Source organism: Serratia sp. (in: enterobacteria), assembly GCF_052400455.1.
Lineage (GTDB): Bacteria > Pseudomonadota > Gammaproteobacteria > Enterobacterales > Enterobacteriaceae > Serratia > Serratia ureilytica.
Window position 1 is genome coordinate 1,707,380 of the sequence record NZ_CP185812.1, and the last position, 57,671, is coordinate 1,765,050.

The following is a 57,671-nucleotide window of genomic DNA, read 5'->3' on the forward strand; positions in this document are numbered from 1 at the left end:
CTGGTCATAGATACTTTGAATTAATCAAACAAGGAATTCTGATGCAGCTTTCAACTACCCCGACCCTGGAAGGGTTCACCATCACCGAATACTGCGGCGTTGTGACCGGCGAAGCGATCCTCGGCGCCAACATTTTTCGTGATTTCTTCGCCGGCGTGCGCGATATCGTCGGCGGCCGCTCGGGCGCTTATGAGAAAGAGCTGCGCAAGGCGCGCTTGATCGCGTTCGAAGAGCTGGAAGATCAGGCGAAAGAGCTGGGCGCCAACGCGGTGGTCGGCATTGATATCGATTATGAAACTGTTGGTAAAGACGGCAGCATGCTGATGGTGACCGTCAGCGGCACCGCGGTGAAAGTCAGCCGCTAACGCCATTCTCGCGCCCTGGCCGTTCCGCCGGGGCGGCGTTCTCTTGCTTTACCCCACCTTGTGCTGCTCGACGATCGGGCGGTGCTCCTGCGGTTTTACCGGCGCCGGCTCCTGGCGATGCTGTATCGGCTGAACGAACGACGGGCGGATCTGCGGCGCCGGGACCGGATGCGGCATGACGCGTTCTTGCGGCATCGGCGTCGGGCGCACTACCGCCGGGTGCGGCGCTACGGCCGGTTCGTGTACCGCCGGCTGAACGACGTGCGGCGCGACCTGAACCGGTGGCCGCACGGCGGATTGATGCACCGGCGCGACGGCCGGCATCGGATGCGTCTGTACCGGCGCTGAATGCACGGCCATCGGCTGCTGCGCGTGGGGCGCCGCAGGCGCGGTATGCGTGAACGTCGGCATGCTCATCGGTTGCTGCACATGGGACGCGTTGACCGATTGTTGCACGTGCGGCGCGGCCGCTACCGGCTGGGTATGCGCAAAGTTCGGCATGGTCATCGGCGCATGGGCTGCAGGCGCGACGCGCGGCTGTTGCGGCGCCGCGTTCGGCGCCGATGCGTTGAAGCGCGGCGTCGGCGCGGCGGGGGACGTATTGTAGTTGTTCACCGTGCTGGTGCTGCTGCGATTCACATTGTTGACGTTGTTATATTGGTTGATGTTGGTGACGCGATTTACCACGGTGGTGGAGTGTGAGACATAGGGCGCATTGCGGTAGACCACCGGCTGGCGGCGATCGTCCCAGCGCATATCCCAGTTGTGCCAGCCGCTGTCGTGCTGGTTAAACAAGGTAGCCACCGCGATGCCGACGCCGAAGCTGATCACGCCGGCCGCCAGCATGTCGCCGCCGCTGTAGCCCGAGGGCTGATACTGATAGCTCGGATAGGCCGGGACCGGCGTGCCGTAGGCTTGCCAGGGATCGTAATGCGGGACGTAAACCGTATCCGGCTGGCTGGGTTCGATAACGATGGTCTCGCCCGGCGCCGCCACCACGCGCTGGCGATAGGGCTGCTGTTCGACATAACGCGTCGTCGGCGCCACGACGATGCGCTGCTGCGGAGTATTTTTCAGCGTGCCTTGGCTGGCCGCCCGTTGACGCATCACCTGAATGGCGTTCATCACGTCGGTGGGATCGTTCAGGTAGGCGCTGCCCAGGGCGGTGGTCCAGGGGATGTTTTTCGCCATTTGGTCGAGCACGTCGGGGAATTGCACCAGGCCGCGCACGCTGGGATCCCAGGGCTGAGCGTCGGCCGCTGAGCTGAGCGCCGCCGGTTGCAAGCCGCGGTTTTGCGCCAGCCAGGCATCCGCGGCGCTGATTTGGTCAGGATAGCCCGCGCCGGCCAACACCTGCGCCAGCAGCTTGTCGGGGAACAGCGCCACCGGGCTGACCAACTGGTACAGTTGATCGGCGCTCAGCGGCGTATAGGCCGGCGTACTTGCATTGGCGGCAGGAGCGGCCGGGGCTGGAACGTTGCCGCCCATCGCACCGGCGACTTTTTGCTGATCGCAACCGCTCAGCGGCAACATGGCGGCACAGAGCAACCAGGACAGATAGCGTGGCGTGAACATGTTCGACTCCGCTCTTTCAGCGCAGATGATACTTTGAGACTATCATGGGCGGGAGAGGCCGCCAGTCGGGAGAAACACTCGCTTGCACATCGGCGCTATCTGTCATTGTTTCTCGATGAGCGTGATGATTGGATACAGGTTAATCGCGTCGCGTTACATCTTTCACGGACGACAATCAGGAGGATAAGTGAAAATTTGGCCAGGGATCATCGCCGCCGCGCTGTTGGCGGGATGCCAAAATCCGCAGCAGGACACGCTCGTCGATCGTGGCTCTTACCAGCTCGAAACCTTGCATCAGGCGCAGGGCGCCGATCAGCGCATTCGGTTTCTGGTGATGCACTATACGGCGGAAGACTTTCATTCCTCGTTGAAAACGTTGACCGACGAACACGTCAGCGCACACTACCTGTTGCCGGCGCATCCGCAGCGCGAACACGGCAAACCGACGGTGTACCGGTTGGTGCCGGAGGCGATGCGCGCCTGGCATGCCGGCGTCAGCACCTGGCGCGGGCGCAGCAATCTCAACGACACCTCGATCGGCATTGAAATCGTCAACAAGGGTTTCACCCGCAGCATGCTGTTCACCCACTGGCAGCCCTACACGGCGGAACAGATCGCCGTGTTGATTCCGCTGAGCCGCGACATTATCCAACGCTATGGCATTCAGCCGCAGGACGTGGTGGGGCACAGCGACATCGCGCCGCAGCGCAAACAGGATCCCGGCCCGCTGTTCCCCTGGCGGCAACTGGCGCAGGCCGGCATCGGCGCCTGGCCGGACGAGGCAGACGTGCAGCGATTGCTGGCGGGGCGCGATCGCCATGCGCCGGTACCTATGGCGCCGCTGCTCGAAAAGCTGGCGCGTTACGGTTACGCGATCGACCCGTCGTGGGATGCGCGGCAGCAGCGCAACGTGCTGGCGGCGTTTCAGATGCATTTCCGGCCCGACGATGTTCGCGGCGAGCCGGATGCAGAGAGTGAGGCGATTATCGATGCGCTGCTGTTGAAGTACGGCGCGTGGCGTTGATTACAGGCCGTGCAGTTTGCCGTGATCTTTCAGCCAGCGGGCGGTGCGCGCGATGCCTTCTTCCAGCGAGACGATCGGCTGATAGCCCAGCTCTTGCTGCGCGCGGGTGGTATCGAGCGTGAGATCGAAGTTGAGTTTGGCGACGCCGTAATGGGTCAGCACCGGCTCCTTTTCGCTTTTGCTGCCCAGGCGCTCCATGCCGCGCGCCATCATGTCGAGCATCGGATAGGGGACGGAGCGGATGCGGCACTTCATGCCCAAATCGTCGATCAGCTGCTGCACCACGGTGCGAAGCGGGCGCGGCTGCTGGTTGGTGATGTTGTAGGCGCGGCCGGACGGCGTGTCTTCTTTTAGCGTCGCCAGCCACATGGCGTGCACCGCATTCTCCAGATAGGTCATGTCCACCATCGCCGCGCCGCCGCGCGGCAGCAGCAGGTTGCCGTAGCGTTTGATCATCTGCAGCAACCGCGGCAGCATCACCTTGTCGTGCGGCCCGAACAGGCCCTGCGGGCGCAAAATGGTGAAATGGGTCTGCGGATTGGACAGCGCCAATTGCTGGATCACCTGCTCGCCGGCGGCCTTGCTGCGCGCGAACTCGTTGGCGTAACGCTGCGGGCGAAAGTCTTCGGTTACGTTGCGGTGATGGTGGTAGTCGAAATAGATCGCCGGGGAAGAGATGTGAATGAACTGCGCCACGCCATAGGCTGCCGCCCATTCGCCGAGGCGGCGGGTGGCGCGGACGTTGGCTAGTTCGAAGGCTTCTTCGGTGCCCCAGGGCGAGGTAAAGCTGGAGCAGTGCCACAGCACATCGACGTCCGCCAGCATCGCTTTGGCCTGCGAAGAGATCAGGTTGGTGAGATCGGCATGAATGAACTCCGCGCCCATTTTTTCCAGCAGGCCGCCCATCGCCTGGTTACGACCGGTGGCGCGCACTTTGATGCCCTGGCGGCGCAGATATTCAACGGCGTTACGGCCTAACCCACTGGTTGCACCGGTGACCAATACCTTCATAACGGACTCTATTCTCACCCAAAATCGGAATACCGGCGGGCGCTTGCGGCGCTCCCAGCAAATAAGATGCCATTCTTCCGTGATTTCGTGCGCTATGCAATCGGAAAGCCCCGAAGCACAGCGGCAAACTGTGCGGTTGATCGACAAATGAACGGCATTCAGCGCTGTTGGCGGTCCAGGTTCTCGGCCAGCGTCGCGATGCGCTTCGCCATGCCGCGAAAAATGAACAGATGCGCGGGCATCATGGCGAACCAATACAGCAGCCCGCTGAAGCCGGCCGGATGCCACCAGGCGCGCACGTCCAGCGTGCGGCGATCGCCGCGATCGGTAATGGTGAAGCTCAGCCGCCCCAGCCCCGGCGCCTTCATGCCGAACAGCAGCGCCAGCTGCCGCAGCGGCTTCAGCGTGATGACTTTCCACCCGTCGATCTCGTCGCCCAGCGCCAGGGACGCGCGCGCCGGGCGGCCATAGACCACGCCGTTGCCGATCATGTCGTCCATGCGGGCGCGGATCCGCCACAGGATATTGGCGTAGAAATAGCCTTCCTCGCCCCCCAACTGCTGCACCGTTTGCCACAGCGCCTGGCTGGAGGCGGCGGTGTCGAGCGAACACCCCGCCTGTTTCGGGTAATAGCCGTAGCCGGGGCGCCAGCGGGCCCGCGCCGCCGGATCGTAGCCCCAGTCGGCGGAATCGACCACCTCCAGTTCGCGCTGCAGCGTGGCGGTGACCGCCTGATCGAAGGTGTGCAGACGTTGCGGGATCAGGGCCTGCAACGGTTTGCCGTCGGCGGGCAGATCGTGCTTCAGGCCCTGGATCAGCGCGCGCGCGATCGGCGTCGGCACCGAGGTGATCAGGCTGATGAACCACACTGAAATCAGCCGCGTCGGCAAGGGGATCGGGATCAGCCAGCGCCGCTTGCCGCTGATGGCGATAAAGCGTTGGAACATGTCCTGATAGCTGAGGTATTCCGGCCCGGCGACGTCAAAGATGCGGTGTTCTTGCGCCGGGTGCGCCAGCAGATCGGCCAGATAAACCAGCAGGTTTTCCAGCGCCACCGGCGAGGACTTCGAGCGCACCCAGCGCGGCGGCGTCAGCACCGGCAGGTTATAGACCATGTCGCGCATCACTTCGAACGCCGCCGAGCCGGGGCCGACGATGATGCCGGCGCGCAGCTCGGTCACCGGCACGCCGCTCTGGCGCAGGATCTCGCCGGTCAGGCGGCGTGCCGCCAGGTGCGGCGAACTGTCGTCGTTCGGCTGCAGCGCGCCGAGAAAGATCACCTGCTTGACGCCGGCATTGCGCAGCGCGTCGCGCAGGTTTTCCGCCGCCTGGCGTTCCTTCTCGATAAAGTCGTCGCCGTCGCCCATCGCGTGCACCAGATAGTAAAGCGTATCGATTTCCCACAGCGCCGCGCTCAGGGTTTCCGGGCGGTACAGATCGACATACAGGCAGTTGACCTGCGGCCAGTTCTGCTCCTGCAGCCACTCGATGCGCCGCGCGGCGGCGGTAATCTGGTGCCCCTGTTCGATCAGGTGCGGGATCAGGTTCTGGCCTATATAGCCGCTGGCTCCAAGAACCAGTACGCGTTGGGGTGTCATCGGACCGCCTTGTGCGGTAGAGGATTGGCAGAACGACAGGATGCCAAATTCAGGGTTTAAATGCACTTTTTGTATGGGTATAAGCCGGTTGCATCCGCCGCGGCGCGAGTTCACACTACGCGCCCCTTATCGCACGAAAAACCGAATGCCATGAAACTCAATGTGATTTGTTACGCCCTGCTGGGCCTGGCGCTGATCGCCAGCTTGTTCTCGCCGCATCCGGTGTGGATGTGGCTGCTGTCGGCCAACCTGCTGACGTTTCTGATCTACGGCGGCGATAAGCTGGCGGCGCGCAAGGGATGGCGACGGGTGCCGGAGACGACGCTGTTGCTGTTCGGTGCGCTGGGCGGTTGGTTGGGCGCGCTGCTGGCGCAGCAGCTGTTTCGCCACAAGACCCAGAAGCAGCCGTTTAAAACCTGGTTCATCCTCAGCGTGGCGCTCAATCTGGCGGCGGTGCTGGGGCTGTGGTACTGGGTTTACGGCCGCTGGATCTTCTGATTACAGCAGCAGCGGCAGAGTCGCGCTGGCGGTGGTCTGCATCGCCTGAGCGTAGGCGGGATCGCGCTGAGTCAGTTCGGCGATCATCAACTCCACCAGCAGCATGGCGCCGACCTTGGCCGGCAGGGCGCCAGCGGTCAGCGGCCCTTCCGGTTTGGCCGCCACCAGCAGCGTATCCGCCATCTTGGCCAGCGGGCTGCGTTGGGTATTGCTGACGGCGATCACGCGTGCACCGCGTCCTTTGGCCAATGTCACCGCATGCAGCACGTCCTTGGTTGAGCCGGAGCTGGAGATGACGATCAGCAGATCCCGTTCACTCAGCGAGGCTGCATTCATCGCCGCCCGATGCATGTCGCTGAACAGCTGCGCCGGTTTGCCGAGGCGCAACAGCTTGTAGTGCAGGAAGTCGCCGACGATGGCGCTGGCGGCGACGCCGTAAATCTGCACCGAAGCGCAACGTTGCAGGCTGTCCGCCGCCTGTTGCAGCGCCTGCGGATCCAACAGCGCGCCGGTATCCCGCAGCGCCTGTACGCTCTCTTCCACCAAATTTTCCGCCGCGCTTTGGCGCGTCGCCGCTTCCGGCTGGCTTTGTTGCAAGCTGAGGGCCAGCGCCATTTTAAATTCGGTATAGCCTTTGCAGCCGAGATGGCGGCATAGCCGCGTGACGCTGGCTTCGCTGGTGGCGCTTTCACGCGCCAGTTCGGTGATGGTCAGGTAAACGGCGCGGGAGGGCTCCGCAAGAAGATAGTTGCCGAGCTTTTGCAGCGTGGGGCTGTACTCCGCCAAATCCTGCCGCAGCCGCAATAACAAGTTGCCTGTATTCATCACGTTACCTTTCTGAGTATTCCCTTTTCTATTGTGGCGGAAAGACGCCGCGGCTCGCCAGCGAAATCGACGGATTGTGAAGCCGATCATCGTTATGAATAAATTTTTCATTAAAAATATTATTTTGTGGTAAAAATTTTCATCATAAAAATGATATCGGGGGAAAATTTATGTCAACACCAGAATTGTCGCGCTCCGGCGGCTGGTTCGAAAAAGCCCAGCTGTTCGGCAAGTCGTTCATGCTGCCGATCGCCGTGCTGCCGGCGGCTGGTCTGCTGTTGGGGATCGGCGGTGCGCTGTCCAATCCCAATACCGTCGAGGCGTATCCCTTCCTCGACGTCGGCTGGTTGCAAAGCATATTTACCGTGATGGCCAGTGCCGGTGCTATCGTGTTCGCCAACCTGGCGGTCTTGTTCGCGGTCGGCGTGGCGGTGGGGCTGGCCAAAAGCGACAAGGGCACGGCGGGGCTGGCCTCGCTGATCGCCTATCTGGTAATGAACGCCACCATCAATGCGCTGTTGAAAATCAACGGCACGCTGGCCACGCAGAACGCGGGTGTGGTGGGGCAGGGAACGATTCTCGGGATCCAGACGCTGGAGACCGGGGTGTTCGGCGGGGTGGTCATCGGTTTGGTGACCTGGTATCTGCACGGCCGCTATAACAAGATAGCGCTGCCACCGTTCCTGGGTTTTTTTGGCGGCTCGCGCTTTGTGCCGATCGTCAGCTCGCTGGCGGCGATGGCGGTCGGTGCCCTGATGACGGTGGTGTGGCCGCATTTCCAACAGTTGATCTTCGGCATGGGCGGGCTGGTAGACGCCAGCGGCTATTTCGGTACCTTTATCTACGGCTTCGTATTGCGCATGCTCGGGCCGTTCGGCCTGCATCACATCTTCTATCTACCGTTTTGGACCACCGCGCTTGGCGGCAGCGAAGTGATCAACGGACAGCTGGTGGAAGGCACACAGCGTATTTTCTTCGCCCAGTTGGCCGACCCAAATACTCAGCAGTTCTACATTGGCACGGCGCGTTTCATGTCCGGCCGTTTTATCACCATGATGTTCGGCCTGGTCGGTGCCTGCCTGGCGATGTACCAGAGTGCGCGTCCCGAGAACCGCAAACGCGTTGGCGGACTGTTGCTGTCGGCGGCGCTGACTTCGTTTCTGACCGGCATCACCGAACCTATCGAATTCTCGTTCCTGTTTGTCGCGCCGGCGCTGTACGTGGTGCACGCGCTGTTCGACGGCCTGGCGTTCATGATCGCTCACATCCTGCATATCACCATCGGCCAGACGTTCTCCGGCGGCTTTATCGATTTCATGCTGTTCGGCGTGCTGCAGGGCGAAGCGAAAACCCACTGGATGTACGTCCCGCTGGCGGGGGTGCCTTGGTTCTTCCTGTACTACTTCACGTTCCGTTTCCTGATCCTGCGCTTCAATTTTAAAACGCCGGGGCGCGAGGCAGAAGCTGCGCCGGAAGCGGTGATGACGGGCACCGAACGCTCGCAGCAGCTGCTGGCGGCGCTGGGCGGCAAAGAGAATATCGTCGAACTGGATTGTTGCGCCACGCGATTGCGCGTGACGGTGAAACAGAGCCGGTTGCTGGACGAAAGCGGGCTGAAGGCCAGCGGCGCAAGGGCGGTTATCGTTCGCGGCAACGGAGTTCAGGTGATCTACGGCCCGCACGTCACCATCATTAAAAACGAAGTCGAGGAGTTGTTGGATTTATGACGCTTTCCATTTTACAGCAGATTGAGGGGCGCCTGGTGGTATCTTGCCAGGCGCTGGACGACGAGCCGCTGCACAGCGATTTTATCATGTCACGCATGGCGCTGGCGGCCGAGCAAGGTGGCGCGGCGGCGATCCGCGCCAACGGCGTCGAAGACGTCAAAGCTATCATGCGCACGGTGGCACTGCCGGTCATCGGCATCATAAAGCGCGATTATGCGGGCAGCGACGTCTACATCACGCCGACCCTGCGCGAAATCGATGAGTTGATGGCGGCGGCGCCGCAGATGATCGCGCTGGACGCCACCGGCCACCCGCGACCGGGGGAGTTGCAGCTGGCGGCGTTGGTCGCCGCGATCCGCGCCAGGTATCCCCGGCTGTTGCTGATGGCGGACATCGCCACCCTGGAGGAGGCACAAGAGGCCGCCAGGCTGGGCTTCGACTGTGTGGGCACCACGCTGTACGGCTATACCCCTGAAAGCCGGGGCGCCCGACTGGCGGATAACGATTTCGGCTTTCTGCGTGCGGTGCTGGCGGCGGTATCGGTGCCGGTCATCGCTGAAGGCAATGTCGAAACGCCGGCGATGGCCGCGCGCTGCCTGAGGTTGGGGGCGCATGCGGTGGTGGTAGGGGGCGCCATTACCCGCCCGCAACAGATCACCCGCCGCTTTGTCGACGCCATCGGCGGGCGATAAGAGGCTCCCCGGCGCACAGGGAGGGGAAATCAGGCGTGCTGCTGAAGAAACTCCCGCCATAGTTCGACCACCCGCTGCAGATCCTGACGGCTGACGTCGAGGTGGGTCAGAATGCGCGTCAGCGGGCCGCTGCTGATCAGCACGCCGCGTTCGCGCATCCACGGGCCGAGTTTGGCCGCCAGCGCCGGCGTTTGGCGCAGGTACAGCACGTTGGTCTGCGCGCCGGGTTCGGCAATCTCTACGCCGATCTGCCGCAGCTGTTGCTCCAGCCAGACCGCGTTGTCATGGTCTTCGCGCAGCCGCGCGACGTTATGCTCCAGCGCGTAGAGGCCGGCCGCCGCCAAAATGCCGGCCTGGCGCAGCCCGCCGCCGGTCATCTTGCGCCAGCGCAGCGCGCGTTGGATGAAAGCCTCGCTGCCGCACAGCAGCGAGCCGACCGGCGCGCCTAACCCTTTCGACAGGCAAATGGTGAAGGTGTCGCAGTACTGCACGATCTCTTTTAGCGGCAGGTTCAGCGCCACTGCGGCGTTGAAGATGCGCGCGCCGTCGATATGCAGCGCCAACTGCCGCTCGCGGGTAAACTGCCACGCCTGCTGCAGGTAGGCCTGCGGCAAGACTCTGCCGCTGATGGTGTTTTCCAGGCTCAACAGCCGGGTGCGGGCGAAGTGGATATCGTCGGGTTTGATGGCGGCGGCGAGCTTGTCCAGCGGCAGCGTGCCGTCGGTGTCGGCCTCGATCGGCTGCGGCTGGATGCTGCCCAGCACCGCTGCGCCGCCGGCTTCGTATTTGTAGTTGTGCGCCTGCTGGCCGACCAGATATTCATCGCCGCGCTGGCAGTGGCTCAGCAGCGCCACCAGGTTGGCCTGGGTGCCGCTGGGCAGAAACAGCGCCGCTTCTTTGCCCGACAGACGCACCGCTTCCGCCTCCAGCGCGTTGACCGTCGGATCATCGCCGTAGACGTCGTCGCCGACTTCTGCCTGAGCCATCGCCTGGCGCATGGCGGCGCTGGGGCGGGTGACGGTGTCGCTGCGTAGATCGATAAGCATAGGGTTCCTGGAATGTAAGGGAGAGGAAAAGGGTACATGGCATCATATACCCTTTATTTTACCGGGGCAGCTTGCTTAACGCAGCCAGTTGGTTTTCGCCAGCTCGACCACTTCGTCGCCGCGGCCGTTGATGATGGCGCGCAGCATGTACAGGCTGAAGCCTTTCGCCTGTTCGAACTTGATCTGCGGCGGCATCGCCAGCTCTTGCTTGGCGGTGACCACGTCCAGCAGCGCCGGGCCGGGGTGCGCCAACATCTCCTGCAGCGCGCTGTCCAGATCGGAGGCTTTTTCCACGCGGATGCCCTTGATGCCGGCGGCGTTGGCGATCGCCGCGAAGTCCGGATTATGCAGATCGGTGCCGTCGGTCAGGTAGCCGCCGGCCTTCATCTCCATCGCCACAAATCCCAGCACGCTGTTGTTGAACACCACGATTTTCACCGGCAGCTTGAGCTGCGCCAGCGACAGGAAATCGCCCATCAGCATGGTGAAGCCGCCGTCGCCGCACATGGCGATCACCTGTTTATCCGGCGCGGTGGCCTGAGCGCCTATCGCCTGCGGCATGGCGTTGGCCATCGAACCGTGGTTGAACGAACCGAGCAGGCGGCGCTTGCCGTTCATTTTCACGTAGCGGGCGGCCCACACCGTTGGCGTGCCGACGTCGCAGGTGAAGATGGCGTCGTCGCTGGCATAGTGGCTGAGCTGCTGCGCCAGATACTGCGGGTGGATCGGTTGGTCGTCGCCGGCGGTCGCCAGCCCGTCGAGATCCTTGCGCGCGTTGCGGTAATGCTCCAGCGCCTTGTCGAGGAACGCCCGATCGCGCTTCGGCTCCAGCTGCGGCAGCAGGGCGGTGAGGGTGGTGTGGATATCGCCCACCAGCGCCATATTGACCGGGCAGTGCGCGCCGATGCTGCCGGGGTTGATGTCGATCTGAATGATGTTGGCGTTGGTGGGGTAGAACGCCCGATAGGGGAACTGGGTGCCGAGCAGCACCAGCGTGTCGGCGTTCATCATCGCGTGATAACCGGAGGAGAAACCGATCAGCCCGGTCATGCCGACGCTGTACGGGTTGTCCCATTCGATATGTTCTTTACCGCGCAGCGCGTGCACCACCGGCGCCTGCAGCAGTTCGGCCAGCTTGACCACTTCATCGTGCGCGCCGGCGCAGCCGCTGCCGCACATCAGGGTGATGTTCTTCGCCTTGTTCAGCGTTTCCGCCAGCTTGTTCAGCTCGCTCATCGGCGGCTGCACCAGCGGCAGCGCCGGGGTATGCCAGGTCACGGCCGCGTCTTCCGGCGCCATGCGCAGCGCCACGTCGCCCGGCAAGACGACCACCGACACGCCGCGATTGAGGATCGCCTTGCGCATGGCGATCTCCAGCACGCGCGGCAGCTGTTCCGGGTTGGAGACCAGTTCGCAATAGTGGCTGCATTCGCGGAACAGCTCCTGCGGATGGGTTTCCTGGAAGTAGCCGCTGCCGATTTCGCTGGAAGGGATGTGCGCGGCGATCGCCAGCACCGGCACATGGTTGCGGTGGCAGTCGAACAGGCCGTTGATCAGATGCAGGTTGCCGGGGCCGCAGGAACCGGCGCACACCGCCAACTGGCCGGTGAGCTGGGCTTCGGCGCCGGCGGCGAAGGCGGCCACCTCTTCATGGCGGGTGCCCAGCCATTCGATGGTGCCCATGCGGTGCAGGCTGTCGCTGAGGCCGTTGAGCGAATCGCCGGTCACGCCCCAAATGCGTTTTACGCCGGCTTGATCCAGCGTTTTGGCGATCAGTGTGGCTACGGTTTGCTTCATGGTTCCCCCAAACATGGTTTGAAAAACGATGTGGACTCGATCCGGTGAGTGGCAGCAGAACAACTGCAAGCATAGCTTACCGGCTGTGGACGAGATGCGGTCAGGAAGGGTAAAGAGCGTAGGACGGGGAAAAGTGTAACCGGGCTGGCCACGGGGAACTTGCCGATAAATGCCCCATCGCGGCGATGGGGCCAGGGATCACGCCAGCGTGACGTCGCCCTGCAGCTGGCAACTGCAGGCCAGCACGTAGCCCTGCGCTATCTCTTCCTCGCTCAGCGTCATGGTGCTGGTGGTGGTGTAGTCGCCCTCGAGGAGGCGGGTTTTGCACGAACCGCATACTCCGGCGCGGCAGGCAGCGTTGACCGGCAGGGCATTGGCCTCCATCGCTGCCAGCAGGGTGCTGCCGACCGGCACGCGGAATTCGCGCAGCGGGCGGGCGGCGCGCAGCGTCAGCCCTTCGGTGGCGTCAGCCTGCGCCGTCGGCGTGTGGAACTGCTCCTTATGGAAACGCTCGGCCGGCACGCCGAGCCGGCGACAAAGTTGCTCCACCTGATCCATGTAGGGCGCGGGGCCGCAGGTCATCACCGTGCGTTCGGCGATATCCGGCGCCGCCTGCCGCAGCGTCTGTTCATCGATGCGGCCGCTGAGGTAGCCGGGTTGCAGATCCTGCTCGGCCATCAGCGTCAGGCGCAGCTGCGGATGGGCGGCGCACAGCGCGCGCCATTGATCGGCGAAAATCGTGCCGGCGGGGGTGCGTACGTTAACGATCGCGGCGATATCGCAGGCCGGACGGTTAGCGGTCAGCCAGCGGCACATCGAGACGATCGGCGTCACGCCGCAGCCGGCGGCCAGCATCAGATAACGATCGGCCGGGTGGCGCTCGCAGCTGAATTCGCCCTGCGCGTCGGACAGCCACAGCGTGTTGCCGGGCTTGACCTCTTGCGTCAGCCAGCGCGACCCGATGCCGTCCGGCAGGCAGCGCACGCTGATGCTGAGAAAGCGGCTCTGGCCGGGCGAGGAGGAGAGCGTATAGGCGCGCAACGTCTCCTCGCTGTTGCGAATGCTGACCAGCGCGAACTGGCCGGCCTGGTAAGGATAGAAAACGTCGCAGATCAGGTTCAGCGTCCAGACGTCGACGGTTTCACGCCGGATGGAATGCACCTGCATGCGGTTCGGGCAAAGCGGAGTGGGTTGAGTCATCGGGCACCTCAAAAAGCAAAGGGGCCGGCGCAGGCGGCCCCATAACGTAACGGCATCAGGCGAGCAGCGCGGCGATATCCTGCTCGACGGTGGTGATCGGACGCAGGCCGAATTTCTCGTTGAGGATCGCCATCAGGTTGTCGGTCAGGAAGCCCGGCGCGGTCGGGCCGGTGACGATGTTTTTCACCCCCAGCGACAGCAGCGTCAGCAGAATGACGATCGCCTTCTGTTCAAACCACGACAGCACCAGGCTGAGCGGCAGCTCGTTGACGCTGCAGCCGAGCGTATCCGCCAGCTTGACCGCCAGCATGATGGCGGAGTAAGCGTCGTTGCACTGGCCGACGTCCAGCAGGCGCGGCAGCCCTTCCAGCGTGCCGAAATCCAGTTTGTTGAAACGGTATTTGCCGCAGGCCAGCGTCATGATCAGGCAGTCTTGCGGCACGCTGCGGGCGAAGTCGGTGAAATAGCTGCGTTCGTCACGGCTGCCGTCGCAGCCGCCCACCAGGAAGACGTGGCGCAGTTTTTTCTGCGACACCAGGTCGATGACCGTGTCGGCGGCGTTCAGCAGCGTCTGGCGGCCGAAGCCGACGGTGATCAGATGCTCGATCTCGGTGTAAGGGAAGCCGTTCATGCCCTGAGCCTGGCGGATCACGGCGCCGAAGTCGTCGCCTTCCAGATGGTTGACGCCCGGCCAGCCGACGATGCTGCGGGTCCAGATGCGATCGCCGTAGTTGCCGACGTTAGGATCGATGATGCAGTTGGAGGTCATCACGATCGGGCCGGGGAATTTGGCGAATTCCGTCTGCTGGTTTTGCCAGCCGCTGCCGTAGTTGCCCACCAGGTGCTTGAATTTTTTCAGTTCCGGATAGCCGTGCGCCGGCAGCATTTCACCGTGGGTGTAGACGTTGACGTTTTGCCCTTCGGTTTGCTCGAGCAGCATGCGCAGATCTTTGAGATCGTGGCCGGAAATCAGAATGGCTTTCCCGGCCACCGGGCGCACGTTGACCGCGCTGGGCTGCGGATCGCCGTAGGCCTGGGTCTCACCGCGATCGAGGATCGCCATCACGTTGAAGTTCATCTTGCCGATGCCCATGGCGTTGTTCAGCAGGGTATCGACGTCGCGCGGCCGGGTGCCGAGCCAGGCCATGAAAGCGTGGTAGTCGGCATAGAGCTGTTCGTCGAACTGGCCGAGCACGTGCGCGTGTTCCATATAGGCCGCCGCACCTTTCAGGCCATACACACACAGCAGGCGCAAACCGTGTACGTCGTCGCCGACCTCGGCCTTGTCGCTGTCGAGGGCAAACTGCGCCGCCTGCTGCAGCAGCGCAGGCATAGCGTCGCCGGCCAGCTGCAGCGCCGCCATCGGGTGATCGACGCGCACGCCGGCATCCAGCAGCCGGCAACGGGCGGCCAGCGAGTCGCGCAGCAGCAGGGTTTCCCGCGCGTAGCCGATGATGCGCTGGGAATCGAAGTTGACGTTGGTCAGGGTGGAGAAGAAGGCGCGCGGGGCGAAGCTGTCGATTTCGTGGTCGACGATGCCCAGCGAACGCGCCTGCAGCGCCCAGGCGGAGAGGCCCTGCAGCGCCGCCACCAGCAGATCCTGCAGATCGGAGGTTTCCGCCGTTTTGCCGCACATGCCCTGAGCATACGCGCAGCCGTTGCCTGCCGGGGTTCGAATGGTTTGTTCACATTGCACACAGAACATAGTCGCTTCCTTTTATTTTTAAAGTTGCATTTGTAATGCTTGTTTAAAAGCATAGATCGGCGATCGGGGTTGCAAAAGGCTTTTGTGCGACTACTGCGGGCAAGTTTGATTTAGCGCAATTTTGCCGTGCGGATGGGAATGATTACGCTTTGGGGGCCGGGTGGCCCCCAAGGGGAAAGGATCAGGAGAATAGGGCGATCAGCACCGGCGCCAGCAGGCTCAGCAGGAAGCCGTGTACGATGGCGGGCGGCACCATGTCCAGTCCGCCGCTGCGCTGCAGCACCGGCAGGGTGAAGTCCATCGAGGTGGCGCCGCACAGGCCGAGGGCGGTGGAGCGGCTGCGGCGCACCAGCGTCGGGATCAGCATGATCGCCACCAGCTCGCGCGCCAGATCGTTGAAGAACGCGGCGCTGCCCATCACCGGGCCGTAGGCGTCGGTGATCAGAATGCCGGACAGCGAGTACCAGCCGAAGCCAGAGGCCATCGCCAGCCCGGCCTTGACCGGCAGTCCCAGCAGCTGCGCCGCCAGCGCGCCGCCGGCCAGAGACGCGGCGACCACCGCCAGCGCCACCAGCGTGCCGCGGCGGTTGAGCACGATCTGGCGCAGCGTCATGCCGCTGTTGCGCAGCTGAATGCCGACCAGCAACAGTAGGAAGATCAGCGCATATTCGCTGCCTTTATGGGCAAACTGCAGCCATTGCCACTGCGTCAGGCCGAGCAAGAAGCCGCCGAGCACCACGCCGCACAGCTTGAGCGACTCCAGCGCCATATGCACGCGCGAAGGCAGCTTTTCCTGTTTATGGCTGCTGCGCCACGGCATGCGCCGCTCCAGCAGCGCCAGCAACAGCAGATTGGCGCAGAGAATGCAGAAGAAGAACGCTGCGCTGTACTGGAAGATCAGCATCAGATTGCTGCTGAGATTCTCCATAAACGCCAGGCTGATGCCCATGAAAAACAGGATCACATACACCATCCAGCTCAGCAGGCGGTTGATCAGCACCAGCAGCGGGCGATGGCGTAAGGGAATGAGGTAACCGACAATCAGCGGTAACAGAATAATCAACAGTCCTGAGTACATGGTGCAACGAGTGTCCTTGAGTTTTGATGCGCGACGAACGGCGGCGAGGAGCACACGCTAACCAAAAGCCCGGCCGGAGTAAAGCGGCAGATTTGACGCTGGCCGCTTGACCTGCAAGGGGTTTTTTGACCATGCTCTGTGAAAGTCGCCTCATTGAAGAGGCGACTGCGCGCACGGGAGGCGGCGGATGTTCTTGGAGCGTATCGAAATTGTAGGTTTTCGCGGTATTAATCGGCTGTCCCTGATGCTGGACGACAACACGCTGTTGCTCGGCGAAAACGCCTGGGGTAAATCCAGCCTGCTGGATGCGCTGACGCTGCTGCTGGCGCCGGAGCAGAAACTGTATCGATTTGAAGCGCACGACTTCCATTTTCCCCCCGGTGAGGAGGCGGCCAAAGAGCGCCACCTGCAGGTGGTATTCACCTTCTGCGAGAAAGACATCGGCCACGCGCACCTGCCGCGCTACCGCCATCTGACGCCGTTGTGGGTCAAGGGGGAAGACGGCCTGAGCCGCATTCACTACCGCTGCGAGGGCGAGCTGGCCGATGACGGTACGGTGTGTACCTGGCGCGGTTTTCTCGACGCCGACGGCAACGCCTTTCAACTGCACCATATCGAACAACTGGCCCACGCCATCATCCGCATCCACCCGGTTTTGCGCCTGCGCGACGCGCGCTTTATTCGCCGCCTGCGCCCCAGCAGCCTCGGCGATGAACGCAAACCCGATACGCAGGCGTTGGCGCAGCAGCTGGATCAGCTGACGCGCGAGCTGGTGCGCAATCCGCAGAAGCTGACCAACGGCGAGCTGCGTCAGGGGCTGGCGGCGATGCAGCAGTTGCTCGAGCACTACTTTGCCGAGCAGAGCTCGCAGGTGGCGCGGCCGCGCCGCCGCGGCGGTGAACCGGAGCAGGACGCCTGGCGCGCGCTGGACGGCATCAACCGCATGGTCGCCGAGCCGAACAGCCGCAGCATGCGTCTGATCCTGCTGGGCATGTTTTCCACCCTGCTGCAGGCCAAGGGCGACGTCAAGCTGGATCCGCACGCCCGGCCGCTGCTGCTGGTGGAAGACCCGGAAACTCGCCTGCATCCGATCATGCTGTCGGTGGCCTGGGGGCTGCTCAATCAGCTGCCGCTGCAGCGCATCACCACCACCAACTCCAGCGAACTGGTGTCGCTGGTGCCGGTGGAGCACGTCTGCCGGCTGGTGCGCGAGTCGGGCCGCGTCGCGACCTATCGTCTCGGGCCGCGCGGGTTGAGCGCCGAAGACGGGCGGCGCATCGCGTTTCACATCCGTTTCAACCGGCCGTCGTCGCTGTTCGCCCGCTGCTGGCTGCTGGTGGAGGGCGAGACCGAAGTGTGGCTGCTGAACGAACTGGCGCGCCAGTGCGGCTACCATTTCGAGGCGGAAGGGGTAAGGGTCATCGAATTCGCTCAGTGCGGCCTGAAGCCGCTGCTGCGCTTTGCCCGCCGCATGGGCATCGAGTGGCATGCGCTGGTGGACGGCGATGAGGCGGGCAAAAAGTACGCCAACACCGTGCGCAGCCTGCTGGACAATCATGAAGACAACGAACGCGATCGGCTGACCGCGCTGCCGGCGCCGGACATGGAACACTTCATGTTCCGCGAAGGGTTCGCCCCGGTCTATCACCGAATGGCGTCGGTGCCGATCAACGCGCAGATGCCGGTGCGCAAGGTGATCCTGAAAGCGGTCCACCACTCTTCGAAGCCGGATCTGGCGATCGAGGTCGCGATGCAGGCCGGCGAATGGGGCACGGACTCGGTGCCGCCGCTGCTGAAGAAAATGTTCTCACGGGTGATCTGGCTGGCGCGCGGCCGGGCGGACTGACGGCCCGCCGGGCGTTATCGGGCGCAGAAGTGCGCCGCCAATCCCTGTTCCAGCTCGTCCAGCAGCTGATAGCGGCGGCGATACTCGGCGCGCTTCTTGCTGGCGATCTCTTCGATCGGCTTGCGGGCGATGCGTTCGGGCAGCAGGAAATAGCCGCTGTCGAGCGGTTTGGCGCCCATCGACAGCCAGAACTGATCGTAATCGGCGTGCAGCTTGTCCTTCTTCTTACTCTGGTAGCGCCAGTTTTGATAGATATGGGTGGCGTTGCCGACCGCCACAATCTGGCGGATGCCGAGGTGCCGCGCCAGCGTGCAGATGCCTTCCAGCACCAGCCGTTTAGGGAACAGGCCGTGACACTCTTTGGTGGTGTGCTGGATCTCGGCGTGCGGCACGTCATGGTTCGCGCCCTGCAGGCCGCCGATGAACAACGTCGGCTGCTGCTGATAATGCATCAGCGCAAAGGTGATCTCCGCCAGCATCACGCCGTTGGCGTTGCGCAGCAGCAGCGTGGCTTCCCCTTCCTTATTCAGTTTGTCGATCGCCGCCAGCTCCAGCGTGATCGGCGCTTCGTTCTTGCCCATCGCGCTGGCCAGCACGAAGGCGTGCGGGCCGAGGTGGCCGAGGCGCATCTTCAGCGGCATGCGCTGTACGATGAGATCGTAATGATCGCGCAGGGCGAACAGGCATTCGATCTTGCTCATGTTGGCCGCCAGGTAGGGACGATGCAGTTTGCACGGCAGGTTCGGCTGCGCACTCAGGATCTCCTCCAGCAGCGGATTGCTGGCCAGGGTGCTGAGCAGGCCGCTGGTGGTGCGCCAGTTGAGCAGCGAACGGCCGAGAAACTTCAGGCGAAACGAGGTTTTTTTCCAGGCGTTGCTCGGTGCCTTTTCGCCATTGATCAGCGCCGTCATCAGTTGCCAGCCGTTAAGCGGCCGGGCGGAGGCGAGTGGGTAGCTGAGCTGTGACATGATGAAATCCTTGGCTGTGTTGAATGGCGCTATTTCATCAAGGCTTCACTAAACGGGAGTTCAATGCCGAACTGTAACCAAGCGTGTCTCCACATTGTGTTGAGCTAAGGTTTAGTTATTCCCTACGGTGCGTGCTAATTTAGCTCCGCCGCCGCAATGGGCGGTCGATATTCACAAGCACAGGCAGGTCAATTTTGACAGGGTTTAAAGGACATAAACGCCGCTGGATACTCGCACTGGCGGTGATTGCGGCGATTGCCGCGGCGGCCGTTTGGCACTTCCGCCATCCGGCGCCGACCGATTTCAAAACGGTAAAGGTCACCAAGCGCGATCTGCAGCAGAACGTGTTGGCGACCGGCCAGCTGGACGCAGTGCGCAAGGTTGACGTCGGCGCGCAGGTCAGCGGGCAGTTGGAAAAGCTGTATGTCGAGATCGGCGACAAGGTGAAAAAAGGTCAGTTGCTGGGGGTTATCGATCCGCAACAGGCGCAGAACAGCATCCGTGAAGGCGAGGCGACGCTGCGCGAGCTGCATGCGCAACTGCTGCAGGCGCAGGCGGAACAGCAGCTGGCGGCGGTTACGCTGCAGCGCAACCAGGCGCTGGCCAAACTGCAGGCGGTATCGCGTCAGGATCTGGATCAGGCGGCGACGCAGCTGGCGGTGAAGAAGGCGCAGGTAGGCACCATCAATGCGCAGATCGCCCGCAACCAGGCCAGCCTGGATACCGCCAAGATCAATCTGGCCTATACCCGCATCGAAGCGCCGATGGATGGCGACGTGGTGCAGATCACCACGCTGCAGGGCCAGACGGTGATCGCGGCGCAACAGGCGCCGAACATTCTGACGCTGGCGGATCTCGGCACCATGCTGGTGAAGGCGCAGGTCTCGGAGGCCGACGTCATTAACCTCAAGCCGGGTCAGAAGGCCTGGTTCACGGTGCTGGGCGATCCGACCCGGCGCTTCGACGGCGTGCTGAAAGACATTCAGCCGACGCCGGAAAAGGTCAACAACGCCATCTTCTATTACGCGCGTTTCGAAGTGCCCAACCCGGAAAGGCTGCTGCGCTTGCAAATGACGGCGCAGGTGCACATTCAGCTGGCCGGCGTCCAGCAGGCGCTGGTGATCCCGCTGGCGGCGCTGGGCGATCAGATCGCCGACAATCGCTACCACGTTTCGGTGCTGAAACAGGGCAAGGAAGAGAAGCGTGAGGTGGCCATCGGCCTGCGCAACAATATCGATGTGCAGATCCTCAGCGGGCTCGAGGCGGGTGATGAGGTGATCGTCAGCCGCGGCGGCGTGGAGGCCGGCTGATGGCGGCGCTGTTGCAGCTGAACGGCATTCGCCGCAGCTACCGTTCCGGCGAGCAGACGGTGGAGGTGCTGAAGGGGATCAGTCTGAGCATCGACGCCGGTGAAATGGTGGCGATCATGGGGGCTTCCGGTTCCGGCAAATCGACGCTGATGAACATTCTCGGCTGCCTGGACAAGCCGAGCGCCGGCGTCTATCGGGTGGCTGGCCAGGACGTGGCGACGCTGAGCGACGATGCGCTGGCGCAGCTGCGGCGCGAGCATTTCGGCTTTATCTTTCAGCGTTATCATCTGCTGCCGCACCTGAGCGCGGCGCATAACGTCGAGGTGCCGGCGGTGTACGCCGGGCTGGGCAAAGCGGCGCGGCGCGAACGGGCGGAGGCGCTGTTGCGCCGTCTGGGGCTGGGGGAGCGCGTCAACTATCGGCCGAGCCAGCTTTCCGGCGGCCAGCAGCAGCGCGTCAGTATCGCCCGCGCGCTGATGAACGGCGGGCAGGTGATCCTGGCGGATGAGCCGACCGGCGCGCTCGACAGCCATTCCGGCGAAGAGGTGATGGCGATCCTCAAACAGTTGTGCGCCCAGGGCCACACGGTGATCCTGGTGACTCACGATCCGGCGGTGGCGCGTCAGGCTGAACGGATCATCGAGATCCGCGACGGCGAAATCATCGCCGATTCCCGTCCGGCGCCGTCGGAGGATGCCCAGGCCAAGCCGCTGACGCTGGCCGCCGCGGCGCCTTCCTGGCGGCAGATGGGCGGCCGCTTTCGCGAAGCGCTGGTCATGGCCTGGCGCGCGATGGCGGCCAACAAGATGCGCACCGCGCTGACCATGCTCGGCATCATTATCGGCATCGCCTCGGTGGTATCGATCCTGGTGATCGGCGACGCCGCCAAGCAGATGGTGCTGGCGGACATCAAATCGATCGGCACCAACACCGTCGATATCTACCCCGGCAAGGACTTCGGCGACGACGATCCGACCTACCGGCAATCGTTGAAATACGGCGATCTCGACGCGCTGCGCGAACAGCCGTACATCAGCGCGCTGTCGCCGAGCATCAGCAGCAGCATGCGGTTGCGGCTGGGTAACGTCGACGCGGCGGCCAACGTCAACGGCGTCAGCGAGCAGTTCTTCCGCGTGTACGGCATGAGCTTTACCCAAGGCGTCGGCATCGACCCGATGCAGGTGCAGTCACAGGCGCAGACGGTGGTGATCGACGCCAATACCCAACGGCGGCTGTTCCCGCACCAAAAAAACGTGGTGGGCGAGGTGATCCTGGTGGGCAACATGCCGGCGACGGTGGTCGGCGTGGCTAAAGAGAAGCAGTCGATGTTCGGCAGCAGCAAGACGCTGAACGTGTGGGTGCCGTACAGCACCATGGCCAACCGGCTGATGGGCAACAGCTATTTCGATTCGATCACCGTGCGCATCCGCGACGGCTACGACAGCAAGGAAGCGGAACAACAGCTGTCGCGTCTGCTGACGTTGCGCCACGGAAAGAAGGATTTCTTCACCTATAACATGGACAGCCTGGTGCAAACTGCGGAGAAAACCACTCGCACGCTGCAGCTGTTCCTGACGCTGGTGGCGGTGATTTCGCTGGTGGTGGGCGGCATCGGCGTGATGAACATCATGCTGGTGTCGGTGACCGAGCGCACGCGCGAGATCGGCATCCGCATGGCGGTGGGCGCGCGTTCCGGCGATGTGTTGCAGCAGTTTCTGATCGAGGCGGTCTTGGTCTGCCTGGTGGGGGGCGCGCTGGGGATTACGTTGTCGTTCGCTATCGGTTTGGCGGTGCAGCTGGTGTTGCCGGGTTGGCAGATCAGTTTCCCGCCGGCGGCGTTGCTGAGCGCGTTCCTCTGTTCCACCGGCATCGGCGTGGTGTTCGGCTATCTGCCGGCGCGCAATGCCGCGCGGCTGAATCCGATCGATGCGCTGGCGCGCGAGTAAGTCACAGGCATAAAAAATGCCAGTCACACGGCGGCTGGCATTTTTATCGCAGTCAGAGTCAGTGCAGCGCGACGCTGCCGGAAGCGTTTAGGACAGCGCCTCGCTTTCCACTGGCACAATAAGACTGGCATGGTTGCCTTTGGGCCCTTGATGCACGTCAAAGCTGACCTGCTGGCCCGCCTTTAACGTTCTGTAACCATCCATCTTGATTGTGGAATAATGCGCGAAAATATCTTCGCCGCCGCCGGCTGGGCAGATGAAGCCAAAACCTTTGGCGTTGTTAAACCATTTAACAGTACCCGTCTCCATGCTTTTACATCCCTCGCAACGCTATTTTAAGTGAGATGAATAACTGATTTCGCACTCGCCGTGGGCGAGTAGCAGGGTGGACAAGGGGTGGTTAAAAGACCACCAGCCACGAATTTACACTCTAGAGCAAATGATCGGGGCGTCAAGGGATCGGCTTTTGTCGGCGGGGAGCAGTTCACCAAAGTTTGAAGCAGGTAACGCTATTGCCACGATTCAGTCACAATTGGCCCGTTTTTTTGCGCACGTTACAGTGCGGCGGGACGATGCCGAAGATGATAAAATAGTAACTATCCCCACTTTGAATAACCGAAACCTGTCCCCATATCAGAGGGCAGAGCAGAGAAGATGAGCAGCGATGGGCAATAACAACGATTGGCTAAATTTTGAACACTTGGCCGAAGAAAAACAAATCGATGCGGTAAAACCGCCGTCTATGTATAAAGTTATACTTAACAACGACGATTACACACCGATGGAATTTGTGATTGACGTTCTGCAAAAGTTCTTTTCTTATGATATTGAACGCGCAACGCAACTGATGCTCACGGTCCACTATCAAGGCAAGGCGATCTGTGGTGTTTTTACCGCCGAGGTGGCGGAAACCAAAGTCGTCCATGTGAACCGGTACGCAAGGGAGAACGAGCATCCGTTGCTTTGTACGCTGGAAAAAGCCTGAATAAGGCAATCTATTGGGGAGGTGCTTATGCTCAATCAAGAACTGGAACTCAGTCTCAACATGGCTTTCGCCAGGGCGCGTGAGCACAGACACGAGTTTATGACCGTGGAGCACCTGTTGCTGGCGTTGCTGAGCAACCCTGCCGCGCGAGAAGCGCTTGAGGCATGTACGGTGGATCTGGCCGCGTTGCGCCAGGAGCTGGAAGCCTTCATCGAACAAACCACACCGACGCTGCCCGCCGGCGAAGAAGAGCGCGACACTCAGCCGACGCTCAGCTTCCAGCGCGTGCTGCAGCGCGCGGTCTTCCATGTGCAATCCTCCGGCCGCAGCGAAGTGTCCGGTGCCAACGTGTTGGTGGCTATTTTCAGCGAGCAGGAATCGCAGGCGGCCTATCTGCTGCGCAAGCACGACGTCAGCCGTCTCGACGTGGTGAACTTCATTTCACATGGCACGCGTAAAGACGAGCCGGGCCAAGCGCCGAATGCGGAAAACCCGGTGAACGAAGAGCAGTCCGGAGGGGAAGACCGTATGGAAAACTTCACCACCAACCTCAATCAGTTGGCCCGTGTGGGCGGCATCGATCCGCTGATCGGCCGCGATCGTGAGCTGGAGCGCGCGATTCAGGTGCTGTGCCGTCGTCGTAAAAACAACCCGCTGCTGGTCGGCGAATCCGGCGTGGGCAAGACTGCCATCGCCGAAGGCCTGGCCTGGCGTATCGTGCAGGGCGACGTGCCGGAAGTGATGGCGGACTGCACGCTGTATTCGCTGGATATCGGTTCACTGCTGGCCGGCACCAAATACCGCGGCGACTTCGAGAAACGCTTCAAGGCGCTGCTCAAGCAGCTGGAACAGGATCAGAACAGCATCCTGTTCATCGATGAAATTCACACCATCATCGGCGCCGGTGCGGCTTCCGGCGGGCAAGTGGATGCCGCCAACCTGATCAAACCGCTGCTGTCGAGCGGCAAGATCCGGGTGATCGGCTCGACCACCTACCAGGAGTTCAGCAACATCTTCGAAAAGGATCGCGCTCTGGCGCGCCGTTTCCAGAAGATCGATATCACCGAACCGACGGCGGAAGAGACCGTCCAGATCATCAACGGCCTGAAGACCAAGTATGAAGCGCACCACGACGTGCGTTATACCGCCAAGGCGATCCGCGCCGCGGTGGAGCTGTCGGTGAAATACATCAACGATCGCCATCTGCCGGACAAGGCGATTGACGTGATCGACGAGGCGGGCGCCCGCAGCCGGTTGATGCCGGCCAGCAAGCGCAAGAAAACCGTCAACGTGGCCGATATCGAATCCGTGGTGGCGCGTATCGCTCGCATCCCGGAGAAAACGGTGTCGGCCAGCGATCGCGACGTGCTGAGAAACTTGGGCGATCGCTTGAAGATGCTGGTATTCGGCCAGGATCAGGCGATCGAAGCATTGACGGAAGCGATCAAGATGAGCCGCGCCGGTCTGGGCCACGAGCGCAAGCCGGTCGGCTCCTTCCTGTTCGCCGGGCCGACCGGGGTCGGGAAAACCGAGGTCACCGTACAGCTGGCCAAGGCGATGGATATCGAGCTGCTGCGTTTCGACATGTCCGAGTACATGGAGCGGCATACCGTCAGCCGTCTGATCGGCGCGCCTCCGGGCTACGTCGGTTACGATCAGGGCGGGCTGCTGACCGATGCGGTGATCAAGCATCCGCATGCGGTGGTGCTGCTCGATGAGATCGAGAAGGCGCACCCGGACGTGTTCAACCTGCTGCTGCAGGTGATGGACAACGGCACGCTGACGGACAACAACGGCCGCAAGGCGGACTTCCGCAATGTGATCCTGGTGATGACCACCAACGCCGGTGTGCGGGAAACCGAACGCAAGTCGATCGGCCTGGTGCAGCAGGACAACAGCACCGACGCGATGGAAGAGATCAAGAAGGTGTTTACGCCGGAATTCCGCAACCGTCTGGACAACATCATCTGGTTCAACCATCTGTCTACCGAGGTGATCCAGCAGGTGGTCGACAAGTTTATCGTCGAACTGCAGGCGCAGCTGGATGCGAAGGGCGTCTCGCTGGAAGTGAGCGACGAAGCGCGCGACTGGCTGTCGGTGAAGGGCTACGACCGTGCGATGGGCGCTCGTCCGATGGCGCGCGTCATGCAGGAAAACCTGAAGAAACCGTTGGCCAACGAATTGCTGTTCGGTTCGCTGGTGGACGGCGGTTCCGTGAAGGTCGAGCTGGACAAGGACAAGAAACAGCTGACTTACCACTTCCTCAGCGCCGCCAAGCGCAAGGCGGACGAGGGCGCGGTGCACTAAGGCTGCCTGCAGGCAAAGAAAAAGCGATGCTTCGGCATCGCTTTTTTTTATGGGTGAGATTCACCGTACAACAGAAACGAGTGAGCCCTCTCAGTTTACCTGCGCACCTGCAACCCGTTGTTTAACGTCGCTGCGGGGGTAAACGGAAAGGGCTCCCGAGGGATTACATCCTCGATGCCGCCAGCGTGTGGCGCGCGATGAGCCGATTAACGGCTACGGAAGACAATGCGGCCTTTGCTCAGGTCGTACGGGGTCAGCTCTACAGTGACTTTGTCGCCCGTCAGGATGCGGATATAGTTTTTACGCATTTTACCGGAGATGTGTGCGGTTACCACGTGCCCGTTTTCCAATTCAACGCGGAACATGGTGTTGGGCAGCGTATCAAGAACGGTGCCCTGCATTTCAATATTGTCTTCTTTGGCCATCGAATCCTCTAGGTCTAACTACCTTAGTTTTTAACCGGCAAGATAATGCCGAAAAACCCCCATTATGTAAAGATGTGTCGGTGAACATTGCACCGTTTCCATCAATTAGTTTACTGGATAGGGCGGTTCAACCGGCTGTGGGGATATGACTTGCGGCTCCCAGCACGCCGGTGCCAAAGGCCGCCGTTGAAGGGTGCTGAGCTGCTGCAAGAATTGACGGCGCGGAATTTCACGCGCGCCAAGGCGGGCAGTGTGAGCGTTCAGCACCTGGCAGTCAATCAATTCCCCGCCATAAGCGGCAAAATGGCGGCAAAAGGCCATCAATGCACATTTTGAGGCGTTGGTGACGCGGCTGAACATCGATTCGCCGCAGAACAACGCGCCCTGCGCCACGCCGTACATGCCGCCAACCAGTTGATCATCCTGCCAGACCTCCACCGAGTGCGCGTAGCCGAGGCGATGCAGATGCTGATAGGCGCGCTGCACCTCCGGGCCGATCCAGGTGCCTTCATCCGGCCGGTGGGCGCAGGCGGCGATCACCGCGGCGAAGTCGTGATTGAGCGTGATGCGAAACGGATCGTGGCGCAAAAAGCGTTTCAGGCTGCGGTTAAGATGAAACTCGGCCGGGAACAGCACCGCACGCGGGTCGGGCGACCACCACAGGATGGCCTCTCCCGGCGAATACCAGGGGAAGATGCCGCGCTCGTAGGCCGCCAGCAGCCGCGGCGCCGTGAGATCGCCGCCGATCGCCAGCAGGCCATTGGGATCGCGCAGAGCGCCCTCAGGCGAGGGAAACGCCAGCGACTGGGGGGAAAGCTTAACGATGCGCATACAGGGTCTCTGCGTCCTCTACGGGCCGATTACGGCGCCAGGTTGCTGATACGGTTGCGAAAGCGGGCATAGCGGCCCTGCTGGCGCATCAGGGTCGCGTGATTGCCCTGTTCGACAATCCGGCCGTCGTCCATCACGCAAATGCGGTCGAGATGTTCCAGGCCGTACAGGCGGTGCGTCACCAGAATCAGCGTCTTGCCCTGACAATGCCGGCGCAGCAGCGCCAGGATCTGCTGCTCGGTTTCGGCGTCCAGCCCTTCGGTCGGTTCGTCAAGCAGCAGCAGCGGGGCCGGATGCAGCAGCGCGCGGGCGATGCCCAGACGGCGCTGTTCGCCGCCGGACAGCTGCCGGCCGCCTTCGCCGAGCCAGGCGTTCAGTCCGCCGTCGCCGGCCAGCAATTTGCCGAGCCCCACCTGCTGCAGGACGTCACTCAGGCGAGCGTCGTCGGCATTCGGTGCGGCCAGCCGCAGGTTTTCCCGCAGCGTATCGCTGAAGATATGCACTCGCTGGCTGACGACAGTGGTCGTTCGGCGCAGCGTGGTTTCATCATAATCCTCCAGCGGTTCGCCGTTGAGCAGAATTTTTCCGCCGTCGGTGCGCCAGGCGCGGGTCAGCAGCTGCAGCAGGGTGGACTTGCCGCAGCCGGTGCGGCCGAGCAAGGCGATGTGTTCGCCGGCCGCCACCTCGAGCGTAACGTCGCGCAGCACCGGCTGCGGCTGATCGGGGTAGGTGAAACTCAACTGCTGCAGGCTGAGCTGCGCCCGGTCGGCCGCGGCCGGGCCGGCGGCAGGGAAGGTGACTTCCGGCTGGCGATCGATGATCTGTTTGACCCGCGTGGCGGAGGCGATCACCTGACCGAGATGCTGGAAGGCGCCGGCCACCGGCATCAGCGCTTCGAACGACGCCAGCGCGGCGAAGACAAACAGCGCGATCAACGCGCCGGGTTGGGTATCGCCGCCGATGCCCGCGGCGGTCAGCCACAGCAGCAGCGTCACCGTCAGCCCGCTGGCGAGGATCATCAGCGCCTGCGCCTTGCCGCTCAGCGAGGCCTGCTGCCACTGGCGGCGTTGCCACCGCTGTTCGGTGGCGTTCAGCGTCTGGCGGAAGTCGTTGACGGCGCCGAACACCACCAGTTCCGCCTGCCCCTGCAGCCAGGCGGTCAGGTCGGTGCGGTATTGGCCGCGCAGCGCGGTGAGTTGGCCGCCGATCGGTTTGCCGGCGCGATAGAACACCGGCGGCACCAGCAGCAGCAACAGCAGCAGAATGCCGCCCAGCGTCAGGGCGAGCGCAGGATCCAGCCAGCTCAGGCCGTAAGTGACGACCAGGATCACCACCGCCGCGCTGATCAGCGGCGAGATCACCCGCAGATAAAGATGATCCAGCGTGTCCACGTCCGCCACCAGGCGGTTGAGCAGGTCGGCCTGGCGGAAACGGGCGATGCCGCCCGGCGTCAGCGGCAGGATCTTGCTGAAGGTGAACACCCGCAGGTGCGACAGCACGCGGAAGGTAGCGTCGTGGCTGACCACGCGCTCGGCGTAGCGCCCGGCGGTGCGGAAGATCGCCGCGCCGCGCACGCCGGCGGCGGGCAGCATGTAGTTGAAGGTCAGCAGGCCCGCCAATCCGGCCAGCGAAGAGGCGGCCAGGAACCAGCCGGAGAGCGCCAGCAGGCCGATGCTGGCCAGCAGGGTGACGATCGCCAAAATGATGCCCAGGCTAATCAGCAGGCTATGGCGGCGATACAACGCCAAAAACGGCAGCAACACGCGCATGATTAAAGCTCCCCGCGGCGGTGGGCGATCAGAGTGGCGAACAGGCCCGGTTGGGCGCTGAGGGTGGCGTAATCGCCCTGCTGCACGATACGCCCGTTATCCATCACCCAAATCTGATCGTAGTCTTCGGTATCTTCCAGCTGATGCGTCACCAGCAGGGTGGTTTGTTGATGCGAAGCGGCATTCAACGCCTGCATCACTCGTTGTTCGCTATGGGCATCGAGGCTGGCGGCCGGTTCATCGAGCAGCAGCAAGCGGCGCGGGCCGATCAGCGCCCGGGCGACCGCCACGCGCTGCGCCTGGCCGACCGACAGGCGGGCGGCGTTATCGCCCACTTCGGTGTCGAGCCCCTGCGGCAGATACGGCAACAGCTCGCTGACGTAGGCGTGTTCCACCGCCTGCTGCAGCTGCGTTTCGTCGGCCTGCGGGCAGCCCAGCAGGATATTGGCGCGCAAGGTTTGCGCCGGCAGGTGCGGGTTTTGCCCGACCCAGCTCAGCTGCTGCCTCCAGTTCTCTGCGGACAGGTCACGCAGTTCGATGCCGTTGACGGTCAACGATCCACGGTAGGGCAGGAAGCCGAGCAGCAGATTGAGCAGCGAACTTTTGCCGGCGCCGCTCAGCCCGACCAGCGCCACGCGCTGCTGCGGTTGCAGGGTGAAACTCAGCGGCCCGGCCAGCAACACGCCGTTCGGCGACAGAATTTCCAATTCGTTCGCCTGTAGCGTCAGCGGTTGATCGGCGGGCAACTTCCGCGTGCCGTTGCCCATCTGCTCGCCTTCGGCGCTGAGGAAGGTTTCCAGCGCTTCCGCCGCGCCGACCGCCTGCGCCTTGGCATGATAGAAGGTGCCGAGATCGCGCAGCGGTTGGAAGAACTCCGGTGCCAGAATCAGCACCAGAAAACCGGAAAACAGCGTTACGCCGAGGCCATAGCTGCCGAAGTTGAGTTCGCCGAGGTAAGAAAAGCCGAAATACACCGCCACTACGGCGATGGAGATCGACGCGAAGAACTCCAGCACGCCGGAGGAGAGGAAGGCCATGCGCAGCACTTCCATGGTGCGGCTGCGGAAGTCTTCGGAGGATTTGGCGATCTGCGCGGTTTCGGCCTGCGCGCGGTCGAATAGCCGCAGGGTGTCCAGGCCGCGCAGGCGGTCGAGGAAGTTACCGCTCAATCGCGCCAGCGCCACAAAGTTGCGGCGGTTGGCGTCGGCGGCCCCCATGCCCACCAGCGCCATAAACAGCGGGATCAGCGGCGCGGTCGCCAACAGAATCAAACCGGCGGCCCAGTTGATCGGGAAGACGGCGATCAAGATCAGCAGCGGGATAAACACCGCCAGATACATCTGCGGCAGATAGCGCGAGTAATAGTCCTGCATATCCTCGATCTGTTCGACGATGATGCTGGCCCAGCTGCCCGCCGGTTTGCCCTGGATCCAGGCCGGCCCGAGCTGCTGCAGCTTATCCAGCACCTGCCGGCGCATGCGCTGGCGGATCACCTGCCCACACAGAAAACCGACCCGTTCCCGCAGCCAGCTCAGCAGCGCCCGCAGCGCGAACGCGATGGCCAGCCAGATAAACGAAGGGATCAGTTGCTCACGCGGGGTATGTTCGATGATCAGGGCATGCAGCAGGCTGGCCAGCAGCCACGCCTGCGCCACGATCAGCAGGCCGCTGAACAACCCCAACAGCATGGAAAGGCGCAGCCAACGCTGCGCTAACGAACTCTGGGTTTTAAGCCAACGGGTTAACTGTTGCTGTCTGGTTTTTTTCATCAGATATGCGTCTGCGTCGCCGGCGCCCGTTTGTTACGGGCTGGGTTAACGTACTGTTAAATAATAGTGTTTGGCGCAATCGGCGACAAACAAGCGAGGCCTCATGTTACCTCGTGACCCGGCAGACTGAAAAGAATAAAGCGGGCAAATATGGCTATAACAGATGGGAGAGAGAGATTGCTGAGCCCAGAAACAAAAAAAGCGGCTCGAGAGCCGCTTTTTGCCGATGATGAAAACGTCTTAGCAGACTTCTGCGCCGGCGATGCCGTCCAGATAACGCTCTGCGTCCAGCGCCGCCATGCAGCCGGTGCCGGCGGAGGTGATCGCCTGACGGTAGATGTGATCCATCACGTCGCCCGCGGCGAAGACGCCGGGGATAGTGGTTTGGGTCGCATTGCCGTGAATGCCGGACTGCACCTTGATGTAGCCGTTTTCCAGCTCCAGCTGACCGCCGAAGATGCCGGTGTTCGGGCTGTGGCCGATGGCGATGAACACGCCGGCCAGTTCCAGCTCACGGGTTTCGTTTTCCGCTTTGGTGCTGCGGATACGCACGCCGGTCACGCCCATTTCATCGCCCAGCACTTCGTCCAGCGTATGGTCGGTGTGCAGCACGATGTTGCCGCTCTTCACTTTTTCCATCAGCCGGTCGATCAGGATTTTCTCCGAACGGAAGCTGTCGCGACGGTGGATCAGGTGAACCTCGGCGGCGATGTTTGACAGGTACAGTGCTTCTTCAACGGCAGTATTGCCGCCGCCGACCACTGCGACTTTCTGGTTGCGGTAGAAGAAACCGTCGCAGGTTGCGCAGGCGGAAACGCCTTTGCCCTTGAACGCGTCTTCGGAAGGCAGGCCAAGATAGCGGGCGGAGGCGCCGGTCGCGATGATCAGCGCGTCGCAGCTGTATTCACCGCTGTCGCCGAACAGGCGGAACGGACGCTGCTGCAGATCGACGCTGTTGATGTGGTCGAAGACGATTTCAGTCTGGAACTTCTCCGCGTGCTCGCGCATGCGCTCCATCAACGCCGGGCCGGTCAGGCCTTCGGCGTCGCCGGGCCAGTTTTCCACTTCGGTGGTGGTGGTCAGCTGGCCGCCTTGTTCCAGACCGGTGATCAGCACCGGGTTCAGGTTGGCGCGCGCCGCGTAGACGGCGGCGGTGTAACCGGCCGGGCCGGAACCCAGAATCAGTAATTTGCTATGTTTAGCCGTGCCCATGAATAACCTCTTTATTCCACAATGGCGGACAATGAAGCCGATTGTAGGGAAAATGGCGCAGTAAAAAAAGCGCCGGGCGACGTTGTTAACGATTTGTATGATAGTTGTCGCCTATTAATGCATCCGTTGTCGGTAAATCGGTCGTCGAACGCAGAAATTTAACTTATCAAAGCCGCATTCGGCCAGCGAATCGCCAACCGTGCAAAAACGGCGCACTCTGCGGCTTCCGCCGCTCCCGACCGGGGTTTATCAGCCAGCGATTCATAATCAAAAATGGGATGCAGACTTTTCATGACGGTACGTTGTTCTGATTTTGCTTCTTTTACTTTGACAATCCGCTGCGCATTTGCGAAAACATCATAGGAAGAAGAAATTATCCCCGTAACACCAGCAAATCGTACGTATTTGCGCCGCAAGGCGACGATACGCAGCGGGAGTGCGGAGCAGGGCGCGCAAGCGTTTGCTGATTTTTTCTCGACCGAAACATCGTTGCCGGCGCTGCGCGGAGTTGGACAGACAGGCTGCGCGGCGTGGAATGATGGTAGTGAAGAAGCACATGACAGGCATCGGGTCTTCGCTTGGAACGAACCCTTACACATTGACGTTGGCTAGGGTGTGGCAAGTGCACGGAAGAAAATAAGAGAGACAATAATAATGGCAGACAACAAGAAACGCCCGGGTAAAGATCTTGACCGTATCGACCGCAACATCCTGAATGAGCTGCAGAAGGATGGGCGTATTTCGAACGTCGAGCTTTCGAAGCGCGTGGGGTTATCCCCGACACCATGTTTGGAACGCGTGCGCCGTCTCGAGCGCCAGGGTTTCATTCATGGCTATACCGCATTGCTGAACCCGCATTATCTGGATGCGTCCCTGCTGGTTTTCGTGGAGATCACGTTGAACCGCGGCGCGCCGGATGTGTTTGAGCAATTCAACTCGGCAGTGCAGAAGCTTGAAGAGATTCAGGAGTGTCATCTGGTTTCCGGCGATTTCGACTACCTGTTGAAAACCCGCGTACCGGACATGTCGGCTTACCGCAAATTGCTGGGCGAAACCTTGCTGCGTTTGCCGGGGGTTAACGACACCCGTACCTACGTAGTGATGGAAGAAGTGAAACAGAGTAACCGTCTGGTTATCAAAACACGGTAAGGTGCAGGTGCAAAACCTGATTAAATTGGTTACACTCCTGTTTATTCATACAGTTTCGGCGCCGGGGCAGTTTCTCGGCGCTGTTGCTATGTCAGCTAACAGGAACCTGGAGAGCCTTTCTTGAGCCAGGAATATACAGAAGATAAAGAAGTTACCCTGAAAAGACTCAGCAGTGGCCGGCGTTTGCTGGAAGCTGTGCTTATCGTGGTAGCGATTTTTGCCGTTTACCTCATGGCTGCGTTGGTCAGTTTCAACCCGTCTGACCCAAGCTGGTCGCAGACCGCGTGGCATGAGCCGATTCACAATCTGGGCGGCGGTGTCGGGGCCTGGTTGGCCGATACGCTGTTCTTCACCTTCGGGGTGCTCGCCTACGCGATACCGCCGATCATGCTGGTCCTGTGCTGGGCGGCTTATCGCCAACGCAGCAACAGAGACTACATCGACTATTTCGCGCTTTCCCTGCGCCTGATCGGCACCCTGGCGTTAGTGCTCACCTCCTGTGGGTTGGCGGCGCTGAACGTTGACGATCTCTATTACTTCGCCTCCGGCGGCGTGATCGGCAGCCTGCTGAGCAACGCCATGTTGCCGTGGTTCAACGGCATCGGCGCTACGCTGGCGCTGCTGTGCGTATGGGCGGCGGGTTTGACGCTGTTTACCGGCTGGTCCTGGCTGGTGATCGCCGAGAAGATCGGCGGGGCGGTGTTGGGCGTTGCGACGGTGATGACCAATCGCTCACGTCGCGAAGAGCGCTATTTCGAGGATGACGAGCGTTACGTTGACGACGAGCCTGAGCAGGCAGGGAAGGGTGCCGCCGCAGCGGTTGCCGCGACCGCCGCCGGAGCCGCGGCCGCAGATGACGACGTGCTGTTCTCCGCGCCTTCGGTTACCGAAAGCGCCAAAGCGGCGGCGGAAGACGCCGCCGATCCGTTGCTCAGCGGCCTGCGCGCCGACGATGGTGAGCTTGAAGCAGAAGCCGCACCCAGCGCGCCGGTGGCTTCGCCTGCACCGGCGGTGAAGGCAGAGATCCACGAGCCCGTCGCTGCGCCGATCGCCGCTCAGGCGCCGTCGGTAACGGTGGCGCCGGCCGCGCCGGCCTCGGTCAATCAGCACCCGGTAAGTGCGCCGGCGCAAGACGCTACGCCGCCGCTGTATTCCTTCGAGATCCCGGAAGAAACGCCTGCGCCTAAGGCGACGCGTCCTGTCGATCCTTATCAGGATTACGATGAGCCGCGCCTTGGTAACTGGCAAGAGCCGGCCGCGCCGCAGCCGCCGGCGCGTTCTCCCTTTGATTTTACCGCCGCACAGCGTGACAGCGTTGACATCGGCAGTTCGAGCAGTTTCAGCGCCACCGGCGCCAAACCGCAGCCGGATACGGCGGCAGCCGCTGCTGCGGGCGTTGCGGCGGCGACCTTTATGCCGGCCTTCACGGCGACCAGCGACGGCAATCCGCAGGTTAAGCAGGGCATCGGTCCTGAGCTGCCGCGGCCGAACCCGGTGCGCATCCCGACCCGTCGCGAGCTGGCTTCCTACGGTATCAAGCTGCCTTCGCAGCGTGCGGCCGAACAGGAACAGCGCCAGACAGAGGCGGAGCCTCAACAGCTGACGGCGGCGAACCCGCAGGAAGAAGAGGCGCTGCAAGAAGCCGCGCTGCGCCAGGCGTTCGCCGAGCAGCAAAGCCAGCGCTACGGCGAAAGCTACGCGCCGGAGCAGGATGATGAACAGGCTCAGCAGGAGGCTGAGCTGAGCAAAGCGTTCGCCGAGCAACAGAGCCAGCGTTACGGCGAAGACCAGCAGGACGACGAAGCGGCGCGGCAAGAGGCTGCGCTGCGTCAGGCATTCGCCGAGCAGCAGCAGGCGCGTTATGGCCAGCAAGAGCCTGCTCCGCAGGCGCCGGCCGCCAGCCCGGTCGATACCCGCAATGCTTTCAGCTTCTCGCCGATGGCGGATCTGGTGGACGATGGCCCGAGCGAGCCGATGTTCACGCTGTCGCCGCAGCTTGAAGAGCGCATTGAACTGGAAAGCGAGCAAGAGGACGACGTGCCGTTCGGCCAGTTTGAGCCTGCGGCGCCGGCTGCTCAACCTCAGCAATCGCACCCTCAGCCTCAACAATACCAACAGCCGCAGCAGCAATATCAGCAGCCGCAGCAACAGCCGCAGGTGCAGCAGCCTCAGCAACCTCAGGCTGAGCAGCATCCGGCGATGGACAGCTTGATTCACCCGTTCCTGATGCGCAACGATCAGCCGCTGCAGAAACCGACCACGCCTCTGCCGACGCTGGATCTGCTGACCGAAGCGCCGAAAGAAGTGGAGCCGGTCGATTCCTTCGCGCTGGAACAGAAAGCGCGCCTGGTGGAGGCCAGCCTGGCCGATTATCGCGTGAAAGCCGACGTGGTGGACATCCTGCCGGGGCCGGTCATCACCCGCTTCGAGCTGGATCTGGCGCCGGGCGTTAAAGCGGCGCGCATTTCCAACCTGTCGCGCGATCTGGCGCGCTCGCTGTCGACTTCGGCGGTGCGCGTGGTGGAAGTGATCCCCGGTAAGCCTTATGTCGGTCTGGAGCTGCCGAACGCCAAGCGGCAAACGGTATACCTGCGCGAGGTGCTGGATTGCCCGGCCTTCCGCGACAACCCGTCGCCGCTGTCCATCGTATTGGGTAAAGACATCTCCGGCGAGCCGGTGGTGGCCGATCTGGGCAAAATGCCGCACTTGCTGGTCGCCGGTACCACCGGCTCCGGTAAATCGGTTGGGGTCAACGCCATGATCCTGAGCATCCTGTATAAGGCCACGCCGAAAGAAGTGCGCTTTATCATGATTGACCCGAAAATGCTGGAACTGTCGGTTTATGAAGGCATTCCGCACCTGTTGACCGACGTGGTCACCGACATGAAAGACGCCGCCAATGCGCTGCGTTGGTGCGTGGGCGAAATGGAACGCCGCTATAAGCTGATGTCAGCTCTGGGCGTGCGTAACCTGGCCGGCTACAACGAACGCGTCGATCAGGCCGAAGCGATGGGGCGTCCGATCCCGGATCCGTTCTGGAAACCGACCGACAGCATGGACATCACGCCGCCGGTGCTGGAGAAAGAGCCGTACATCGTGGTGATGGTCGACGAATTCGCCGACCTGATCATGACGGTCGGCAAGAAGGTCGAAGAGCTGATCGCCCGTCTGGCGCAAAAAGCGCGTGCGGCGGGCATCCACCTGGTGCTGGCGACCCAGCGTCCGTCGGTGGATGTGATCACCGGCCTGATCAAGGCCAACATCCCGACGCGTATCGCCTTTACCGTGTCGAGCAAGATAGACTCCCGCACCATCCTCGATCAGGGGGGCGCCGAGTCCTTGCTGGGCATGGGCGATATGCTTTATCTGGCGCCGAACTCCTCGATCCCGGTGCGCGTACATGGCGCATTCGTGCGCGATCAGGAAGTGCACGCGGTGGTCAAGGATTGGAAAGCGCGCGAGCGGCCCCAATATAAAGAGGGCATTCTCAGCGGCGGTGAAGACGGCGAGGGCGGTGCCGGCGGCAGTATGGACGGTGACGAAGAGCTCGATCCGCTGTTTGATCAGGCGGTGGATTTCGTGGTGGATAAACGCCGCGCCTCCATCTCCGGCGTACAGCGCCAGTTCCGCATCGGCTATAACCGCGCCGCGCGCATCATCGAACAGATGGAAGCGCAGGGCATCGTCAGCGAGCAGGGGCACAACGGCAACCGCGAGGTGCTGGCGCCGCCGCGGCACGATTGATGGTCGTTTAGCCATTGCAACTCAATAAGAAAGGGCCGCTTAAGCGGCCCTTGTGCAAAGAAGCGTAAACCCGTTTCTTCTCGGAACATTGGCCTACCGGCCGTTCGCCGGCTTCGGGTAAAGTAACGGGGTAAAGGGTTGATTTGACCCGCACGGCGCCGCCTTGCGGTTAACGCATTTCATAAGGTATCTGGAATAATGAAAAAACTGTTAGTTGCCTGCTGTCTGCTTTCGGGATTCGCTTCTACCTCCGTGCTGGCCGACGCCGCACAGGATCTGCAAAGTCGCCTGGCGAAGGTGAACAGTTTCCACGCCAGCTTCTCGCAAACCGTGACCAGCGCCGACGGCGCCGCGGTGCAACAGGGTGAAGGCGAGCTGTGGGTGAAGCGGCCGAACCTGTTCAACTGGCACATGACGTCACCCGATGAGAGCGTGCTGGTCTCCGATGGCCAAACCCTGTGGTTCTATAACCCGTTCGTTGAGCAGGTGACGGCGACCTGGCTGAAGAACGCCACCGGCAATACGCCGTTTATGCTGATCACCCGCAACAATGCCAGCGACTGGAAGCAGTACAACGTGAAGCAAAAGGGCGATGATTTCGAGCTGACGCCGAAATCCGCCAGCGGCAACCTGAAGCAGTTCGCCATCAGCGTGACCAACAGCGGCACCATCCGCAGCTTCGCCGCGGTGGAGCAGGACGGCCAGCGCAGCGCTTATACGCTGAAAAGCCAGCAGAACGTCACCGCCGATCCGGCCAAATTCAAATTTACCCCGCCGAAGGGGGTGACGCTGGACGACCAGCGCCAGTGAGGTGCAAGTGAGTAATAATCTGTCGCTCGATTTTTCCCAGAACGAGTTCCAGCCGTTGGCCGCGCGTATGCGGCCGACCACGCTGGCGCAGTATATCGGCCAGCAGCATCTGCTGGCCGCCGGCAAGCCGCTGCCGCGCGCCATCGAGGCCGGGCAGCTGCACTCGATGATTTTATGGGGGCCGCCGGGCACAGGAAAGACGACGCTGGCAGAGCTGATCGGCCGTTACGGTCAGGCGGACGTCGAGCGGATCTCCGCCGTGACCTCCGGGATCAAGGAGATCCGCGAGGCGATCGAACGGGCGCGGCAAAACCGCGACGCCGGCCGCCGCACTATTCTGTTCGTCGATGAAGTGCACCGCTTCAACAAAAGTCAGCAGGACGCCTTCCTGCCGCACATTGAAGACGGCACCATCACCTTTATCGGCGCCACTACCGAAAACCCGTCGTTCGAACTGAACTCAGCGCTGCTGTCGCGCGCCCGCGTCTATTTGTTGAAGGCGCTGACCGCCGAAGACATCGGCCAGGTGCTGGATCAGGCGATGAACGACAAGGCGCGCGGTTTTGGCGGCCAGAACGTCGAGCTGCCGGCGGAAACGCGCCGCCTGCTGTCGGAGCTGGTGGGCGGCGATGCGCGCCGGGCGCTGAACAGCCTGGAAATGATGGCGGACATGGCGGAGCTCGACGCCAAAGGCGTGCGGGTGCTGACGCCGGAGCTGCTGAAGGAGGTGTCGGGCGAGCGCAGCGCGCGCTTCGACAACAAGGGCGACCGTTATTACGACCTGATTTCCGCGCTGCATAAATCGGTGCGTGGTTCGGCGCCGGACGCCGCGCTGTACTGGTATGCGCGCATCATTACCGCCGGCGGCGATCCGCTCTATGTGGCGCGCCGTCTGTTGGCGATTGCCTCTGAAGACGTGGGCAACGCCGATCCGCGCGGCATGCAGGTGGCGATCGCCGCCTGGGATTGTTTCACCCGCGTGGGGCCGGCGGAGGGCGAGCGCGCCATTGCGCAGGCGATTGTTTACCTGGCCTGCGCGCCGAAAAGCAACGCGGTTTACACCGCGTTCAAGGCCGCCATGCGCGACGCCAAAGAGCAGGCCGATTATGACGTGCCGGAGCATTTGCGCAACGCGCCGACCAAGCTGATGAAGGAAATGGGGTTGGGGGCGGAATACCGTTACGCTCACGACGAACCCAACGCCTACGCCGCCGGCGAGAACTACTTCCCGCCCGAAATGGCCAACACGCGCTACTATCAACCGACCTCGCGCGGGCTGGAAGGGAAAATCGGCGAAAAGTTGGCATGGCTGGCTGAGCAGGATCAAAATAGCCCGACAAAACGCTACCGCTAGCGTGGCCGTTGCGGTAAGGTTAGCGGGTATCACTCTTCTTTTATGCGGCTATAAATCAGCCGCATAGAACAACAACACTTCTTTCAATAACAACAAGCACAGGATTAGCATGCTCGATCCCAATCTGCTGCGTAATGAGCTAGACGCAGTCGCCGTCAAACTGGCTCGCCGAGGCTTTAAACTCGATCTGGATCTGCTGCGTTCGCAGGAAGAACGCCGCAAAGTTCTGCAGGTAGAAACTGAAACGCTGCAAGCGGAACGCAACTCCCGATCGAAATCCATCGGCGCGGCCAAAGCGCGTGGGGAAGACATCGAGCCGCTGCGTCGCGAAGTGAACGAGCTGGGTGACAAGCTGGATGCCGCCAAGGCGGAACTGGATGCGCTGCAGAGCGAGATCCGCGATTATGCCCTGACGCTGCCTAACCTGCCGGACGACGCCGTGCCGGACGGTAAAGACGACAGCGAAAACCTGGAAGTCACCCGCTGGGGTGAACCGCGCCAATACGACTTCGCGGTGCGCGATCATGTCGATCTGGGCGAAATGGCCGGCGGGCTGGATTTTGCCGCCGCGGTTAAGCTGACCGGTTCGCGCTTCGTGGTGATGAAAGGGCAAATCGCCCGCATGCACCGCGCGCTGTCCCAGTTCATGCTGGATCTGCACACCGAACAGCACGGCTACCTGGAGGCCTACGTGCCTTACCTGGTCAACCACGCCACGCTGTACGGCACCGGCCAACTGCCGAAGTTCGGCGAAGACCTGTTCCATACCCGCCCGCTGGAAGAAGAAGCCGACAGCAGCAACTACGCGCTGATCCCAACGGCGGAAGTGCCGCTGACCAACCTGGTGCGCGACGAGATCGTGGAAGAGGAAACTCTGCCGCTGAAGATGACCGCGCACACGCCATGCTTCCGTGCGGAAGCCGGTTCTTACGGCCGTGACACCCGCGGTTTGATCCGTATGCACCAGTTCGACAAGGTCGAAATGGTGCAGATAGTCCGTCCGGAAGATTCGATGGATGCCCTGGAAGAGCTGACCGGCCATGCGGAGAAAGTGCTGCAGCTGCTGAACCTGCCTTACCGCAAGGTGCTGCTGTGCACCGGCGACATGGGCTTCGGCGCCTGCAAGACCTACGATCTGGAAGTGTGGCTGCCGGCGCAGAACACCTACCGCGAGATCTCGTCCTGCTCCAACATGTGGGACTTCCAGGCGCGCCGCATGCAGGCTCGCTGCCGCAGCAAGGCCGACAAGAAGCCGCGTCTGGTCCACACGCTGAACGGCTCCGGCCTGGCGGTCGGCCGTACGCTGGTGGCGGTGCTGGAAAACTACCAGCAGGCCGACGGTCGCATTCAGGTGCCTGAAGTGCTGCGTCCTTATATGGGCGGCCTGGAATACATCGGTTAAACGGCAAAGCATTTGAAAAAAGCGCCTGCGGGCGCTTTTTTTATGTCGGAAATTCAGTCTGTCGCCAGCGCGTAAGCCTGTTTAATGTAGTCCGCCAGGTGCTTGTTTTTCACTTCGGCGGGCGAGTGGAGCTTGATGTGCCGCCGATATTGGCCGTTGCCTTCAAGTTGCTGATAGCGATCTTCCAGTCGGTGCCCTTGGCCGAATTCCACCGTGACGTGACTGCGGTAGGCGAAAACGCCGCAGAAAAATTGAGTATGCGAGAACATGATGCCGCCGTATTTGACCGATTCGGTGATGCCACTGCCGCTCGCCGCAGCGACCCGGCGCACCTGTTGTACGATCTCCAGCAGCTCGCCGTGCGTGCTGCCGATGTCTGCCAGCAAGGTCTCGACCGCCGCATTATTTGCCTGACTCATCTCGCTTCTCCGTCGTTAAATCCGCTCTGCGCTGAGCATAGCGCTTTTTCAGCCGCTTAGCCGGAAACAAATCGTGCGCTGGAATGATAAGAGGCGATTGACTTTTTTATCGCCAGTGGCATGATGCGCGCACTCTCATTGCGCGTTCGGTCACAATTTCACTATGTCCGCTTACTCCCGCCCGGTGCTCTTATTGCTCTGCGGCCTCTTGCTGCTCACGGTATCCATTGCCGTTTTGAATACGTTAGTGCCGCTTTGGTTAACCCATGCTCAGCTGTCGACCTGGCAAGTGGGTATGGTCAGCTCCTCTTATTTCAGCGGCAACCTGTTGGGCACGTTGGTAGCGGGCAAACTGATCCAGCGCGTTGGCTTCACCCGCAGCTATCATCTCTCTTGTTTGCTGTTCGCCGCCGCGACCGCCGGCATGGTGCTGTCGATCGATTTCTGGAGCTGGCTGGGCTGGCGCTTCTTCGCCGGCGTCGGGTGTGCCTGGATCTGGGTGATCGTGGAGAGCGCGCTTTTGCGCAGCGGCAATTTGAGCAACCGTGGCCAGCTGCTGGCGGCCTATATGATTGTCTATTACCTCGGTACGGTGACCGGCCAGTTACTGTTGAGCATGACCTCGACCGAATTGCTGCACGTGGTGCCGTGGGTGACCGCGATCGTGATCAGCGCCATGCTGCCGATGTTGTTCGCGCGGGTAAACCGCCATGAAGACGAGCCGCAGCAGGCGGCGGTATGGACAATGTTGAGACGCCGCAGCGCGCGCCTGGGCATCAACGGCTGCATCATCTCCGGCATCGTGCTCGGTTCGCTGTATGGCCTGATGCCGCTGTATCTCTCTCATCAGGGCATGAGCGATGCTAACGTCGGCTACTGGATGGCGCTCTTGGTCAGCTCCGGCATCGTCGGCCAATGGCCGGTCGGGCGCCTGGCCGATCGTTACGGGCGCCTGCTGGTGCTGCGCATTCAGGTGTTTGTGGTGATCCTCGCCAGCGTGGCGATGCTCGGCAACTACGCCATGGCGCCTTCACTGTTCATCCTCGGCTGCGCCGGCTTTACCCTGTATCCGGTGGCGATGTCCTGGGCCTGTGAGAAGGCAATGCCGCACGAACTGGTGGCGATGAACCAGGCGCTGCTGATGAGTTACACCATCGGCAGCTTGCTGGGCCCATCGATGACGGCGCTGCTGATGCAGAACTATTCCGACCGCGTGCTGTTCGTGATGATCGCCGCCGTGGCGCTGGTTTACCTGCTGATGCTGCTGAAAAAGCAGAAGCCGGATCGCCATCACACGCCGTTCGCCGCCGCCTGAGCATAAAAAAACCGGCCATGAGCCGGTTTTTTCTTTGGTGCTGCGTCAGTCAGTAAATCACTTTGTGGCCGTAGCTTTCCAGGATGCCTTTGACGCGATCCATGGTCTCGGCCTTCGGCGGATGCACGCCGTCCAGTTTGTACTCTTCCCCCATCGCTATCCATTTGTGCTTGCCCAGCTCGTGGTAAGGCAGCAGCTCGATTTTCTCGATGTTGGTCATGTCCTTGGTGAACTCGCCCAGCAGGTGCGCCGATTTATCGTCGTCTGACCAACCCGGCACCACCACGTAACGGATCCAGGTGCGCTGGTTGCGTTTCGCCAGATAGCGGGCGAATTCCAGCGTGCGGTGGTTGGAGACGCCGACCAGATTCTGGTGGATCTCGTCGTTCATCTGTTTCAGATCCAGCATCACCAGATCGGTGGTGTCCAGCAATTCGTCGATCACCGGATCGTAGCGGCGCACGAAGCCATTGGTGTCCAGGCAGGTGTTGATGCCTTCGGCATGACAGGCGCGGAACCAGTCGCGCACGAATTCAGCCTGCAGGATCGCCTCGCCGCCGGACGCGGTCACGCCGCCGCCGGAAGCGTTCATGAAGTGGCGGTAGGCCACCGCGTCTTTCATCAGCTCTTCGACGGTCACTTCTTTGCCGCCGTGGGTGTCCCAGGTGTCACGGTTATGGCAATAGAGGCAGCGCATCAGGCAGCCCTGGAAGAAGACGATAAAGCGGATCCCGGGCCCATCGACGGTGCCGCAGGATTCGAAGGAGTGGATGCGACCAGTTACTGACATTGCGGGGTTTTCTCCAATATGGACTGTCAAACGCAGTCTAAAAATAGGCGCGTGGCCGCCGGCCAGGTATCTGCGATGCAGCGGCGGGGGATCCGCCACCGGGGGTAATGATGCCTGTCGGCCGGTCAGTTGCCGGATAACTGTTTTGCCGGCTATCCATTCAGTATAGATATCCGGCAAAACAGACTCGCACAGAGTCAGGGGAGAGCGGTGGGAGAAAAGGGCCGGCAGAACCGGCCCCGACGTTGGCACCGGGCGGTTTCCCGCCCGGTCGGCGTTATTACATCGTTTGAGTGAAGGTACGAGTAATGACGTCCTGCTGTTGCTCTTTGGTCAGCGAGTTGAAGCGCACGGCGTAACCGGAGACGCGGATGGTCAGCTGAGGGTATTTCTCAGGATTTTCCATCGCGTCCAGCAGCATTTCGCGGTTCATTACGTTGACGTTCAGATGCTGGCCGCCCTCGATGGAGGCTTCATGGTGGAAGTAACCATCCATCAGGCCCGCCAGGTTGGCTTTACGCACGTCGTCGTCTTTACCCAGCGCGTTAGGCACGATGGAGAAGGTGTAGGAGATCCCGTCTTTCGCGTAGGCAAACGGCAGTTTGGCTACCGAGGTCAGGGAGGCGACTGCACCTTTCTGATCGCGACCGTGCATCGGGTTGGCACCTGGGCCGAACGGTGCGCCTGCGCGGCGGCCATCCGGGGTGTTACCGGTTTTCTTACCGTACACCACGTTGGAGGTGATGGTCAGTACGGACTGAGTCGGTACCGCGTTGCGGTAGGTGCGCAGTTTCTGAATTTTCTTCATGAAACGTTCCACCAGGTCGCAGGCGATGTCATCGACGCGGGCGTCGTTGTTACCGAACTGCGGATACTCGCCTTCCACTTTAAAGTCGATAGCCAGGCCGTCTTCGTCGCGAATGGTGGTGACTTTCGCGTACTTGATGGCGGACAGGGAGTCGGCCGCAACGGACAGACCGGCGATGCCGCAAGCCATGGTGCGATAAACGTCACGGTCATGCAGCGCCATCAGCGCAGCTTCGTAGCTGTACTTGTCGTGCATGTAGTGAATGATGTTCAGCGCGGTCACGTACTGCTTGGCCAGCCAATCCATAAAGTGGTCCATGCGGGCCATGACTTTGTCATAGTCCAGCACTTCGTCCATCATCGGCGCTTCTTTCGGGCCGACCTGCATTTTCAGTTTCTCGTCAACGCCGCCGTTGATGGCGTACAGCATGGTTTTCGCCAGGTTGGCGCGGGCGCCGAAGAACTGCATTTGCTTACCGACGATCATCGGGCTGACGCAACAGGCGATGGCGTAGTCATCGTTGTTGAAGTCAGGACGCATCAGGTCGTCGTTTTCGTACTGTACGGAAGAGGTGTCGATGGACACTTTCGCCGCGAATTTCTTGAAGTTCAGCGGCAGCTTCTCAGACCACAGGATGGTCATGTTCGGCTCCGGCGACGGCCCCATGGTGTACAGGGTGTTCAGGAAGCGGAAGCTGTTTTTGGTGACCAGGGTACGGCCGTCGACGCCCATACCGGCCAGGGATTCGGTCGCCCAGATTGGGTCGCCGGAGAACAGTTCATCGTACTCAGGGGTACGCAGGAAGCGCACCATACGCAGTTTCATCACCAGGTGGTCGATCAGTTCCTGCGCTTGCTCTTCGGTCAGTTTGCCCGCCTTGATGTCGCGTTCGATGAACACGTCGAGGAAGGTGGACACGCGGCCGAAGGACATGGCGGCGCCGTTCTGGGATTTCACCGCGGCCAGGTAGCCGAAGTAGGTCCACTGCACCGCTTCTTGGGCGCTGGTGGCCGGGCCGGAGATGTCGTAACCGTATTTGGCGGCCATCTCTTTGATCTGAGCCAGAGCGCGATGCTGTTCAGCGATCTCTTCGCGCAGCTGGATGGTCATTTCCAGGTCTTCGCCGTTTTCCAGTTTTTCCTGCAGCGATTTGAACTGGTTCAGCTTGTCGGCCATCAGGAAGTCGATGCCGTACAGCGCCACGCGGCGGTAGTCGCCGATGATGCGGCCACGGCCGTAAGCGTCTGGCAGACCGGTCAGCACGCCGGATTTACGGCAGTTCAGGATGTCTTTGGTGTAAACGTCGAATACGCCCTGGTTGTGGGTTTTACGGTATTCGGTGAACACTTTTTTCAGCTGCGGATCCAGTTCGCGGCCGTATACTTTGCACGAACCTTCGACCATTTTGATGCCGCCGAACGGGATCAGCGCGCGTTTCAGAGGGGCGTCGGTCTGCAGACCCACGATGGTTTCCAGCTCTTTGGCGATGTAACCCGCGTCGTGAGAAACGATGGTTGAAGCAACGTTGGTGTCGAAATCAACCGGCGCATGAGTGCGGTTTTCCAGTTTGATCCCTTCCATAACCTTGTCCCACAAGGTGGTGGTGGCTTGAGTTGCGCCAGCCAGGAAGGATTCGTCACCTTCATAAGGCGTGTAGTTTTTCTGGATGAAGTCACGAACGTTGACTTCATTCTGCCAGTCACCCTTGCTGAAACCTTCCCAAGCGTTGGCTAATTTCTCGTTAAGTTCGGTCATTGTACACCTACCTTTGATTGTGGATTTCTAACTCTGCGCGCGGTAACTCACAGCTTAGTGCTGTTCGCGGCCCCCGCGCAGATAAATTACCCAGTAAGTCAACCCAACCAGCAGACCGCCGCCGATGATGTTACCAATGGTGACCGGAATCAGGTTGTCGATGATGAAGTTGCTTACTGTCAGATGAGCGAATTGCTCAGGTACCGCCCCTACGGCTTGCCAGAATTCCGGCGTGGCGAAGTGTTTGACCACGATGCCCATAGGGATCATAAACATGTTGGCGATGCTGTGTTCGAAGCCGCTGGCGACAAACATACCGACCGGCAGCACCATGGCGAGCATCTTGTCGGTCAGGGTACGGCCGGAGTAGCTCATCCAGACCGCCAGGCAGACCATCAGGTTAGCCAGAATGCCGAGGCAGACGGCTTCGATAAAGGTGTGATGCAGCTTGTGGTCTGCGGTTTGCAGAACATTCAGGCCCCACTGGCCGTTGGCGACCATATACTCGCCGGAGAACCAGATCAGCGCCACGAAGAACAGCGCGCCGACCAGGTTGCCGAGATAAACGTTCAGCCAGTTGGCGCCCAGTTGGCCCCAGCTGATGCGGCCGCTGGCCTTGGCGATGACGATAAGCACGGTAGAGGTGAACAGGTCGGCGCCCGACACCACCACCAGCATTAACCCGAGAGAGAAACAGATGCCGCCGACCAGTTTAGCCAGCCCGAAAGGCACGCCGGCGGTGCCGGTGGTCGCCGTGATGTAGAAAACGAAGGCGATGGAAATGAAGACACCGGCGGTGATCGCCAAATAAAACGTTTTCAGCGGATGTTTGGTGGCTTTATACACGCCGGCATCTTCAGCGATTTTCGCCGTTGCCGCAGGTAAAATCAGATCGAATGGGCTGTCAGTTTTCAAACTAACTCTCGCTCTTAAGGGTTAAAACAACGCAATGAGATACTAGCAAAGCAGTATAGGGGAAAATTTGATTTGGATCATAAGGCGGGGAAGTAGAGCGCCAATATGGCATGTTTTTTGTGTGGTTTTTATGGTTAATTTATTGAATTTAAACAAAAAACAATTTTTTAATGTTTGCAGTTTTTTTTGAATACACCCAATGTGCCGAGGGTGTCAAAGTTAAATTTTTAGGCGTTTTGTCGCCGTTCGTCGCTGAAAGTTTAATTATCGGTTAATTATTATTTCACCGTCAGGCAACAATCGCCGGTTTATTTATTCTTATGCTCGTTTAACCGCCTATTTTCCTGCGGGAAAATAAAACAGGATGCGTTGAAATAAACCGCAAAATGAAAACGCCGCAGCGGAGTGCGGCGTTTGACCGGGGAGGGTACCCCAAAAGTGGCGGTACCCCCAATGGCGATTAGGCCTTGGCCCAGTGACGGCGCTTGGCCGCCTGCAGCTTCTCGTAGGCCGCCAGCAGCGCCTGATGGGCCGGCAACGCCTTCAGATCGGCATCGACGGCGAACAGCCCGTTGAAGCGTTCTTCACCGCTGATGGCGGCCGAGGCCGCGTCCACCGCTTCCTGGCCGTACATTTTCACGAACGCGGTATAGTATTGCGCCGCTTCGCGCTCAGGCTCCTGCGCCAGCAGCAACAGCGTTTGCAGGCAACGGTAGTAGTTGCTGCGCGCCGGGCTCAGCACCGAGGCGTTGAAGTCCTGCGTCCATTCGGTCCAAATCAGCGCCTGATCCAGATCGCCGCCCGCCAGCGCCAGCATCGACTTCAGCTCGCCCACGCGCAGGGTATACCAGGCGTTGTCTTTGCCGCTGGCAATGCCCAGCAGTTCGCGTACGCGGGTGAAATCGTCCAGCCCTTCGTCGTCCAACTGCTCGATCAGCGCCAGGTATTCTTCCGGCTCCCACTCGCTGCCCGGCAACGCCAGCAGCGTATCGCGCAGGTGCGCGCCCATGCTGTTGTTGGCCAGCAGCAGGTCTTCCGCCGGGTAGATATCGGACATGCCCGGCACGATGATGCGGCAAGCGTAGACGCCCAGGTGTTCGTAGTCGGCGATGTACACTTCCGCGTCTTCTTTGTCGAAGATGCTCATCAGGGTGGCGAACTCTTCCTGCGTGCTGCCGCTGAAGTTCCAGTCAACGAACGGATAGTCCGCGTCCTGCTTGAACAGATCCCACGAGATCAGGCCGCTGGAGTCGATGAAGTGCGTTTCCAGGTTGGTGTGTTCCGCCACTTCTTCGTCATCGAAGGTCGGCGCGGTGAACACGTCGAGATCTTTCAGGCTGCGGCCCTGCAGCAGTTCGGTCACCGTGCGCTCCAGCGCCACGCCGAAGTCCGGGTGCGCGCCGAACGAGGCGAAGCAGGTGCCGTTGGTCGGGTTGAACAGCACCACGCAGATCACCGGGTAGTTGCCGCCCAGGGAGGCGTCGTAGGAGAGGATTGGGAAACCTTCCTCTTCCAGCTTGGCGATGGCTTCCACCACGCCCGGGTAGCGGTTCAGCACCTCGTCCGGGATCGCCGGCAGGCTAATGGATTCGGCGATAATGCGGTTTTTCACATAGCGCTCGAACACTTCCGACAGGCCCTGCACGCGCGCTTCGTTGGCGGTGTTGCCGGCGGACATGCCGTTGGAAACATACAGGTTGCCGATGATGTTCATCGGAATGTATACCGTTTGCTGATCGGACTGACGGGTGAACGGCAGCGCGCAGATGCCGCGATCGGTATTGCCGGACTGCAGATCAACAAGATCGCTGGCGCTCAGCTCTTGTTGCGGATCGTAGAAGGCGTGCAGACGCTCGTCGAGGATGCCGGCCGGCAGCGCATCGTCCGCCGGGATCGGGAACCATTTCTCATTCGGGTAGTGCACGAAGTCGCCTTCGGCGATCTGCTTGCCCAGATAGAAATCGGCGAAGAAGTAGTTGGTGGACAGGCGCTCGAAATATTCACCCAGCGCAGAGGCCAACGCGGCTTTTTTGCTGGCGCCTTTGCCGTTGGTGAAGCACAGCGGGCAATCGCGATCGCGAATGTGCACCGACCATACGTGCGGCACCGGGTTCAGCCAGGAGGCTTCTTCGATGTTGAAACCGAGATCGCTCAGTTTCTGCTGGAAACGGGCGATGGAATCTTCCAGGGCGGCGTCTTTACCGGGGATAAAAGTTTGCGTCATTGTCTTCACTTTTTGCGCGTACTAAAAACGCGCAATGATACGGGGTTTTACGCTGGAGCTCCACGTATTCCTAAAGCGGCGGCAAAGTCACAGTTTTTTTAAGGATAAAGGCCATAATTCAGCGAGTTATCTGTCACGGAGAAATCTAATGAAATCAGTGAAACTCAGCGTGTTAACCCTTTTGTTGACCGGCGTCAGCGCCTCGGCGCTGGCGCTGCCCAACATCACCCTGCTGGCGACCGGCGGCACCATCGCCGGCGGCGGCGATTCGGCGACGAAATCCAACTATACCGCGGGCAAACTGGGCGTCGAGGCGCTGGTCGATGCGGTGCCGGCGCTGAAGAACATCGCCAACGTGCAGGGGGAGCAGGTGGTTAACATCGGCTCGCAGGACATGAACGATCAGGTCTGGCTGACGTTGGCGAAGAAAATTGACGCCGACTGCGGCAAAACCGACGGCTTCGTCATCACCCACGGCACCGATACGCTGGAAGAGACGGCCTATTTCCTCGATCTGACGGTGAAGTGCGACAAGCCGGTAGTGCTGGTCGGGGCGATGCGGCCGGCGACGGCGATGAGCGCCGACGGCCCGTTCAATCTGTATAACGCGGTGGTGACGGCGGCGGATCCGCAATCGGCCAACCGCGGGGTGCTGGTGGCGATGAACGACAGCGTGCTGGACGCACGAGATGTCACTAAAACCAGCACCACCGCCGTGCAAACCTTCCAGTCGCCGAACTTCGGCCCGCTGGGATACATCCACAACGGCAAGATCGATTATCAGCGTTCGCCGCAGCGCAAGCACACCCGGGAGACGCCGTTCGACGTCAGCAAGCTGAACGAACTGCCGAAGGTCGGCATCATTTACAACTACGCCAACGCCTCCGATGCGCCGGCCAAGGCGCTAATCGCCGAAGGGTACCAGGGCATCGTCAGCGCCGGGGTCGGCAACGGCAACCTGTATAAAACCGTGTTCGACACCCTGGCGACGGCGGCGCACAACGGCGTGGCGGTGGTGCGTTCTTCGCGCGTGCCGACCGGCGCGACCACCGAGGATGCGGAAGTGGACGACGCCAAATACGGTTTCGTGGCCGCCGGCACGCTGAATCCGCAAAAAGCGCGCATTCTGCTGCAGCTGGCGCTGACGCAAACCAAAGACGCGAAGCAGATCCAGCAAATGTTCAATCAGTACTGATCGTTTTCTCTCCTGCGGGGGCCGTCCGGGCTCCCGCAGCCATCTCGGCTGAATACAGCATAAAACACCGCGTTAACCCGCTGAATTTCCCCATGTCGCAGGGTTTTATCGTCCAAAAAAACGCGCCGGCCGCAGAGCCTGTCATCACCCGGTGCGCCTGTTTGCCGCCGGCGGGCGAATAAGCGTTGCAGCCATGGGGCGTGAGTGATAAAACCGATGGGTTGGTTAACGCGAGCGTTAGCTTCGGGCATCTTTTCGACAGGTCGCTTTTCTGCGGCGAACAGTGAATGTGGTGAGGGGAAATGACTCAGGTTTATAATTTTAGCTCTGGCCCGGCGATGCTGCCGGTGGAAGTGTTGCGTCGTGCGGAACAGGAACTGTGCAACTGGCACGGCCTGGGAACGTCAGTGATGGAGATCAGTCACCGCAGCAAAGAATTCATCGCCGTTGCCGAGCAGGCGGAACAGGATCTGCGCGATCTGCTGAAAGTCCCCTCCAACTACAAAGTGCTGTTTTGCCACGGCGGCGCCCGCGCGCAATTCGCCGCGCTGCCGCTGAACCTGCTGGGCGACAAGGCCACCGCCGACTACATCGACGGCGGCTATTGGGCGCACAGCGCCATCAAGGAAGCGGAAAAGTATTGCACCCCGAACGTCATCGACGTGAAAACCCGCATCGACGGCCTGAGCGGTATCAAGCCGATGAAAGAGTGGCAGCTGAGCAACGACGCGGCTTACGTGCATTATTGCCCAAATGAAACCATCGACGGCGTAGCCATCGATGAAACGCCGGACTTCGGCGACAAAGTAGTGATCGGCGATTACTCCTCGACCATCCTGTCCCGCCCGCTCGACGTCAGCCGCTTTGGCGTGATTTACGCCGGCGCGCAGAAAAATATCGGCCCGGCCGGTCTGACACTGGTGATCGTGCGCGACGATCTGTTGGGCAAGGCGCGTAAAGAAGTGCCGTCGATCCTCGATTACACCGTGTTGGCCGAGAACGACTCGATGTTCAACACCCCGCCGACCTTCGCCTGGTACTTGTCCGGGCTGGTGTTCAAATGGCTGAAAGAGCAGGGCGGCCTGGTGGAGATGCAAAAACGCAATCAGGCCAAGGCCGAGTTGCTGTATGCGACCATCGATAAATCCGACTTCTACCGCAGCCAGGTGGCGATCGCCAACCGCTCGTGGATGAACGTGCCGTTCCAGCTGGCCGATGCGGCGCTGGACAAGGTGTTCCTCAGCGAAGCCGAGGCCATCGGCCTGCAGGCGCTGAAAGGCCACCGCGTAGTTGGCGGCATGCGCGCTTCTATTTACAATGCGATGCCGCTGGCCGGCGTACAGGCGCTGACCGACTTTATGACCGATTTCGAGCGTCGTCACGGTTGATTCCGTCAGCTCGCCGGGCGCGGGCTGACCAAGCTGTTGTCCTTTTGCATTAAAGCGGCTCCGGCATTATTCCGGAGCCGTTTCGTTTATCAGAATTGGAGAGTTTTGTTCACATGGTGGATTCCCTGACGTTACAACCGGTCGCCCTGGTCAATGGCACCGTCAACTTACCCGGCTCGAAGAGCGTTTCCAACCGTGCTCTGCTGCTGGCGGCGCTGGCGGAGGGAACGACCCGGCTGACCAACCTGCTGGACAGCGACGATGTGCGTCATATGCTGAATGCGCTGCAGGCGTTGGGCGTGAACTACCGGCTTTCCGCCGACCGCACCGTGTGTGAAGTGACCGGCGTGGCCGGGCCGCTGGTGGCCGACCAGCCGCTGGAACTGTTCCTCGGCAATGCCGGCACCGCGATGCGCCCACTGGCGGCGGCGCTGTGCCTTGGTGAAGGTGATGTGGTTCTGACCGGGGAACCCCGCATGAAAGAACGCCCGATCGGCCATTTGGTGGACGCGTTGCGCCAGGGCGGGGCGCAAATTGATTACCTCGAACAGACCGATTATCCGCCGATTCGCCTGCGTGGCGGCTTCCAGGGCGGCGACGTCACCGTTGACGGCAGCGTCTCCAGCCAGTTCCTGACCGCGTTGCTGATGACCGCGCCGCTGGCGCCGCAGGATACGCAAATCCACATCAAAGGCGAGCTGGTTTCCAAGCCGTACATCGACATCACGTTGCACCTGATGCGCACCTTCGGCGTATCGGTGAGCCACGACAATTACCGGGTGTTCCATATTCAGGGGCGCCAGACGTATATCGCGCCGGGCGACTATCTGGTTGAAGGTGACGCTTCTTCCGCGTCCTACTTCCTGGCGGCGGCGGCGATCAAGGGCGGCACCGTGCGCGTGACCGGCATCGGCCGCAAAAGCGTGCAGGGCGACACCAAATTCGCCGATGTGCTGGAGAAGATGGGGGCGCGCATCACCTGGGGCGACGATTTCATCGAGTGCAGCCGCGGTGAACTGCGCGGCATCGATATGGACATGAACCACATTCCGGATGCGGCGATGACCATCGCCACCGCGGCGCTGTTCGCCGAGGGGCCGACCACCATCCGCAATATCTACAACTGGCGGGTGAAGGAGACTGACCGTCTGGCGGCGATGGCCACCGAGCTGCGTAAAGTGGGGGCGGAAGTTGACGAGGGCGAAGACTACATTCACGTCGTGCCGCCGGCCAAACTGCAGTTCGCCGAGATCGGCACCTACAACGATCACCGCATGGCGATGTGCTTCTCGCTGGTGGCGTTGTCGGATACCCCGGTGACGATCCTCGATCCGAAGTGCACCGCGAAAACCTTCCCGGACTATTTCGAACAGCTGGCGCGCATCAGCCGGCCGGCGTAACGGTCAGATCATTTCTTTTAAGGCCCCTTTGCGGGCCTTTATCGTTTTTAACCCCCGGCGACCGGCGTTTCTTCTATACTTTTTCGCGGTTGTGCGCTTATTTTCAACAACCGGACAGTTCCAGGGTAACAGATCGCCGTAGGGCAGCGTATAATACGCCACCGTATTTGCCCCTGATTGGGCAGGTGACAGAGCGCCCGGGCTTCGAGTCGAAGCGCGCCGTGTCTCTGTGAGGTTTTCTACCTGAAGGAGAGAGAAATGACGGCTACAGCCCCGGTGATAACCGTTGATGGACCAAGTGGCGCAGGCAAAGGCACGCTGTGTAAAGCGTTGGCCGAGTCCCTTGGTTGGCGTTTGCTGGATTCCGGCGCGATCTATCGCGTGCTGGCGCTGGCGGCGTTGCATCATCAGGTGGATATCACTTCTGAGGAAGCGCTGGTTCCGCTGGCCGCACATCTCGATGTTCGCTTCGTTGCCCAGGACGGCAAGCTGCAAGTGATTTTGGAAGGTGAGGACGTCAGCAATGAGATCCGCACCGAAACCGTCGGCAACACCGCGTCGCAAGCGGCGGCGTTTCCGCGTGTGCGCGAGGCGCTGCTGCGCCGCCAGCGCGCGTTTCGCGAGGCGCCCGGCCTGATTGCCGATGGCCGCGACATGGGCACGGTGGTGTTCCCGGACGCGCCGGTCAAGATTTTCCTCGACGCCAGCTCGGAGGAGCGCGCGCACCGCCGCATGCTGCAGTTGCAGGAGAAGGGCTTTAATGTTAACTTTGAACGTCTTTTAGCCGAGATAAAGGAACGGGACGACCGTGACCGTAATCGGCCTATCGCGCCTCTGGTGCCCGCTTCTGACGCCCTCGTGCTGGATTCTACCAGCATGTCGATCGAAGAAGTGATCCGGCAGGCGTTGACGTATGCACAGAAAGTGTTGGCGTTGCCGCAGCAATAAGCGCGGCGGCGCTATTGGCTTTTTGTCATATTTGTCATAGCGGTATCGCAATATATCGGGTAAAATTTTACCCCTGTAACCTTAAACCCTGTCGGCATGGAGCCAATGGCGGGGTATGTGAAACAACCCCATTCGGCGGGACGCTAAATGGACGTTAAACTAAAGAACCCTGAAGATTAACAACATGACTGAATCTTTCGCTCAACTCTTTGAAGAATCCTTAAAAGAAATCGAAACCCGCCCGGGTTCCATCGTTCGTGGCGTCGTTGTTGCTATCGACAAAGATATCGTACTGGTTGACGCCGGTCTGAAATCTGAGTCTGCCATCCCGGCTGAGCAATTCAAAAACGCCCAGGGCGAGCTGGAAATCCAGGTTGGTGACGAAGTTGACGTTGCTCTGGATGCTGTTGAAGACGGCTTCGGTGAAACCCTGCTGTCCCGTGAGAAAGCTAAGCGTCACGAAGCTTGGATCACGCTGGAAAAAGCCTACGAAGAAGCTGAGACTGTAACCGGTGTTATCAACGGCAAAGTGAAGGGTGGCTTCACCGTCGAGCTGAACGGCATCCGCGCGTTCCTGCCAGGTTCCCTGGTTGACGTGCGTCCGGTACGTGACACTCTGCACCTGGAAGGCAAAGAGCTTGAGTTCAAAGTCATCAAGCTGGATCAGAAGCGCAACAACGTTGTCGTTTCTCGCCGTGCGGTTATCGAATCCGAGAACAGCGCTGAGCGCGATCAACTGCTGGAAAACCTGCAGGAAGGCATGGAAGTTAAAGGTATCGTTAAGAACCTCACTGACTACGGTGCATTCGTTGATCTGGGCGGCGTAGACGGCCTGCTGCACATCACTGACATGGCTTGGAAACGCGTTAAGCATCCAAGCGAAATCGTCAACGTTGGCGATGAAATCACTGTTAAAGTGCTGAAGTTCGACCGCGAGCGTACTCGTGTATCCCTGGGCCTGAAACAGCTGGGCGAAGATCCATGGGTTGCTATCGCGAAACGTTACCCAGAAGGCACCAAGCTGACTGGCCGTGTAACCAACCTGACTGATTACGGCTGCTTCGTGGAAATCGAAGAAGGCGTTGAAGGTCTGGTACACGTTTCTGAAATGGATTGGACCAACAAAAACATCCATCCGTCCAAAGTTGTTAACGTGGGCGACGTAGTGGAAGTGATGGTTCTGGACATCGATGAAGAACGTCGTCGTATCTCCCTGGGCCTGAAGCAGTGCAAATCCAACCCATGGCAGCAGTTCGCAGAGACCCACAACAAGGGCGACCGCGTTGAAGGTAAAATCAAGTCTATCACTGACTTCGGTATCTTCATCGGCCTGGACGGCGGCATCGACGGCCTGGTTCACCTGTCTGACATCTCCTGGAACGTTGCAGGCGAAGAAGCAGTACGTGAATACAAGAAAGGCGACGAAATCGCTGCGGTTGTTCTGCAAGTTGACGCAGAGCGCGAGCGTATCTCCCTGGGCGTGAAGCAACTGGCTGAAGACCCGTTCAATAACTACCTGTCTATGAACAAGAAAGGTGCTATTGTTACTGGTAAAGTCACTGCAGTTGACGCCAAAGGTGCTACAGTTGAATTGGCAGGCGGCGTAGAAGGTTACCTGCGTGCATCTGAAGCCTCTCGCGACCGCATTGAAGATGCAACTCTGGTTCTGAACGTAGGTGACGAAGTTGAAGCTAAATTCACCGGCGTTGACCGTAAGAACCGCGTTGTAAGCCTGTCCGTACGTGCTAAGGACGAAGCTGACGAGAAAGACGCCATCGCAACTGTTAACAACAAACAGGAAGAAGGCAACTTCTCTAACGCAATGGCTGAAGCTTTCAAAGCGGCTAAAGGCGAGTAATGACGGGGGGCGGTCTCTGACCGCCCCGATACGGTAGTTTAGCTGCAAAGCTTGGAGGTACTATGACCAAGTCTGAACTTATTGAAAGACTTGCTGGCCAGCAATCTCATATTCCGGCGAAGGCCGTTGAGGATGCAGTGAAAGAGATGCTTGAGCACATGGCCGCTACGCTGGCCGAGGGCGAACGCATTGAGATCCGCGGATTCGGCAGTTTTTCTCTTCACTACCGTGCCCCGCGTGTAGGTCGCAACCCGAAAACCGGTGACAAAGTTGAGCTGGACGGCAAGTACGTTCCTCACTTCAAACCAGGCAAAGAGTTGCGTGACCGCGCCAATATCTATGGCTAGTCGCTGACTGCTCATAGCGTTGTTGCTTGAAAAGAATATAAAACGGTGCCTGTAGGCGCCGTTTTTTTTGCCTGCAATTCTCCGCGATACGCTCGCGAGTTGCGTACTGCACCGCATTGACGATGTGGCTCCTGCATAGATCTCTCTTATCCTGCCATGTTCAGCGCATCTTCGTTAAAGCCCGCTGGCGGCGACATGTCGCCTGAATGATCCTGCTTGCTTGCCGTGACGCGTCTTTGCTCATGGCGGAGCCGATGGGAGAAAAGCGATCAAAATTTCGCTGGATCTGGCGATATTCGCCGTTATCTGCGGCATCCTGCCGCTGTTGGTTTTACCACAGTTGCCTGAGCAATGGCTGCTGTGGCCGCTTTTGCTTGTTGTCTGTTTACTGCTGCGCACGCGCAGGCCAGTCTGCCGTTATTTGGCCTACCTGGGGTTGGGGGTCGCGTGGGCGGTTTTCAACGCCGGAAGCCTGATCGGGCAAATGGAGCGTTTGAGCCGCGGGCCGGAAGTGACGGCGGTGGTGCAGGTAAGCAGCATCGCGTTGAATCCGGCCGCCAGCAAGCAGACGCTAATGCGTATCGAGCGGATCGATGGCCATTGGCTGGCGCCTGCATTGATGTTTACCACGCTATGGGCCCCGGAACAGCAGCGGCTGTGCGCCGGGCAGCGTTGGCAATTGAAACTGCGCTTGCGGCCGGTGCACGGCAAGCTCAATGAAGGGGGCTTCGACAGCCAACGTTGGGCGATCGCACAGCGCCAGCCGTTGACGGGCCTGGTCAGGCAGGCCCGTTTGCTGGATGGCGGTTGTAGCCTGCGTCAGCGCATAATCAGCCATGCGGAAACCAACATCGGTGAGCTGCGTTACAAGGCGGTATTGTTGGCGCTGGCATTTGGGGAGCGAACCGCGCTGGAACAGCCTTTACGCACGCTGATGCTGAAAACCGGCATTGCGCATTTAATGGCCATTTCAGGGCTTCATGTGGCGATGGTCGCCATTTTGTTCTGGGCTGCGCTGCGGGCGCTGCAGTTTTTTCTGCCCTCCCATCTGATTGGCTATCGTTTTCCTCTGGTCGCGGGCTGGCTGGCGACGCTGATCTATGTCTGGTTGGTGGGCGCCCAGCCGCCGGCGGTGCGTACCGTGTTGGCCATGACATTGTGGATGTTGCTGCGCCTACGCGGCGTTCATTGTTCTTCCTGGCAGGTGTGGCTATGGTGTATCGGGCTGATTTTGCTGTGCGATCCGCTGGCGGTATTGTCAGACAGTTTCTGGCTATCGGTGCTGGCGGTAGGTTGCCTGATTTTTTGGTTTGAATGGGCGCCGCTCGGTGAGCGATTCCGGTCGGCCTGGTATTGGGCGCCGGTGCGCTGGCTGCATATTCAGCTCGGCATGACGCTGCTGCTGGTGCCGATGCAGGCCGCGCTGTTTCTGGGCCTGACGCTGACCTCGCTACCCGCCAATCTGTGGGCGGTACCTATTGTCTCATTGGTGACGGTGCCGCTGATTTTGCTGGCGGTGATATTTGGCTTCTTTCCCTCGTTAAGCTACGGGCTATGGTGGCTGGCGGACGTAACGCTGCACTGGGTGTTTGTGCCGCTGCATTACCTGCAACGCGGTTGGGTGGATCTGGGGGCTGCCTCGCTGCTGGCCAGCGCGGCGGGGTGGCTCATCGTCGTCTGTTGGCGCTTTCATTGGTGGCGGCGTTATGCACCGGGGCTGGCGACGATAGCGATATGCTGTGTGCTGTGGCGGGAAAAAGAGCCGGGATACCGCTGGCGAGTCGATATGCTCGATGTCGGGCACGGCTTGGCGGTGGTCATTGAGCGAAACGGCAAGGGAATACTGTACGATACCGGCGATCGTTGGCCGGGCGGCAGCGCCGCCGAACGGCATATTTTGCCAATGTTGAACTGGCGGGGGATTGAATTGGAACAGATCATTATCAGCCATGATCATCTCGATCATACCGGTGGCCTGCCGACGGTGCGACGGGCGTTTCCAGGGGCTACGATACGCAGCCCGATGCGCGGGGAGGGGCACTTGCCCTGCGTCGCCGGTGAGCGCTGGCGCTGGCAGGGGTTGCAATTCGAAGTGCTGTGGCCGCCGAAAACGCGTAAAAAGCCGGGCAATGACGACTCTTGCGTGATCCGTATCGACGACGGGAAATACAGCCTGCTGCTGACCGGCGACGCGGAAAAAAGGCGGAGGCGCAGCTGCTCCGATTGCGGCGCGATCGCTTGGCGGCGACGGTGTTGCAGGTGGGGCATCATGGCAGCAAAACCTCTTCCACGCCGCCGTTTCTGCGCGCGATCAATCCTCAGGCGGCATTGGCGTCAGCAT

General features: G+C 60.8%; 44 protein-coding genes and 1 pseudogene (1 of these 45 cut by a window edge). 23 read left to right on the forward strand and 22 right to left on the reverse strand.

The genetic code is table 11. The features are described from left to right. Positions 1-41: 41 nt before the first annotated feature. A complete protein-coding gene (locus ACORQT_RS08185; RefSeq protein ID WP_004928400.1) occupies positions 42-365 on the forward strand; it encodes a heavy metal-binding domain-containing protein in 324 nt (107 codons plus the stop codon). A gap of 48 nt (positions 366-413) precedes the next feature. On the opposite strand, the gene ACORQT_RS08190 is transcribed toward ACORQT_RS08185, so the two are convergent. After that, complete coding sequence (locus tag ACORQT_RS08190; RefSeq protein ID WP_444859355.1) at positions 414-1,940, reverse strand: DUF3300 domain-containing protein; 1,527 nt, start codon at positions 1,938-1,940, stop codon at positions 414-416. Positions 1,941-2,127: 187 nt separating this feature from the next. Here ACORQT_RS08190 and ACORQT_RS08195 point away from each other — a divergent pair, with 187 nt between their 5' ends. Next, positions 2,128-2,964 carry an N-acetylmuramoyl-L-alanine amidase gene (locus tag ACORQT_RS08195; protein WP_444859356.1) on the forward strand — a complete coding sequence of 279 codons (837 nt, stop codon included), beginning with the start codon at positions 2,128-2,130 and terminating at the stop codon, positions 2,962-2,964. On the opposite strand, the gene ACORQT_RS08200 is transcribed toward ACORQT_RS08195, so the two are convergent. After that, on the reverse strand, positions 2,965-3,975 hold the full coding sequence (locus tag ACORQT_RS08200; RefSeq protein WP_004928393.1) for an NAD-dependent epimerase/dehydratase family protein: 1,011 nt from the start codon (positions 3,973-3,975) through the stop codon (positions 2,965-2,967). A gap of 158 nt (positions 3,976-4,133) precedes the next feature. Next, positions 4,134-5,573: a DUF2867 domain-containing protein gene (locus tag ACORQT_RS08205; protein ID WP_164057330.1), complete on the reverse strand. Its 1,440-nt coding sequence runs from the start codon at positions 5,571-5,573 to the stop codon at positions 4,134-4,136. Positions 5,574-5,723: 150 nt separating this feature from the next. Here ACORQT_RS08205 and ACORQT_RS08210 point away from each other — a divergent pair, with 150 nt between their 5' ends. Then, positions 5,724-6,071 carry a DUF1294 domain-containing protein gene (locus ACORQT_RS08210; RefSeq protein ID WP_033642539.1) on the forward strand — a complete coding sequence of 116 codons (348 nt, stop codon included), beginning with the start codon at positions 5,724-5,726 and terminating at the stop codon, positions 6,069-6,071. On the opposite strand, the gene ACORQT_RS08215 is transcribed toward ACORQT_RS08210, so the two are convergent. After that, a complete protein-coding gene (locus ACORQT_RS08215) occupies positions 6,072-6,899 on the reverse strand; it encodes a MurR/RpiR family transcriptional regulator (protein ID WP_089191446.1) in 828 nt (275 codons plus the stop codon). A 167-nt stretch (positions 6,900-7,066) separates the two neighbouring features. Between ACORQT_RS08215 and ACORQT_RS08220 the strand changes: the two genes are divergently transcribed. Further along, complete coding sequence (locus tag ACORQT_RS08220) at positions 7,067-8,623, forward strand: PTS transporter subunit EIIC (RefSeq protein WP_089191447.1); 1,557 nt, start codon at positions 7,067-7,069, stop codon at positions 8,621-8,623. Continuing rightward, on the forward strand, positions 8,620-9,315 hold the full coding sequence (locus ACORQT_RS08225) for an N-acetylmannosamine-6-phosphate 2-epimerase (RefSeq protein ID WP_089191448.1): 696 nt from the start codon (positions 8,620-8,622) through the stop codon (positions 9,313-9,315). Before ACORQT_RS08220 ends, ACORQT_RS08225 begins: the two co-directional genes overlap by 4 nt. A 29-nt stretch (positions 9,316-9,344) precedes the next feature. Here ACORQT_RS08225 and ltaE read toward each other — a convergent pair whose 3' ends face one another. The 5 genes from ltaE to ACORQT_RS08250 form a co-directional block, all read right to left on the reverse strand. Then, the gene (ltaE, locus tag ACORQT_RS08230; protein WP_046686761.1) at positions 9,345-10,361 is read right to left on the reverse strand and encodes a low-specificity L-threonine aldolase; all 1,017 of its coding nucleotides are present in this window, start codon (positions 10,359-10,361) and stop codon (positions 9,345-9,347) included. A gap of 75 nt (positions 10,362-10,436) precedes the next feature. Continuing rightward, entirely contained in the window at positions 10,437-12,158 is a 1,722-nt protein-coding gene (gene poxB / locus ACORQT_RS08235; RefSeq protein ID WP_089191449.1) for a ubiquinone-dependent pyruvate dehydrogenase, read from the reverse strand. Positions 12,159-12,356: 198 nt separating this feature from the next. Then, complete coding sequence (gene hcr, locus ACORQT_RS08240) at positions 12,357-13,358, reverse strand: NADH oxidoreductase (protein WP_164057331.1); 1,002 nt, start codon at positions 13,356-13,358, stop codon at positions 12,357-12,359. A 55-nt stretch (positions 13,359-13,413) separates the two neighbouring features. Then, positions 13,414-15,063 carry a hydroxylamine reductase gene (gene hcp, locus ACORQT_RS08245; protein ID WP_164057332.1) on the reverse strand — a complete coding sequence of 550 codons (1,650 nt, stop codon included), beginning with the start codon at positions 15,061-15,063 and terminating at the stop codon, positions 13,414-13,416. A gap of 181 nt (positions 15,064-15,244) precedes the next feature. Beyond that, positions 15,245-16,141 carry a lysine exporter LysO family protein gene (locus tag ACORQT_RS08250; protein ID WP_164057333.1) on the reverse strand — a complete coding sequence of 299 codons (897 nt, stop codon included), beginning with the start codon at positions 16,139-16,141 and terminating at the stop codon, positions 15,245-15,247. Positions 16,142-16,328: 187 nt separating this feature from the next. On the opposite strand from ACORQT_RS08250, the gene ACORQT_RS08255 reads away from it, so the two are divergent. Then, positions 16,329-17,987: an ATP-dependent endonuclease gene (locus tag ACORQT_RS08255; RefSeq protein WP_033650660.1), complete on the forward strand. Its 1,659-nt coding sequence runs from the start codon at positions 16,329-16,331 to the stop codon at positions 17,985-17,987. A gap of 14 nt (positions 17,988-18,001) precedes the next feature. Here the strand turns inward: ACORQT_RS08255 and ACORQT_RS08260 are convergent, their stop codons facing one another. Further along, positions 18,002-18,955, reverse strand: a complete 954-nt coding sequence (locus ACORQT_RS08260; protein WP_033642547.1) for a VirK/YbjX family protein — start codon at positions 18,953-18,955, stop codon at positions 18,002-18,004. Between the two features lie 194 nt (positions 18,956-19,149). On the opposite strand from ACORQT_RS08260, the gene macA reads away from it, so the two are divergent. Both macA and macB read left to right on the forward strand, forming a co-directional pair. Beyond that, a complete protein-coding gene (macA, locus tag ACORQT_RS08265) occupies positions 19,150-20,265 on the forward strand; it encodes a macrolide transporter subunit MacA (protein WP_033642548.1) in 1,116 nt (371 codons plus the stop codon). Beyond that, positions 20,265-22,211 carry a macrolide ABC transporter ATP-binding protein/permease MacB gene (gene macB, locus ACORQT_RS08270; protein ID WP_033642549.1) on the forward strand — a complete coding sequence of 649 codons (1,947 nt, stop codon included), beginning with the start codon at positions 20,265-20,267 and terminating at the stop codon, positions 22,209-22,211. Before macA ends, macB begins: the two co-directional genes overlap by 1 nt. A gap of 87 nt (positions 22,212-22,298) precedes the next feature. Here the strand turns inward: macB and cspD are convergent, their stop codons facing one another. Then, on the reverse strand, positions 22,299-22,520 hold the full coding sequence (gene cspD / locus ACORQT_RS08275) for a cold shock-like protein CspD (RefSeq protein WP_004928349.1): 222 nt from the start codon (positions 22,518-22,520) through the stop codon (positions 22,299-22,301). A gap of 355 nt (positions 22,521-22,875) precedes the next feature. Between cspD and clpS the strand changes: the two genes are divergently transcribed. Continuing rightward, entirely contained in the window at positions 22,876-23,196 is a 321-nt protein-coding gene (gene clpS / locus ACORQT_RS08280) for an ATP-dependent Clp protease adapter ClpS (protein WP_004928347.1), read from the forward strand. A gap of 27 nt (positions 23,197-23,223) precedes the next feature. Continuing rightward, the gene (gene clpA, locus ACORQT_RS08285; RefSeq protein ID WP_025302261.1) at positions 23,224-25,503 is read left to right on the forward strand and encodes an ATP-dependent Clp protease ATP-binding subunit ClpA; all 2,280 of its coding nucleotides are present in this window, start codon (positions 23,224-23,226) and stop codon (positions 25,501-25,503) included. Between the two features lie 206 nt (positions 25,504-25,709). Here clpA and infA read toward each other — a convergent pair whose 3' ends face one another. The 6 genes from infA to ACORQT_RS08315 all read right to left on the reverse strand — a co-directional run bounded on the left by infA (position 25,710) and on the right by ACORQT_RS08315 (position 32,108). Continuing rightward, a complete protein-coding gene (gene infA, locus ACORQT_RS08290) occupies positions 25,710-25,928 on the reverse strand; it encodes a translation initiation factor IF-1 (protein WP_002211347.1) in 219 nt (72 codons plus the stop codon). Positions 25,929-26,033: 105 nt separating this feature from the next. Beyond that, a complete protein-coding gene (aat, locus tag ACORQT_RS08295; protein WP_033650663.1) occupies positions 26,034-26,759 on the reverse strand; it encodes a leucyl/phenylalanyl-tRNA--protein transferase in 726 nt (241 codons plus the stop codon). A 29-nt stretch (positions 26,760-26,788) separates the two neighbouring features. Beyond that, positions 26,789-28,528 carry a heme ABC transporter ATP-binding protein/permease CydC gene (gene cydC / locus ACORQT_RS08300; RefSeq protein WP_164057334.1) on the reverse strand — a complete coding sequence of 580 codons (1,740 nt, stop codon included), beginning with the start codon at positions 28,526-28,528 and terminating at the stop codon, positions 26,789-26,791. A 2-nt stretch (positions 28,529-28,530) separates the two neighbouring features. Next, on the reverse strand, positions 28,531-30,297 hold the full coding sequence (cydD, locus tag ACORQT_RS08305) for a heme ABC transporter permease/ATP-binding protein CydD (protein WP_089196844.1): 1,767 nt from the start codon (positions 30,295-30,297) through the stop codon (positions 28,531-28,533). A gap of 240 nt (positions 30,298-30,537) precedes the next feature. Continuing rightward, positions 30,538-31,509 (reverse strand): thioredoxin-disulfide reductase, encoded by a 972-nt coding sequence (trxB, locus tag ACORQT_RS08310; RefSeq protein WP_019454557.1) that lies wholly within the window; start codon positions 31,507-31,509, stop codon positions 30,538-30,540. A gap of 158 nt (positions 31,510-31,667) precedes the next feature. Then, the gene (locus tag ACORQT_RS08315) at positions 31,668-32,108 is read right to left on the reverse strand and encodes a hypothetical protein (protein WP_129993320.1); all 441 of its coding nucleotides are present in this window, start codon (positions 32,106-32,108) and stop codon (positions 31,668-31,670) included. A 55-nt stretch (positions 32,109-32,163) separates the two neighbouring features. On the opposite strand from ACORQT_RS08315, the gene lrp reads away from it, so the two are divergent. The 5 genes from lrp (at position 32,164) to serS (ending at position 39,968) form a co-directional block, all read left to right on the forward strand. After that, a complete protein-coding gene (gene lrp, locus ACORQT_RS08320; protein ID WP_004928318.1) occupies positions 32,164-32,658 on the forward strand; it encodes a leucine-responsive transcriptional regulator Lrp in 495 nt (164 codons plus the stop codon). Between the two features lie 120 nt (positions 32,659-32,778). Next, positions 32,779-36,402, forward strand: coding sequence for a DNA translocase FtsK 4TM domain-containing protein (locus ACORQT_RS08325; protein WP_444859357.1), 3,624 nt, complete (start codon positions 32,779-32,781; stop codon positions 36,400-36,402). Positions 36,403-36,600: 198 nt separating this feature from the next. Further along, positions 36,601-37,212 carry an outer membrane lipoprotein chaperone LolA gene (gene lolA / locus ACORQT_RS08330; protein WP_033642555.1) on the forward strand — a complete coding sequence of 204 codons (612 nt, stop codon included), beginning with the start codon at positions 36,601-36,603 and terminating at the stop codon, positions 37,210-37,212. A gap of 67 nt (positions 37,213-37,279) precedes the next feature. Next, positions 37,280-38,566: a replication-associated recombination protein A gene (locus tag ACORQT_RS08335; RefSeq protein WP_046897122.1), complete on the forward strand. Its 1,287-nt coding sequence runs from the start codon at positions 37,280-37,282 to the stop codon at positions 38,564-38,566. Between the two features lie 109 nt (positions 38,567-38,675). Next, on the forward strand, positions 38,676-39,968 hold the full coding sequence (gene serS, locus ACORQT_RS08340; protein ID WP_033642556.1) for a serine--tRNA ligase: 1,293 nt from the start codon (positions 38,676-38,678) through the stop codon (positions 39,966-39,968). Between the two features lie 53 nt (positions 39,969-40,021). On the opposite strand, the gene ACORQT_RS08345 is transcribed toward serS, so the two are convergent. After that, positions 40,022-40,387: a DUF1801 domain-containing protein gene (locus ACORQT_RS08345; RefSeq protein ID WP_042784105.1), complete on the reverse strand. Its 366-nt coding sequence runs from the start codon at positions 40,385-40,387 to the stop codon at positions 40,022-40,024. Positions 40,388-40,550: 163 nt separating this feature from the next. On the opposite strand from ACORQT_RS08345, the gene ACORQT_RS08350 reads away from it, so the two are divergent. Next, complete coding sequence (locus ACORQT_RS08350) at positions 40,551-41,702, forward strand: MFS transporter (protein WP_033642558.1); 1,152 nt, start codon at positions 40,551-40,553, stop codon at positions 41,700-41,702. A 49-nt stretch (positions 41,703-41,751) separates the two neighbouring features. Here the strand turns inward: ACORQT_RS08350 and pflA are convergent, their stop codons facing one another. From pflA to ycaO, 4 genes are all read right to left on the reverse strand, one after another. Then, positions 41,752-42,492 carry a pyruvate formate lyase 1-activating protein gene (gene pflA / locus ACORQT_RS08355; RefSeq protein WP_031299859.1) on the reverse strand — a complete coding sequence of 247 codons (741 nt, stop codon included), beginning with the start codon at positions 42,490-42,492 and terminating at the stop codon, positions 41,752-41,754. A gap of 280 nt (positions 42,493-42,772) precedes the next feature. Continuing rightward, positions 42,773-45,055, reverse strand: coding sequence for a formate C-acetyltransferase (gene pflB / locus ACORQT_RS08360; protein WP_004928286.1), 2,283 nt, complete (start codon positions 45,053-45,055; stop codon positions 42,773-42,775). Between the two features lie 54 nt (positions 45,056-45,109). Next, a complete protein-coding gene (gene focA / locus ACORQT_RS08365; protein ID WP_019454548.1) occupies positions 45,110-45,970 on the reverse strand; it encodes a formate transporter FocA in 861 nt (286 codons plus the stop codon). A 460-nt stretch (positions 45,971-46,430) separates the two neighbouring features. Further along, positions 46,431-48,194, reverse strand: coding sequence for a 30S ribosomal protein S12 methylthiotransferase accessory factor YcaO (gene ycaO / locus ACORQT_RS08370; RefSeq protein WP_164057181.1), 1,764 nt, complete (start codon positions 48,192-48,194; stop codon positions 46,431-46,433). A gap of 148 nt (positions 48,195-48,342) precedes the next feature. Between ycaO and ansB the strand changes: the two genes are divergently transcribed. From ansB to ACORQT_RS08405, 7 genes and pseudogenes are all read left to right on the forward strand, one after another. Continuing rightward, on the forward strand, positions 48,343-49,389 hold the full coding sequence (gene ansB, locus ACORQT_RS08375; protein ID WP_033650671.1) for an L-asparaginase 2: 1,047 nt from the start codon (positions 48,343-48,345) through the stop codon (positions 49,387-49,389). Positions 49,390-49,691: 302 nt separating this feature from the next. Then, positions 49,692-50,777 (forward strand): 3-phosphoserine/phosphohydroxythreonine transaminase, encoded by a 1,086-nt coding sequence (gene serC / locus ACORQT_RS08380; protein WP_028127991.1) that lies wholly within the window; start codon positions 49,692-49,694, stop codon positions 50,775-50,777. 113 nt (positions 50,778-50,890) lie between these two features. Continuing rightward, positions 50,891-52,177, forward strand: a complete 1,287-nt coding sequence (gene aroA, locus ACORQT_RS08385; RefSeq protein WP_033650672.1) for a 3-phosphoshikimate 1-carboxyvinyltransferase — start codon at positions 50,891-50,893, stop codon at positions 52,175-52,177. A gap of 258 nt (positions 52,178-52,435) precedes the next feature. After that, on the forward strand, positions 52,436-53,125 hold the full coding sequence (gene cmk, locus ACORQT_RS08390) for a (d)CMP kinase (protein ID WP_004928270.1): 690 nt from the start codon (positions 52,436-52,438) through the stop codon (positions 53,123-53,125). A gap of 184 nt (positions 53,126-53,309) precedes the next feature. Further along, the gene (rpsA, locus tag ACORQT_RS08395; protein WP_004928267.1) at positions 53,310-54,983 is read left to right on the forward strand and encodes a 30S ribosomal protein S1; all 1,674 of its coding nucleotides are present in this window, start codon (positions 53,310-53,312) and stop codon (positions 54,981-54,983) included. Positions 54,984-55,045: 62 nt separating this feature from the next. Next, positions 55,046-55,330, forward strand: coding sequence for an integration host factor subunit beta (gene ihfB, locus ACORQT_RS08400; RefSeq protein ID WP_004928264.1), 285 nt, complete (start codon positions 55,046-55,048; stop codon positions 55,328-55,330). Between the two features lie 313 nt (positions 55,331-55,643). After that, a pseudogene (locus ACORQT_RS08405) lies at positions 55,644-57,671 on the forward strand (ComEC family protein) (it continues 203 nt past the right edge of the window).

Excerpts from the sequence above, each read along its gene's own strand:
- ACORQT_RS08185 (WP_004928400.1), top strand. The coding sequence starts at position 42 with ATGCAGCTTTCAACTACCCCGACCCTGGAAGGGTTCACCATCACCGAA.
- ACORQT_RS08190 (WP_444859355.1), bottom strand. The coding sequence starts at position 1,940 with ATGTTCACGCCACGCTATCTGTCCTGGTTGCTCTGTGCCGCCATGTTG.
- ACORQT_RS08200 (WP_004928393.1), bottom strand. The coding sequence starts at position 3,975 with ATGAAGGTATTGGTCACCGGTGCAACCAGTGGGTTAGGCCGTAACGCC.
- ACORQT_RS08205 (WP_164057330.1), bottom strand. The coding sequence starts at position 5,573 with ATGACACCCCAACGCGTACTGGTTCTTGGAGCCAGCGGCTATATAGGC.
- ACORQT_RS08210 (WP_033642539.1), top strand. The coding sequence starts at position 5,724 with ATGAAACTCAATGTGATTTGTTACGCCCTGCTGGGCCTGGCGCTGATC.
- ACORQT_RS08220 (WP_089191447.1), top strand. The coding sequence starts at position 7,067 with ATGTCAACACCAGAATTGTCGCGCTCCGGCGGCTGGTTCGAAAAAGCC.
- ACORQT_RS08225 (WP_089191448.1), top strand. The coding sequence starts at position 8,620 with ATGACGCTTTCCATTTTACAGCAGATTGAGGGGCGCCTGGTGGTATCT.
- ltaE (WP_046686761.1), bottom strand. The coding sequence starts at position 10,361 with ATGCTTATCGATCTACGCAGCGACACCGTCACCCGCCCCAGCGCCGCC.
- poxB (WP_089191449.1), bottom strand. The coding sequence starts at position 12,158 with ATGAAGCAAACCGTAGCCACACTGATCGCCAAAACGCTGGATCAAGCC.
- hcr (WP_164057331.1), bottom strand. The coding sequence starts at position 13,358 with ATGACTCAACCCACTCCGCTTTGCCCGAACCGCATGCAGGTGCATTCC.
- hcp (WP_164057332.1), bottom strand. The coding sequence starts at position 15,063 with ATGTTCTGTGTGCAATGTGAACAAACCATTCGAACCCCGGCAGGCAAC.
- ACORQT_RS08250 (WP_164057333.1), bottom strand. The coding sequence starts at position 16,141 with ATGTACTCAGGACTGTTGATTATTCTGTTACCGCTGATTGTCGGTTAC.
- ACORQT_RS08255 (WP_033650660.1), top strand. The coding sequence starts at position 16,329 with ATGTTCTTGGAGCGTATCGAAATTGTAGGTTTTCGCGGTATTAATCGG.
- ACORQT_RS08260 (WP_033642547.1), bottom strand. The coding sequence starts at position 18,955 with ATGTCACAGCTCAGCTACCCACTCGCCTCCGCCCGGCCGCTTAACGGC.
- macB (WP_033642549.1), top strand. The coding sequence starts at position 20,265 with ATGGCGGCGCTGTTGCAGCTGAACGGCATTCGCCGCAGCTACCGTTCC.
- cspD (WP_004928349.1), bottom strand. The coding sequence starts at position 22,520 with ATGGAGACGGGTACTGTTAAATGGTTTAACAACGCCAAAGGTTTTGGC.
- clpS (WP_004928347.1), top strand. The coding sequence starts at position 22,876 with ATGGGCAATAACAACGATTGGCTAAATTTTGAACACTTGGCCGAAGAA.
- clpA (WP_025302261.1), top strand. The coding sequence starts at position 23,224 with ATGCTCAATCAAGAACTGGAACTCAGTCTCAACATGGCTTTCGCCAGG.
- infA (WP_002211347.1), bottom strand. The coding sequence starts at position 25,928 with ATGGCCAAAGAAGACAATATTGAAATGCAGGGCACCGTTCTTGATACG.
- aat (WP_033650663.1), bottom strand. The coding sequence starts at position 26,759 with ATGCGCATCGTTAAGCTTTCCCCCCAGTCGCTGGCGTTTCCCTCGCCT.
- cydC (WP_164057334.1), bottom strand. The coding sequence starts at position 28,528 with ATGCGCGTGTTGCTGCCGTTTTTGGCGTTGTATCGCCGCCATAGCCTG.
- cydD (WP_089196844.1), bottom strand. The coding sequence starts at position 30,297 with ATGAAAAAAACCAGACAGCAACAGTTAACCCGTTGGCTTAAAACCCAG.
- trxB (WP_019454557.1), bottom strand. The coding sequence starts at position 31,509 with ATGGGCACGGCTAAACATAGCAAATTACTGATTCTGGGTTCCGGCCCG.
- ACORQT_RS08315 (WP_129993320.1), bottom strand. The coding sequence starts at position 32,108 with ATGTGTAAGGGTTCGTTCCAAGCGAAGACCCGATGCCTGTCATGTGCT.
- lrp (WP_004928318.1), top strand. The coding sequence starts at position 32,164 with ATGGCAGACAACAAGAAACGCCCGGGTAAAGATCTTGACCGTATCGAC.
- lolA (WP_033642555.1), top strand. The coding sequence starts at position 36,601 with ATGAAAAAACTGTTAGTTGCCTGCTGTCTGCTTTCGGGATTCGCTTCT.
- ACORQT_RS08335 (WP_046897122.1), top strand. The coding sequence starts at position 37,280 with ATGCGGCCGACCACGCTGGCGCAGTATATCGGCCAGCAGCATCTGCTG.
- serS (WP_033642556.1), top strand. The coding sequence starts at position 38,676 with ATGCTCGATCCCAATCTGCTGCGTAATGAGCTAGACGCAGTCGCCGTC.
- ACORQT_RS08345 (WP_042784105.1), bottom strand. The coding sequence starts at position 40,387 with ATGAGTCAGGCAAATAATGCGGCGGTCGAGACCTTGCTGGCAGACATC.
- ACORQT_RS08350 (WP_033642558.1), top strand. The coding sequence starts at position 40,551 with ATGTCCGCTTACTCCCGCCCGGTGCTCTTATTGCTCTGCGGCCTCTTG.
- pflA (WP_031299859.1), bottom strand. The coding sequence starts at position 42,492 with ATGTCAGTAACTGGTCGCATCCACTCCTTCGAATCCTGCGGCACCGTC.
- pflB (WP_004928286.1), bottom strand. The coding sequence starts at position 45,055 with ATGACCGAACTTAACGAGAAATTAGCCAACGCTTGGGAAGGTTTCAGC.
- ycaO (WP_164057181.1), bottom strand. The coding sequence starts at position 48,194 with ATGACGCAAACTTTTATCCCCGGTAAAGACGCCGCCCTGGAAGATTCC.
- ansB (WP_033650671.1), top strand. The coding sequence starts at position 48,343 with ATGAAATCAGTGAAACTCAGCGTGTTAACCCTTTTGTTGACCGGCGTC.
- serC (WP_028127991.1), top strand. The coding sequence starts at position 49,692 with ATGACTCAGGTTTATAATTTTAGCTCTGGCCCGGCGATGCTGCCGGTG.
- aroA (WP_033650672.1), top strand. The coding sequence starts at position 50,891 with ATGGTGGATTCCCTGACGTTACAACCGGTCGCCCTGGTCAATGGCACC.
- cmk (WP_004928270.1), top strand. The coding sequence starts at position 52,436 with ATGACGGCTACAGCCCCGGTGATAACCGTTGATGGACCAAGTGGCGCA.
- rpsA (WP_004928267.1), top strand. The coding sequence starts at position 53,310 with ATGACTGAATCTTTCGCTCAACTCTTTGAAGAATCCTTAAAAGAAATC.
- ihfB (WP_004928264.1), top strand. The coding sequence starts at position 55,046 with ATGACCAAGTCTGAACTTATTGAAAGACTTGCTGGCCAGCAATCTCAT.